Source organism: Terriglobia bacterium, assembly GCA_020072565.1.
Taxonomy (GTDB): domain Bacteria; phylum Acidobacteriota; class UBA6911; order UBA6911; family UBA6911; genus JAFNAG01.
In genome coordinates, this window is record JAIQGI010000007.1 from 115,343 (window position 1) to 173,013 (window position 57,671).

43 protein-coding genes (1 of these 43 cut by a window edge) are annotated in these 57,671 nt (G+C 51.0%); 2 read left to right on the forward strand and 41 right to left on the reverse strand.

What is annotated here, in order from left to right; genetic code table 11:
- From LAP85_05925 to LAP85_05950, 6 genes are all read right to left on the reverse strand, one after another.
- Positions 1 to 23 carry the 5' end (the start) of an alkaline phosphatase family protein gene (locus tag LAP85_05925; protein MBZ5495922.1) on the reverse strand. The gene continues 1,270 nt to the left of window position 1, outside the view, so the window shows 23 of its 1,293 coding nt (coding positions 1-23); the start codon lies at positions 21 to 23; the stop codon falls past the left edge of the window.
- A 102-nt stretch (positions 24 to 125) separates the two neighbouring features.
- Positions 126 to 1,361: a GTP-binding protein gene (locus tag LAP85_05930; protein ID MBZ5495923.1), complete on the reverse strand. Its 1,236-nt coding sequence runs from the start codon at positions 1,359 to 1,361 to the stop codon at positions 126 to 128.
- Between the two features lie 8 nt (positions 1,362 to 1,369).
- A complete protein-coding gene (locus LAP85_05935; GenBank protein MBZ5495924.1) occupies positions 1,370 to 2,170 on the reverse strand; it encodes a sulfate adenylyltransferase subunit 2 in 801 nt (266 codons plus the stop codon).
- Positions 2,171 to 2,319: 149 nt separating this feature from the next.
- A complete protein-coding gene (locus LAP85_05940) occupies positions 2,320 to 3,114 on the reverse strand; it encodes a cephalosporin hydroxylase family protein (GenBank protein MBZ5495925.1) in 795 nt (264 codons plus the stop codon).
- Positions 3,115 to 3,585: 471 nt separating this feature from the next.
- Positions 3,586 to 4,599, reverse strand: coding sequence for an STELLO glycosyltransferase family protein (locus LAP85_05945; GenBank protein MBZ5495926.1), 1,014 nt, complete (start codon positions 4,597 to 4,599; stop codon positions 3,586 to 3,588).
- Complete coding sequence (locus LAP85_05950; GenBank protein MBZ5495927.1) at positions 4,596 to 5,324, reverse strand: glycosyltransferase; 729 nt, start codon at positions 5,322 to 5,324, stop codon at positions 4,596 to 4,598. The genes LAP85_05945 and LAP85_05950 overlap by 4 nt, the downstream gene beginning before the upstream one ends.
- Positions 5,325 to 5,742: 418 nt before the next feature.
- Here LAP85_05950 and LAP85_05955 point away from each other — a divergent pair, with 418 nt between their 5' ends.
- A complete protein-coding gene (locus LAP85_05955) occupies positions 5,743 to 5,949 on the forward strand; it encodes a winged helix-turn-helix domain-containing protein (protein MBZ5495928.1) in 207 nt (68 codons plus the stop codon).
- A gap of 189 nt (positions 5,950 to 6,138) precedes the next feature.
- Here LAP85_05955 and LAP85_05960 read toward each other — a convergent pair whose 3' ends face one another.
- The 11 genes from LAP85_05960 to LAP85_06010 form a co-directional block, all read right to left on the reverse strand.
- Complete coding sequence (locus LAP85_05960; GenBank protein MBZ5495929.1) at positions 6,139 to 7,764, reverse strand: glycosyltransferase family 39 protein; 1,626 nt, start codon at positions 7,762 to 7,764, stop codon at positions 6,139 to 6,141.
- A gap of 51 nt (positions 7,765 to 7,815) precedes the next feature.
- Complete coding sequence (locus LAP85_05965) at positions 7,816 to 9,636, reverse strand: hypothetical protein (protein ID MBZ5495930.1); 1,821 nt, start codon at positions 9,634 to 9,636, stop codon at positions 7,816 to 7,818.
- Positions 9,637 to 9,975: 339 nt separating this feature from the next.
- Positions 9,976 to 10,749, reverse strand: coding sequence for a glycosyltransferase family 2 protein (locus LAP85_05970; protein MBZ5495931.1), 774 nt, complete (start codon positions 10,747 to 10,749; stop codon positions 9,976 to 9,978).
- Positions 10,734 to 12,077, reverse strand: coding sequence for an FAD-dependent oxidoreductase (locus LAP85_05975; protein ID MBZ5495932.1), 1,344 nt, complete (start codon positions 12,075 to 12,077; stop codon positions 10,734 to 10,736). The genes LAP85_05970 and LAP85_05975 overlap by 16 nt, the downstream gene beginning before the upstream one ends.
- Positions 12,078 to 12,216: 139 nt before the next feature.
- Entirely contained in the window at positions 12,217 to 12,855 is a 639-nt protein-coding gene (locus LAP85_05980; GenBank protein ID MBZ5495933.1) for a hypothetical protein, read from the reverse strand.
- 379 nt (positions 12,856 to 13,234) lie between these two features.
- Positions 13,235 to 14,722, reverse strand: coding sequence for a B12-binding domain-containing radical SAM protein (locus LAP85_05985; protein MBZ5495934.1), 1,488 nt, complete (start codon positions 14,720 to 14,722; stop codon positions 13,235 to 13,237).
- Between the two features lie 221 nt (positions 14,723 to 14,943).
- A complete protein-coding gene (locus LAP85_05990) occupies positions 14,944 to 16,482 on the reverse strand; it encodes a glycosyltransferase family 39 protein (GenBank protein ID MBZ5495935.1) in 1,539 nt (512 codons plus the stop codon).
- Positions 16,479 to 17,756, reverse strand: coding sequence for a DUF2029 domain-containing protein (locus LAP85_05995; protein ID MBZ5495936.1), 1,278 nt, complete (start codon positions 17,754 to 17,756; stop codon positions 16,479 to 16,481). Before LAP85_05995 ends, LAP85_05990 begins: the two co-directional genes overlap by 4 nt.
- A gap of 533 nt (positions 17,757 to 18,289) precedes the next feature.
- Positions 18,290 to 18,955: a transposase gene (locus tag LAP85_06000; GenBank protein ID MBZ5495937.1), complete on the reverse strand. Its 666-nt coding sequence runs from the start codon at positions 18,953 to 18,955 to the stop codon at positions 18,290 to 18,292.
- Positions 18,956 to 19,157: 202 nt separating this feature from the next.
- The gene (locus LAP85_06005) at positions 19,158 to 21,266 is read right to left on the reverse strand and encodes a sulfatase-like hydrolase/transferase (protein ID MBZ5495938.1); all 2,109 of its coding nucleotides are present in this window, start codon (positions 21,264 to 21,266) and stop codon (positions 19,158 to 19,160) included.
- A gap of 320 nt (positions 21,267 to 21,586) precedes the next feature.
- On the reverse strand, positions 21,587 to 23,515 hold the full coding sequence (locus LAP85_06010) for a glycosyltransferase family 39 protein (protein ID MBZ5495939.1): 1,929 nt from the start codon (positions 23,513 to 23,515) through the stop codon (positions 21,587 to 21,589).
- 300 nt (positions 23,516 to 23,815) lie between these two features.
- Between LAP85_06010 and LAP85_06015 the strand changes: the two genes are divergently transcribed.
- On the forward strand, positions 23,816 to 24,253 hold the full coding sequence (locus LAP85_06015; protein ID MBZ5495940.1) for a transposase: 438 nt from the start codon (positions 23,816 to 23,818) through the stop codon (positions 24,251 to 24,253).
- 445 nt (positions 24,254 to 24,698) lie between these two features.
- Here the strand turns inward: LAP85_06015 and LAP85_06020 are convergent, their stop codons facing one another.
- The 24 genes from LAP85_06020 to LAP85_06135 form a co-directional block, all read right to left on the reverse strand.
- Positions 24,699 to 27,167, reverse strand: a complete 2,469-nt coding sequence (locus tag LAP85_06020) for a sulfatase (protein MBZ5495941.1) — start codon at positions 27,165 to 27,167, stop codon at positions 24,699 to 24,701.
- A 96-nt stretch (positions 27,168 to 27,263) separates the two neighbouring features.
- Positions 27,264 to 28,652: a hypothetical protein gene (locus LAP85_06025; protein MBZ5495942.1), complete on the reverse strand. Its 1,389-nt coding sequence runs from the start codon at positions 28,650 to 28,652 to the stop codon at positions 27,264 to 27,266.
- Positions 28,653 to 28,736: 84 nt separating this feature from the next.
- Positions 28,737 to 29,537 (reverse strand): hypothetical protein, encoded by an 801-nt coding sequence (locus tag LAP85_06030; GenBank protein ID MBZ5495943.1) that lies wholly within the window; start codon positions 29,535 to 29,537, stop codon positions 28,737 to 28,739.
- A gap of 15 nt (positions 29,538 to 29,552) precedes the next feature.
- Positions 29,553 to 30,548, reverse strand: a complete 996-nt coding sequence (locus LAP85_06035; protein ID MBZ5495944.1) for an NAD-dependent epimerase/dehydratase family protein — start codon at positions 30,546 to 30,548, stop codon at positions 29,553 to 29,555.
- A 26-nt stretch (positions 30,549 to 30,574) separates the two neighbouring features.
- The gene (locus LAP85_06040; protein MBZ5495945.1) at positions 30,575 to 32,164 is read right to left on the reverse strand and encodes a B12-binding domain-containing radical SAM protein; all 1,590 of its coding nucleotides are present in this window, start codon (positions 32,162 to 32,164) and stop codon (positions 30,575 to 30,577) included.
- Between the two features lie 67 nt (positions 32,165 to 32,231).
- Complete coding sequence (locus LAP85_06045; protein ID MBZ5495946.1) at positions 32,232 to 33,179, reverse strand: GDP-L-fucose synthase; 948 nt, start codon at positions 33,177 to 33,179, stop codon at positions 32,232 to 32,234.
- 25 nt (positions 33,180 to 33,204) lie between these two features.
- A complete protein-coding gene (gene gmd, locus LAP85_06050; protein ID MBZ5495947.1) occupies positions 33,205 to 34,245 on the reverse strand; it encodes a GDP-mannose 4,6-dehydratase in 1,041 nt (346 codons plus the stop codon).
- A gap of 169 nt (positions 34,246 to 34,414) precedes the next feature.
- A complete protein-coding gene (locus LAP85_06055) occupies positions 34,415 to 35,929 on the reverse strand; it encodes a B12-binding domain-containing radical SAM protein (GenBank protein ID MBZ5495948.1) in 1,515 nt (504 codons plus the stop codon).
- 32 nt (positions 35,930 to 35,961) lie between these two features.
- Positions 35,962 to 36,762: a glycosyltransferase family 2 protein gene (locus LAP85_06060; protein MBZ5495949.1), complete on the reverse strand. Its 801-nt coding sequence runs from the start codon at positions 36,760 to 36,762 to the stop codon at positions 35,962 to 35,964.
- A 99-nt stretch (positions 36,763 to 36,861) separates the two neighbouring features.
- Positions 36,862 to 38,262, reverse strand: coding sequence for a B12-binding domain-containing radical SAM protein (locus tag LAP85_06065; protein MBZ5495950.1), 1,401 nt, complete (start codon positions 38,260 to 38,262; stop codon positions 36,862 to 36,864).
- Between the two features lie 19 nt (positions 38,263 to 38,281).
- Entirely contained in the window at positions 38,282 to 39,034 is a 753-nt protein-coding gene (locus tag LAP85_06070) for a glycosyltransferase family 2 protein (GenBank protein ID MBZ5495951.1), read from the reverse strand.
- A 141-nt stretch (positions 39,035 to 39,175) separates the two neighbouring features.
- Positions 39,176 to 40,195, reverse strand: coding sequence for an NAD-dependent epimerase/dehydratase family protein (locus tag LAP85_06075; GenBank protein MBZ5495952.1), 1,020 nt, complete (start codon positions 40,193 to 40,195; stop codon positions 39,176 to 39,178).
- Positions 40,192 to 41,202 (reverse strand): NAD-dependent epimerase/dehydratase family protein, encoded by a 1,011-nt coding sequence (locus LAP85_06080; protein MBZ5495953.1) that lies wholly within the window; start codon positions 41,200 to 41,202, stop codon positions 40,192 to 40,194. The genes LAP85_06075 and LAP85_06080 overlap by 4 nt, the downstream gene beginning before the upstream one ends.
- 77 nt (positions 41,203 to 41,279) lie before the next feature.
- The gene (locus LAP85_06085) at positions 41,280 to 42,737 is read right to left on the reverse strand and encodes a metallophosphoesterase (protein ID MBZ5495954.1); all 1,458 of its coding nucleotides are present in this window, start codon (positions 42,735 to 42,737) and stop codon (positions 41,280 to 41,282) included.
- Complete coding sequence (locus LAP85_06090; protein MBZ5495955.1) at positions 42,734 to 43,825, reverse strand: radical SAM protein; 1,092 nt, start codon at positions 43,823 to 43,825, stop codon at positions 42,734 to 42,736. Before LAP85_06090 ends, LAP85_06085 begins: the two co-directional genes overlap by 4 nt.
- Positions 43,806 to 44,690, reverse strand: coding sequence for a glycosyltransferase (locus tag LAP85_06095; protein MBZ5495956.1), 885 nt, complete (start codon positions 44,688 to 44,690; stop codon positions 43,806 to 43,808). The genes LAP85_06090 and LAP85_06095 overlap by 20 nt, the downstream gene beginning before the upstream one ends.
- Before the next feature lie 83 nt (positions 44,691 to 44,773).
- Complete coding sequence (locus LAP85_06100; protein ID MBZ5495957.1) at positions 44,774 to 46,495, reverse strand: glycosyltransferase family 39 protein; 1,722 nt, start codon at positions 46,493 to 46,495, stop codon at positions 44,774 to 44,776.
- The gene (locus LAP85_06105) at positions 46,485 to 47,999 is read right to left on the reverse strand and encodes a glycosyltransferase family 39 protein (protein MBZ5495958.1); all 1,515 of its coding nucleotides are present in this window, start codon (positions 47,997 to 47,999) and stop codon (positions 46,485 to 46,487) included. The genes LAP85_06100 and LAP85_06105 overlap by 11 nt, the downstream gene beginning before the upstream one ends.
- Before the next feature lie 266 nt (positions 48,000 to 48,265).
- Positions 48,266 to 49,369, reverse strand: coding sequence for a radical SAM protein (locus LAP85_06110; GenBank protein MBZ5495959.1), 1,104 nt, complete (start codon positions 49,367 to 49,369; stop codon positions 48,266 to 48,268).
- A 40-nt stretch (positions 49,370 to 49,409) separates the two neighbouring features.
- Positions 49,410 to 49,988: a hypothetical protein gene (locus LAP85_06115; protein MBZ5495960.1), complete on the reverse strand. Its 579-nt coding sequence runs from the start codon at positions 49,986 to 49,988 to the stop codon at positions 49,410 to 49,412.
- An 82-nt stretch (positions 49,989 to 50,070) separates the two neighbouring features.
- Positions 50,071 to 50,760, reverse strand: a complete 690-nt coding sequence (locus LAP85_06120) for a methyltransferase domain-containing protein (GenBank protein MBZ5495961.1) — start codon at positions 50,758 to 50,760, stop codon at positions 50,071 to 50,073.
- Between the two features lie 17 nt (positions 50,761 to 50,777).
- Positions 50,778 to 51,941, reverse strand: coding sequence for a glycosyltransferase family 4 protein (locus LAP85_06125; protein ID MBZ5495962.1), 1,164 nt, complete (start codon positions 51,939 to 51,941; stop codon positions 50,778 to 50,780).
- Positions 51,942 to 52,138: 197 nt separating this feature from the next.
- Positions 52,139 to 53,779 carry a flippase gene (locus LAP85_06130; protein ID MBZ5495963.1) on the reverse strand — a complete coding sequence of 547 codons (1,641 nt, stop codon included), beginning with the start codon at positions 53,777 to 53,779 and terminating at the stop codon, positions 52,139 to 52,141.
- A complete protein-coding gene (locus LAP85_06135) occupies positions 53,776 to 55,557 on the reverse strand; it encodes a glycosyltransferase family 39 protein (GenBank protein ID MBZ5495964.1) in 1,782 nt (593 codons plus the stop codon). The genes LAP85_06130 and LAP85_06135 overlap by 4 nt, the downstream gene beginning before the upstream one ends.
- Positions 55,558 to 57,671 lie beyond the last annotated feature (2,114 nt).

The following is a 57,671-nucleotide window of genomic DNA, read 5'->3' on the forward strand; positions in this document are numbered from 1 at the left end:
TTCCGATTCTCAGACGATGTCATGAATGCGAGTCCTCAAACCGCGAACCTCGAAGCACGGAAAACAGTTACCCTTGGGCACATTTTGCGCCACGAAACGGCTACTCCGGGTGAGAGACTCCTTCCTCAGCCCAAGGCCGTGCGCGTGATGATCCCCCCCGCCACGACATCGAGGCCCCGGGTCAGAACGAATCGTCCCAATTCCTGAATGTAATTGAAGTTCTCTACGACGATGGGCTGGCGCGTGCTGATCTCGACCTCGGCGACCTCTGTTTCCAAGACACACTCCTGGTCCTGGCAGATTGGTTCCAAGGTCGACGAGTCGATTTTTCTCTCGATCCTGATGTCGACCGGAACCTCCTGGGTCGCGATGCGAAGCGACAGATCCTCACCAACGCGAAACGGGCGCTTGGACATCCAGAACACGTTCGCCTGAACCTTCGACGTCACTACGGGCCTGTTTCCGGTCGGGCAGGCGACTGCTCCGCGCTCGATAAACAGCGGTTCTGCGAGAGTAACGCCTATGCTTTCGCCGGCCTCCGCCTCGGTCTTTTCCTGCCACAAACTTTCGATCGAGCGTACAGTTGTCCTAGCCTCTTGCGGGAGGAAGGCGACCTCGTCACCCTGACAGATCTTCCCCGCCTCCACCCTCCCCACCAGGATCCTCTTGTCCTTCACCTTGTAGACATCCTGAATCGGAAACCGCAACGGCCGGTTGGACGCCGCCTCTCTTGGGAGGAAGGAGTCAAGTCCGTCGAGGACGGTCGGGCCATCATACCAGGGCATCTTATCTGAGGGAAACGCGACGTTGTCCCCGTCGCGGGCGGAAATCGGAATCGTGAAGGTCGGCGCGATTCCGAGCGACGACAGAAACGTCATTAGTTCGTGCTGGACTTCATGGAAGCGAGCCTGCGCATGACCGACCAAGTCCATCTTGTTGATGACCACGATCACCTGATCGAGGCCCAGCATGCGCAGCAGGTAGGCATGCCGCTTGGTCTGTTCTTTCACCCCATCGTGCGCGTCCACAATCAGAATTGCGGCTTCCGCTTGCGAGGCGCCGGTGATCATGTTCTTGATGAACTCCTTGTGGCCAGGAGCATCGATGATGACATAACGCCTCTTGCCGGTCTTGAAGAAGGTCTGCGCGGTGTCGATGGTGATCCCCTGGGATCGTTCCTCCTCCAGGTGATCCATCACGAACCCGAACTCCATCTCCCGCCCCAATTCTTCGCAGGTCCGCCTTACCTCCTCGATCTTCTCCTCGGGAAGGCTGTCCGTGTCGTAGAGAAGGCGGCCGATCAGGGTCGATTTGCCGTGATCCACATGGCCGACAATCACGAATTTCAAATGTTCGAACATCGTTTACCTCACATGTATCCCAGACTGCGCAGCTTCTGCATGACATAGGCCGATTCTTTGTCTTGAGCGCGGCCGGCCCGTTCTGCGGTTGTTGTGGTCCTGAGCTCTTCGATGATCTTGGGCAGCGTGTCGGCATCGGATTCAATGGGAGCACAACAGCTTTCGCAGCCGATCGATCGAAAACGCCGCCCGTTTTTGGCAAAATAGAGGCTGACGATCGGAATCCCTTCCCGGGCGACATACTCCCAGATATCCAGTTCCGTCCAGTGCAGCAGCGGATGGACGCGGATGTGGTCGTCATCCATCTGCTTGGATTTGTACTGATCCCACAGCTCCGGCGGCTGGTTCTTATAGTCCCATTTAAAATCCTGGTCGCGGGGAGAGAAGTAGCGTTCCTTGGCCCGGATCCCGTGCTCGTCCCTGCGGATGCCCAAAAGAAGGGCCTTGAACTTGTACTGATCGATCGCCATTTTGAGGGCATCGGTCTTGAGCACGTTGCAGCAGTTGAGTTTCCCTGTGCCGGGACTCATTCCGGCTGCCAGGGCCGCCTCGTTCCTGGCGACGAGCAGCCTGAGCCCCCACTCCTTAGCTTTACTGTCCCGGAAGTCATAGATCTCTTTGAACTTGTAGCTAGTATCGAGATGCAGGATCGGGAACGGGATCCGGTCAAAGAACGCCTTCCGCACCATCCACAAAAGCGTGGTGGAGTCTTTCCCGATCGACCACAGCATGCCGATGTTCCGGAACTGCTTGTAAGCTTCCCGGATGATGTAAATGCTCTTGCTTTCCAGTTCGTCCAGGTAATCCATTTCAGCACCTCACTTAACGCGGAGCAACGACCAGAACCTAAATACCAGGAGATGTGCATTCCGATGAGACGTCCGCGGATTGCCTCAACAGCGACACGGGGCTGTATCTTCACGCAGTTGACCAAGATCAGTCAAGAGCCAACGACCAATTATCTTATTCTCTTGAGAAATCCCGAGTGTACGCAGCTCAGAAAGTATCGATCCCTGGAGCGATCGATCCGAAAGTCCGGATGCGTCGAGAGAAACTCCTTCACTGCCGCCAATGGCCCGGGCTGATTTCCAGAGAATACTGTATTGTCAATGTGCGTATCGTTGACGAGAATATACCCATTGACCTTCACCAGATTGGAATAGAGGTTCAGTTCCGAAACTACATGCGGCTTTGCATGATTAGAGTCGAGGATCACCAGGACACTATGGCCCGCAACCAACTTTGCAATGGACGCATACACGGACGCTGCCGTACTGCTGCCATTAATAAACGTGATTCGTCCGAGAATGCTTTCTTTGATTTTTGTCGCTTGCCGGGTCCGATCCCACATGCTTCCATCGATGTCAACAGAAATCACCGTTCCTGCACCATTTCTGCAATCAAGGAGCGTGGCTAGATAGAGAGTCATGCCACCGTAGTATGTTCCCGTCTCGACAATGAAGTCAGGTTCAGTGTCAAAGATGATGTTCTCATAAGCGACTAGGTCGCTGGGATACTGCAACATTCGCACACCCTGCCAGTGGTTATCGTATTCTACGGTCTCCCACTGGGCAAGTGACTGCACCCGCTTGATCGCAACCGCATCAAGACGCCTTATAAGCATTCCTCGTAACGGAGCACCGTATCCAGTGAAAAGGATGACCGATACTAGGATCAGCACAACGCAGGCCAAGATCAACCCGCGAAATCGCTTTATTCTAATGTAAAGATCTGAGGTAGCCGACGCTTTCATGAGGTCTCCGTTTGGAAAATTATCAGGTTCATAGTAAAGCTATATTCATACCATGACCGTGTTCTATAGCATCCAACCTGAACCATCCATTAAATTGGATGGCAAGCAGAAAAAAACCAAAGAATTGGCCGCCGCCGGACGCGAGCAGAAGCTTTTGTCCGCCGACAAGGGCAAAACTGTCCGCGTCCGTCTCCGTTTTACAGCGTACAAAGATCTATTCTTGCCATTCACCCAAGAATACTCCGGCCAAACGACATCATAGGCGGGAGTGGTCTAATGTGTAAAAATGGCTCATGGAAAAACTGTGCAAATCCTACGAGCCTGCACAGCCGTTGCGGATGCTCGATAGGAAGAAGGGATCGATTTCCGGGACGCACTCGAGGTGCGCACTTTTCCATAGGTATCAGGTATCGCCGGGAATTTATGTATCTGAGCGAAACCGACGAAGACCAGTTCTAAGTTGTGAAGTGATCATTCACGAATCAGGCCAATCTCTGCAAGATCACCCAGCCATGCATCCAGTAGCCCCAGTTCCCGCCGATCCATCACACCTTCCTCAACCAGGGCTTCGTAGCACACCCTCAGGTTGTGTCCTATATCATCCCTAAGGTGCGACAACGAGAGTGAATCAAGACAACGGGCGATCTTGCGGTTTAGCAAGTACCCGGGAACCTCATCAGCAAAATCCTTCATCAGGTCGTGCTCGTTTCGTAGTTGCTGCACAGTCGCTTCATGAAATAGCACGGACCAGCCATACTCCCAGCCGATCCGCTGTGCCAACAGGCTTCGCCAGATGTCGGTCATCCGGAAAGAGCAATACGACGGCAAGTACATCAACGGGAACGCATCTAGAAACCAGGTGGTATTTTGACTGTTGAAAGGGCACCATGCGCCCATGCCCAGCGCGACCTGGACTCCTCGCCGAAACTGAATGGGAAGAGCGCAGAGCAATCGGTAGATCGCGTCGACGTCGGGATTGTCATCGGCAAGGCCCTGCTGGATTGGGCAGTCAGCCGGCGAGGCTGACGGCAGTTTGGGAACATCTTCATGCACCGCATCCAACGGGAATCCTCGTGGCCAGATAGAAGCTTCCGAAAAATACCGGTATACATTGACCCAGCTTACTTCACTCAGCACCGGCGCATAGGCCTCTCGCCGACGTGCAATGCCGAAGGCTTGCAGCGGAATGTTGTCGTCATCTGTCTCCACAATCACTTCGTGCCCCTCTCGGAATGCCAGAAGATATCCGATATTCTTCCTTGCGTAGTGCCTTGTGGGGCATTCGCGCGCAAATCGGAAGCCTGTGCCCCGCTGCAGAGACAACGGGAAAAAGTCGCAACCCGGCAAGTAAAATTCAGCAGGAGTTCGTTCGTCTCCGATTAGATAGAAGTGCCACGCCTGTTTCGAGGCTACATCGGCCAGCGCTTGAAGGATCGCATTGGGTGAAGCAATGGAAGTTAAAACCAACGCCGCGATCGAATTCATGGTGCCAACTCCTGTTTATCCTGCTCCAGTCGGATGTGAAGATCGCGTTGCCATCGCAACCGCGCCAACCTGGCAAGCTGGCGCAGGGCCTCAACAATCACGCGGCTGTTGACCTGCGAGCTGGGATTGCGATACATGATTGGGACTTCTCGAATTCGAACGCCGTGACAATAGGCACGTATTTCTGTCTGGAAGAAATGCGCTTTGGATTGGATGCCTTTTTCTAATACAAGTCTCAGTGTCTCACATGAAAAAAGCTCAAAACCACTCGTCATATCTGACAGGCGAGTGCCAAGCATCAGGTTTGCAAGGCAAGTTCCGCCCCGGCTGACGAATCTACGTTTCCAGGAGGCGTCCGCATATGCCCCTGACCTTGAAAACCGGCTCCCAAACACGCAGTCGAAACCTTCCGGTATACACGCAAGAAAACTAGGAATCTGCTCAGGCAGATGGCTAAGCCCCGCATCCATCTCCAGTATCCAACCGCATCCTGCCGCCAGCGCTTCCCGATATCCGCGCAAATAGGCATCGACCACGCACTTATTCTCGGGCGCCCAAACAACCCGCAATCTCGGTTCCCGCTGAGAATATTTTTCTAGCACAGCACGTGTTCCATCCGTTGAGACCCTATCGACCACTACGAAGAGATCCGTGTGCGGGACGCTCCGGCAGTTGTCCAATACCCGTTGGACGAACTCCATAGCCGTGGAGGCCTCGTTGGCCATCGGCGTAATCACACCGAGGTGCAGTTTTTCCAGGTTGCGTTCAACGGGCATGCGATCCTCCTCTTGTGCAGACCTCTTCGACCTTCCCTCAGATGTCTACTGGGAAACATATTCATCGTTGAAAGGATCCACCTTAGATATTTCGATATTCGGTCCTCAGGATGCGGAGTACCTCACTTGCCGAAAGCTCGCTGGAAAATAGAGCAGGACCACCGTCAATTAAAGGAAGAGCTTGGATTGGATCACTACAAATGCGGTCGTTTGGCGGGGTTACCTTATCATGTCACTCTGGTAATGTTTGCCCAGGGCTTCTCGAGGCTGGCAACTCTTCGCAATAAAAACAGCATCTCGCTGGTCCCTGCACGGGCTGGCCTTAGATTAAAAACCTGTTATTCACGTGGACAGAAGCGTCGCCGTTTTGCGCCTGCATCGTTGGATCCGCGTCATCAAGCCCTTAGTCACTTGGCCTACCAGTACGAAGCAACCGCATGTCTGGAAGGTGCTGAGGAACCTCGGATGGAGTTGCCAAAGGCCGACCGGACGAGCATTGGAACGCAATGAAGCCTTGATCCGCCGATGGGAAAAAGAGCAGAGGCCGGACCTCAAAAAAAGCTCGAAAGCATAGATAGACCACAGTTGTCATCGACGAGAGTGAGCTGAGCAAGCGCATCGATTCCGGCGGCCTTGTCCTATGGCATAGGTGCCGAGACATCCCGGCCCTTTGCGATGATGAATCTGGGCAGGCTCATTTCCTCACTCCTCTTCACGCTCACATTGCTACCGGCTTTTCCAAAACCTCGCTAATAAATGCAGATTACCTGACCATTCCAGTGGTATTTTTAAAGATCTTGAGCAGTACCGCCTTCTGGCGGCGGATTTCAAACACCGGCTTCAAATTGGACTCGGCGTAACGAATCATGTCCTCGTAGCGAGAACGGCGAGTGATGTACATCAAATACGACGGTTGGGAGGAATCTTCAAATTTTTCCAGCGAACCTGGTGAAGTTTTTTTTTCCAAGCTCATATTGGCGCAGGACGCAGCCATGGGAACGAAAATTTTCGCGCCATTTTCAGCGTGAGCGTTAAGCCACCGAGCGCCCTCCTGATACGCATGACCGAAATATTCCAAACTGAACACTTCATCAGACGGCTCCCGAATAGCCGAGTTGGCAATACCATTTAAGAAAGCCCCCTCATAAGGATGTATCCGAATCATTTGGATCAAGCAAAAACTATAAAAAGTGACGACGAGAGAAATGCCCACTTTTTTCCCCCAACTGGTCATCAAAATCTCAAATCCGGCGCCGACAAGAACGCTGAGCGCAGGAAGAAGAAAAAGGAAATGTCGCATCGCGTTGTATTTGAGACTGGATTGAAATGAGATCGCCAAGCCGGCCATGAGCCACATCCCAGCCAAACTCAGCAGCGGCCGCAACTGAGGTTCATTTTCCTTTTTCAAGAGAAGCGAGCCGACACTGAGAAATAAACCCATCAACATTGGGAGCGGCACGGAGGAAAACAAATGAGCGGGGACATAATGCCAGGGAAGATCCGACACCAGATAAATCTTTCTCATGTAGACTTCATGGATATTAAAAGAGAACTTGAAAGGGAGCAACAGAACGGAATAAATTTTGGAAATGGGATCGTCCCATAACCAAGGCCAAAACAGGATAGCAACAAAAATTCCTCCAGCGATAAGGAAGAAATAGTTCTTCCAACGCCAGAGAAACCGCGTCGGACGAAAGATCGCCAGCCAAACTGTCATCAACACCACCGCCAGAAACGCAAACGGCGTCGTGGTCAGCGCCCATCCCAAGCCGGCCAGACCAATCAGCACGCGATTGTTTGAGTCAGATTTGCAAAATTTGAGAACGCACCAAACCGCTAGTGCGACTCCAAACAACGCGATTAAATCCTTGGGATTATTCTGAGAATGCGCGATGAACTGAGGCATCAGAGCCAGGGAGAAAGCCGACATCAAAGCAACTCTTCTTTTTGAACAGACCAGAACGACGATCTCGTAGATGAGGAAAAGGCTCGCCGAGGAAAAAATCAAATTGGCCAAATGAAATCCGCGGTAATAATTGATGGAAGGAAGAGCTTTCGACACAACTGCTGCAGTAATCCCACGGATTAAATCCGTTGGGAAATAATAACCTCTCAATTCATGGAAAGGCCATGCGGGAAGCGATTGACCTGAAAAAAAGGATAACACGATCTTCAAATAGGCTTTTGACCCTTCAACCGACTCCGGCTCGTCGATCGTGACGCCATAATCGGATGAGATAATAAGCCCGACTATAAAAAACACCGCCGTCGGCAAAAGCCCGAGCCACACCCCTGGCCTGTCGATCAATCCCTTGAGATGAACCGCCTCTTTTGCACGAACGTCGCGCACGCATGCCCGGACCTTAGAGGCGAAAACACTTACATTCATGAGCGTGTTGGTTATTGTTGATTATGTAGATTTTGAGTTGGGGATCGAAAATCATATATAAAGCCTCATGTGGTTCCCACCCTCCTCAGGCGATTTTTTCCCGACTCTTCGACGCGCGCTCAGCAGATATCCCGAACACGCTGCATTTTGCAGCCCAAAGTGACCTGCGAGCCACCTGGGATTCTTTCTTTTGCCTTGAGCCCAACCAGACAATCCTGCGGTTGCCCCAAAATTCTCCCTTTTTGTCATCGGCATTAAACCTTCCTTAGAGGTACCCGTATCCCCATTTCTCAACCATACGTTGCCGACATTATTCCAAACCCTCATACAAACAAGAGTGGATATCATGCTATATCCTCCTCCGAGGACAACTTGCGGAAAATACATCACACATGGAAGTGCCTCGCCTGCAGAAATCGTACCAGTAAAGGTAGTGACACTTTCCTTTCTCAGCGCATAAACAAAAAGGGTTTTATTTACTAAGATCGAGCCTAAATTGACTGCGTCCTCATAAGAAGAAGTACGGATTACATCGAGCTTGGAAATTCCTCCCTGGTTTCTGATCGCAAAAGTCACCGTATGCTCGGCCTTACCTTTATTGATGGCTTCCACGGTAAACTGATGATTTGCTTCATGTTTAAAGGCAGTGACGTATAGGTCGTTAGTGCCAGCCACTGTTGCACTGATCCTTTTTGCCCCCGGGCGGATGTACCTGGTATATTGACTTAATGCCCGTCCGTATTTCAAAACATCAACCATTCCATCCGTAACACTGTCCGCGAATATTCCGTCTTCAGAGTGGGCCGTAGCACTCCAAACAAAATAGTTTGTAGCGTTTCCGTACACTTGCGCATTGTATATCATCTTGCTGTATTCCAATACTTTGTCAATTTGGGTAGTTCCAAATGCCCATTCCGTCATCCATAATGCTAACCCCCGATTCCTAACAAGATTGTCCTGAGCAAGATCAACGAAACCGCTGATAGCATTGTCTGCCTTGCCATTTGCAACTGTGGCATAACCGTGGAACGCACCTCGAAACAAACAGCTTCCTGCAACCGGATCCTGGAGTATCGTCTGCAAATAATTCTCTGATCCCGATGCAGAAGCGTCTTCCGGTGCAAGAATCTTCGTATTAAAATCTTCCTGCTGCAATCGGGAAGCGACTGCTTTGATGCCGGCGGTTAATTCCGCAGGCGACCAGTACGTCATGATTCCATCAGGACCAGGTTCATTTTGAAGTGAAATATAATCAAAAGTAAGACCGTAGTTGTTTTGTGCATAATGAAGGAGTGCAGTCCAATATTCGGCAACTTCTTCATAAATCCTGGAATCAGAGGAACGGATGTGATTGTTGGGCAGATTATAAGCAGGTCCATCAGTTGCCCAATCCATCACGTTATAATTATATTCCACCACAACCAATTTCAAGCCGGCGTCCTGGAGTGCCTTGGCTCGCTCGAAATATAAAAAATGTTTACCGAATTGTTTATTGTACGAAATCCAATTGTAATGAAAAGGATCGCGGTCGTCGTTGGAAACCTCTTCGGGAGGATGCAACACCATGGCATAGTCATAACCCAGACCTTTTATCTCCTTCGCAACATCCGGGAATGGAATAGGATAATTTGGTGGCCACGTTTTGGTCCAGGGCGCGTACACGTGCGCGGTAATACCCCATCCTTCGATTGTTTGATATCCAACAGCGCCGTCGACTATCACACTGGCAACTTGGCCATCAGCACCCTTGAACGCACCTTCATCAGCACGGGGAGGAGAACAATTTTCCCCTAAAAAAAGGCCGAGGGAGGAGAAGAGCACGAGAGTGATATAAATATATAAGGCGACGGTGAATCTGGTACGAGGTTTCATGGCAAACCCAACTAAATTTAGAAGCCACCGACGTACCCATTACCGCATGCCCCGTGCGGGCAGGTCGCGAGATAGAACCTGCGGTCCGGAAATCATCGCCAAGAAGTCCGTGCCCGTTATACTTTGGCTCAACCGGCGAGGATACCACTATTTCATTGCTATCGGGCCTGGCAGCGCGTCGGGCCGGATGCGCAGGAAGCACTCAATTCAGATATTGCACCGGCGGGGTGATGAGCATCGAGCTATTGTCACTGACGATCTACCGACAACCAGGTCACCCATTTCTGAATTCATCGCCACGGAACAACTGCCGCCCGTGCTGGAGTGCAGTGCCTTGAACTAACTCCCTGGCAAAACAGAGGCCGGTTGCCGTCCCGCCTGATTGAGCGCTCGAACATGACTCCATGCTGACCAGCGAAACCTGAGAAACTGCACCAAAGCCCGCATACAAAAGCGAAGCAGTTTAAAGTAACGAATACTGCAGGCGCCGGTCGTCCGCGGCAAATGTCGGATGTTTGTCTCAACAATCTTCTCCAGACTTCCCTTTGCTGCGATGCAGAGAAGCAAGGAAGGAGTCAAGCTGTCATCCGGTATCAACCTTCTGATTCTCTGGTAGAAATCCCATGTCATCAACTTGAAAGGTGCGTTCACGTCCCGGCACGCTACCCCAAAGACGGCAAGGATACCGTATCGGAGAAGGCGTGCGATGACGATGCGATGCGACGGATCGTGACGTTTCTTCCGCACACCCGTAAGGAATTCGGATTCATGACGTCTTTGCCATAGAATCCAAAAGTCCGCAGGATCAGTTTGTCCATCGCTGTCCATAAGAAAAACATACTCGCACTCGGCTCGATCCGCACCATATAACAAAGCGTCGCCGTGGCCCCCGTTTGATTTGTGCAGCGGAATCACCTGGGGATATTTCCTAGCGAGATCGTCGATCAATTTAGCCGTCCGGTCCGTACTTCCATCATCTACAGCAAGCAGCTTGGACCCTGGCAGTTTTGCGAGAATCGCCGCATGGATACTCTCAATAATCTGCACAATGCACTGCTCTTCGTTGTAAATCGGCATGACAATCGAGAGCGCAGCCCTCATTTCAGATGCCATTCCTTTTCTTCCTTTCCATCAATAATGAAGTCAACTACGTCAATTCCCTGTTTGTAGGAGTGATCCATATTTCCAATCTCATACATCCACGCCCCGAATCTACCTCTTGAATATGCTCGATGTTCCATAAGATACAACTGGATAACCCGCAATGCCTCGTTCCTGCCCAGGGTAGGTACAGGATATGCGTAGTCAACCTTCATTACATGGGAAGATGCCCTCTCCGACCCCGTCGGCACAAATCCGACATTATGGAGGCCCTCCCATGTGCGTACTTCGACCGCCTCCTGCTTTTCAGACTTGCAATCCGAAAAAGACGTTTCACACATGAATGCACAATATCGGTCCGTGCGACCCAGGGGCACATTGAAGGGGGAATAATGTGCAAAATTTGTCACGCGATTGAAAGGAAGACTCAATTCAGGAAAATACATCCAGCACCAATTTCCCTTCAATGGCATTGTCACTCCACATCCAACGGCATACGTACCTGAATGACGGAGCAAACTCGCGCATTGCAGGACGCATTCGGGTACACCTTCAATCAATCTCACAAGAACATCAACTGGCATCGAGGTGATCAAATGTTCGTAGCGCACCCTCGACCCATCATTCAGACAGATGGTGCGCTCAGCGAGATTGACTCCAACAACTTCCTTGTTGTACTTCAACTTTTGTTTTGGCAGGCTGGCAGCCAACCGCCGAAATATTTCTCCCGTTCCCCCCCTCAAGGGAAATACAAATGTTCTGTTTGGCCCCCAATCATCATCCGCCTGACGCAACAGAACACCCTTCAATGCCTCCTCAAAGCTGACTATGCTTACACGCTCATCAATCCAGTCCGACGACATTTTCTCCGCTTCCGTAGCCCAGACCTTCCAATTGTACGGCCTCATGAACAGATTTACGATATCCTCTCCGAACGTTTGCACCATCCACTCATTGAAAGGCATCGTGGCTTTCCCACCCTTGGCAGTCATTAAGCCTAACAAGGTCCGGAGTGCTTTATCAGATGGAAGATGGCCAAGATTGTTCTGAAAGGGATAGGGGACCTCGCAATTCCCGATTTTGATGAAACTCTTTCTTCGATGGTACAGAAGTTCGCCACCGCACTGCTCTTCGAGCATGCGGTCAAATTCCTCATAATGCGAGAAAATCACGTGGCCGCCTACGTCCCAGGTAAAGCCCTTATCATCAACAAAGGAAGCCGACAATCCTCCAGCGAAGCTTTGCCGTTCGAAGAGAATCCAATCATCGAAGCGGCAGTCAGTAAGCCTTTTTGCTGCACCCAGACCGCAGGGACCTGCCCCAATGATGACAATTTTCATGACGAGCTCAGTATCTTAACCTATTCTCGCTGCATGAAAGCGCACAGTCTTTCCAGTCATGTTTTTGATCTTCATCGGCACAAAAGACATGCTACTTTCAACAAAATTCTCCCCAGCGCACAAATCCTTCAAAATGTTGCTATTCAAGATGGAAACCGTCTAGATAAAGCGAGAAGGGGTTCGCCGGCTGCTCCGCAATCAGCATGATCCGCCGGATTGCGGTCATATCCATCCGATGCGCCGCCAACGCCCCAAGAGAAATGTGGATGGCGTTGATGCCGGGTCTGATTGTGAGCTCAGTGTCGTATGAATGCTCGCTACTGTAATGCATATCCTGAATGGTCAGAGCCAGCCTCACCGCGCTTGAAAGGTCGGAATAGACAGTGAACCCTAATTGCCCCCACCCTGTCCAGTCCGGGTATAACTCATCGATGACGAAAACCGAATACCTAGCAGGCTCGAATGTGACCTTACCCATCCGCTTGCCCCTTGGTTCTGCGGCACCATCAGGTGCAGCAGCGATTTCAAACTTTGCGTCGTCCGGCCTGCATCTGCGCAAATCCCAGACTGAATCGAAATCAAAAAGGATGGGAAAGGATCTGTTCCGATGAATGGTCTCCATCCCTGACAGGATTGGTGGCTTGAAAACCGCAAGAAGAACAGCCAGCGCGGAGAACCGCAGCAGCCAGCGGAATGCCACCGGAAACTTGTGGATAATGGTGTAGTGAAATACGAGAAATGAAGCCGCCCCGAGAAAATCGGCAACCGCATCCCTCACCTCGGCATCCCCTCCTTCGGCCCCCTGAACCAATTCCGTTAGAATCCCAATAAGCGCAGTGAAAAACAGCACAATGAGGTATTCCCACACCGTGTATTTTCGTTTCCGCGGTGCAAGTCTCAGCAGAACCAGAGCTGCAACACCGAACAACGGTGCGTGTCCAGCGTTGAACAAGTCATCGATGAAGCGGCCGTGTGCCGGCACTGGAATGCTCAAAATCAGGCTCAAGACCAAGGCTGCGGTCGCTATAGGGCCGACTTTCATTTGGGTACCTCATGACAGCGAGAATTTCGTCTGAACAAAAGACTCATATATGCCACTGACTTCACCGCTCGCCCAGAGCCACAAGCGTGACTGAGCGCAAAAAGTAGCATAATCTCTAAACTTCAGTCTCGGAATTCTCCGCAAAAATCTTATATGCCTTTGTCTTCGGGTTGCTGACCTCAAGAAGGTTTGAAAAAATCGATTTGCAGAACAGCCTTGCTCCACGAACTATGATTCCGGGATTTGAGAAGATCAGCCTTGTCAATCTCTGAAGATTATTCAAATCCAAAAACACCTTCAAAAGGCAAATCAGCCGAAAAACCGGATACTTCTGCGCCCTTAGCAGAGTGGCCTTAAACCGATTCACGTCTGACAAGTTAAAGGTCGACGTTTCAATATGGATCGTATCACTAATTAAATGGTCGTACTTTTCCCAGGTGTTTGCCCCCAGAAGTCCCTGCGCTCTGAGCCTCTGATGCAAAAATGTTCCTGGGTATGGAGTTGTCACACAGATATTGGAGCTGAAAGGCCTTATCGTTTTAAGAAGGTCTTTTGTCTCCTCTACTGTTTGCCTAGTTTCTCCCTCACTTCCTATCATCAGGTAAGCATGTGTCAGCATTCCCTCTTCATGGCAAATCCTGAAGACTTCCTTTATTTTCTCTACCCGGATTCCCTTTTGAAGAAGGTCGAGTATCTTTTGACTTCCTGACTCAACGCCCAGTGCAATCATAAAGCATCCAGCTGATTTCAGCTTTTTGATAATTTTTCGATCGAGCAAGCTGACTCGCGATTGGCATCTCCAGAAAATATCGATTTTTTCGTCCCTGATTCTTTCACATAAATCGATCACCCTTTTGCGGTTTGTGACAAAAGTGTCGTCCGAAACAACGAAAAAGTCGAGTTTGAACTTCTCCTTCATCATTTGGATCTGCCTGATCACATAGTCACTGCTATGAAATCTGACTTTTTTCCCAAACATTTTTTCCAGCGTCGGTTGACAAAATATGCATTCTCCAGGGCAGCCGCGTGATGTGACAAGAGACAACTCGCGGAAACCTTTCGCCCTGAAATACCTTTCATAAGGAAATAACGATTGATCCGGAAAAGGCAGTTCGTCCAGATTCTCAATCTTCTCGATATCGGCGGTTATGGTAACCCTGTCATCCTTATCCCGAAATGCAATCCCCTTGATTCCTGCAAGATCCCCGTCATTCTCCAGCGCCTTAATGACCAATGGGAATGAGATTTCTGCTTCGCCCATGCAGACAACCTCTGCACCTAATTCCTTCAGGGTTTCCTCTGGGAGGACACTAGCATGCGGACCTCCAAGCACGAATTTCGCATGTTTGTCGCGACTCCGAATCGTATCAATGCATCTCTTTGTCGTGCCATACAAAGAAGATGTAAGTGAAATCCCGTAAATGTCCCCTTGCCCATTCAATGAATGGATCTGGCGCCAAGCTTCGTCAAAAGTGAGATCAACCATTTCAACAGCGAAACCTTGCTGCTTGAGCACAGCGCCTAAACTGGCCAATCCTAATGGCGGGTATAAGGCGGACTGCTTTGTAACTTCCGCAGGCCATATTAGAAACGTTCTTTTCATGTTATAAGCCTCTCGAGCCTGTTCTTCGGCTTTGCCCGGAAGCGCCAGGTCTCCACGGAAAAACAATTGATCCAAAGACCCCAGCGCTGCGTCACTTCCATCAAAAATATCTCTTCCCGATTATGCCTAACGCAACACGCCTTTCCCAATCATCTGCTGCCTTCACGTCGACCGTTCCTAAGAAAATACACTGCATGAAAATCGCCCAAAAACGAAGACATTCAATTCTTCATAGAAAAAACCAAAATCAAAACATGATAGAACGTTTTTCTTTCCGCGAGTCTCGCTGTACCTTGCATTCCTGCGATCAGCTTCTCGGGCATGATATCAGAATTAAACGTAGCAATGATAATCCTCTTTGATTGCCCACCTAATCTTTGTACTTCCTTCGAAAGTTTATCCGAGAAATCCTCCCTCGATATCCAATTTATTCCAACGCCTCTTATGTTTGTTCCGGGCCTGACATAGCGTTCCAAAGCAACCCTATTGGCGGCTCTGCACACAAAAACAGCATCTCCTTCCTGCACGTAACTGGAAAGATACTCTCCTGCACCTTTCCAATCGTCTTTTTTATATGTATGAACCCATAGCAGGCTCGAAAAGGAACCGAGCAGAACAGCGAGTATTAGGATTACATTTGATATCAATTTCAGACTCGCAAACGTATGGGCATATTTGAGCCCGAAGACAGCGATGATCGGTACACCAAGGGCCGCCGGAAGAAAAATTCTCAGCAGCCAGATGGGAAGAACAACTTGAGACAGGACAAAGATGCCAATCGGATATGCGAATAAAGAAGCAGCCAGAATCGTTCCTTTTATGAGCTGTTGCTTGAAAATATAGAAAGTTCCAAAGGTTAACAATAGCCAAATCGGAAGCACGGCAAGGACATAGAGTAATCTCGGCAGTTGGAAAGGCAGATCCAGTTTCCAGACCCCAGTCACCTGAACGAAAATGAGGCCCACACTCCAAAGAGACGGCTTGCCGACCCAGTAGGGAAAACCGGGGAACACCGTGGGATTGTTTAACTGTTTCCAAAAGAAAGGCAACCAGGGCGAATAGACTAAAAAGGTGACCATTCCAGAGGCAATCCATCCCCATAGGCGCCTCTTATTCAACTGTTTATAGACCAAGGATATGGCCAAATAAGCCACATTTAGCAGAGCGCAGTAAACGAACGCCACATGGTGGACATATAGCACAAGGGCCTGAATCATGCCGAAGGTGAGATAGAGGCGCATTCCCATTTGGCTATGAGCGCGAAGCAGAAATCCGAGAGCGAAGGAAGCCAGCGCGAACCACATGCCATAGGGTCGAACCTCTTGGGAATAATAGACATGCAAGGGGAGCACCGCCGTCAAAAGAACCGCTAGATTGGAGTATTTCATGCTCCAGTTCAGTCCGTAACGGCATAGAAAGAACACCCCTGCCAACCCCATAGTTCCCCAAATCACACTAAACAGACGGACGGAATAATCCGTATTGCCGAATTGGACAATCCAAGAATGAAGCAGGATATAAAACAGAGGAGGATGTATGTCGTGAGTCACCCTGCGCAGCATGTTTACGAATCCCTCAATGGCGGCGATTTTCACGCAAAGAGCTTCATCAAGCCACAAACCTCTTTCCGTCAACAAATAAAGCCGAATGCACAAACCGAAGAGGATGATCAAAACCGTGGTACCCCATAATATCCACGACCGCCGGCCATTTGCTAAATAGCTGTCTGCGTTTGCCTTAAAGACGCCGTCAGCCATCATGAAATCTCGCAGGAAGACTCCGCTTTAATCAAACCCACCAAGCTCCACGCAGAATATGCCCAGAGCACTAGCGCGGCATACAATTTTACAGAAATGAGCAGCGTCAGCAGTCCTTGCCGCAAAATGGGGGATCCGAGGTTAACGTTCCATGCAATCATAACCATCGACAATCCGACGAGGATTTTAACAACGAAAGGATCCTCGGACTCCACCGAGTGATATCCAAGGAACACGATGGCCGGAAGACACAGGGTGAGATGATGTTCCCAGGAAAAGGGGCCAACCAGAAACATGGTCAGGAGAAAAAAGGAAAATTGCAGGTTAATACAATCTTTTGCAGCTTTTCCTTTTGAGGACAGAACGCAGGTGGCGATTGCCGTCGCGACAAGAAGGAACGCAATGGGGTACATCAGCAGCCTAACAAGAGCGGGATTATGGGTCCATATTTCGTTGTATTGGTTTTGAATGAAGATCCGAGATAAAAATCCATTGATGCTTTGATTCCATGGCGAGGTGGGAGAAAGCACACCCATTGCGGCGCGGCCATACCCCCCAGATGGGACTACTTTTGTCAGCCAGTCGAACCAGGCACCACTAGGCAAACAAACCCAGCTGATGCCGATATACCCCCCCACCAGCCCTACCGTCCAGGCCACGATTGTATATCTCCGTCTCGCCAGAAAATAGAAAAGAAGCAACGCTGGGTAGGTTTTTGTGGCAATAGCTATGGAGAGCGGAAGGGCGACAAAGAAGGGTTTACTCTGAGAGAGCCATGCGTACCAAGCCAGGCAGATAAAAACCAGCACGGCCAAGTTAATCTGGCCGAGAGCGATCGTCTTCTGAACGGGCTGGAAAGAGAGCACATAAACTAAGGCAAAAATAAAAAAGGGCCGCTTGGCATCGAAATCAAAGATCTTGAAAAAGCTGAGATATATAAAAATCAAGATACAAACATGACTGACACACAGCATCAGTGCTTGGGCTGCATCGAAACTAAGCAACGAAAAAGGATAACAAAAAAGAAGACTAGTCGGAGGATAAAGATAGGGTGGACCAATGAACACTCCATCACGCACAAGCAGCTTATAATCGTAGGGGGAGAGGCCCTTTGCGAAAGTTATCTTGGCGGCCGAATAATACGAGGGAAAATCGATAGTGGCATTGGATACAAGGGAATATCCATATTTGTAGAGAAAGGGGATATACAATAGTGTGAAGAGAACGAAGTATAACAATTGCTCTTTTCTATTATCGCCTGTCATATCGAAATTCAATCATAAAGCCTGCACAAACATCACCGTCGGACTGTCTTGCTAAAGTTTTCCAGATCGAAACGGTGCAACAGCCGACGCGCGGATTCTTCGCGGCTTAACAGGATACTGAAAAAAACCGATCTTCGGCAATTTGTCCCTTCACTATGGCTTTCAACGAGTTTATGCGCAGGATTTTAGGTGGCTTTTATGCTCGGGGCAGAGGATCTGCCATCCCGATCTGCCATGGCCAGCCTGCTGACCAGGCACTTCTCCCGCTTTTATCCGGCGGCCTCTATCAGATTTCGCATCCTGACCAGGTTGTAGACCGCGACTCCAAGGGTAAACATTCATTCAACTCGGTCACTTCCTCGATGCGTCGTCGTTCGGAGCATTCCGACTGTCTTCAACCGCCCGAAAATTTCCACCACTCGTTTGCGCTTACATTGATTGATCGGATATCCAGGATGCCTCGTGGTGCGCTTCATCAATGGAACCTGCCCTGTTTATCGTGTTATGGGCGATATGAGGGGTCACATCCATGCTTCTGGTCTGCTTCACAGATTCCTTCGTATCGTAAACCTTGTCGCCCCCGAGGTTACGCGCCTTTTCCCTGGCAATTCGCCAGGCATGTCGACGGCAGCCGGTCGTACCGCCGTTCCCATTGCCTTCGTGACTCGTGCATTGACGACAAGACCGTTTCGGTTTTGCATCACCACATGCCCCTGCCAGCACAGCTTCGATTCCTGGCCTTTGGCTTTCTTATAGAGTCTCGCATCTGGATCCGCGGTCGATGGATGAGTCTTGTTCGATCTCTTCTCACCCTTGAAATCAACCGTTGGATTTACAGAATCGTCTGTAGCATCAACGGTATTGTTCCCTTTTTTCTTGAAGCTTTTCTGTCCTGCCCAAGGCTCAATCGGGGTGCCGTCTACGGTGAAATGCTCGTCGGACAGGAGTCGCTGTTCCCGGGCATGACAGAGGACTCTTTCAAAAAAGGCACTGGCAATGTCTCCGTCAAGCAGCCCGTCTCGATTCTTGCCGAAAACCGTCACATCCCAAACCTTTTCATCCAGACTCAATCCGACAAACCAGCGGAACAACAGGTCGTAATCAAGACTGTTCCATGAGGAGCGGCTCACTGCGAACGGAGTAAAGCACCTGAAGCAGAAGAGTGCGCAGGAGTCTTTCGGGCGCAATCGATGGGCGATCGGTTTTGGCATACAGGCTCTCAAAAAGCGGTGACAGATTTTTGAGAACCACATCGACCATCGTGCGAACCGCTATTAAAGGTAGAGTTGGTAAACACCATCCCCGGGATTTGCCGCTTTGCTGTCAGTCCAAGGGCAGTTGGGAAAAACCCAGGCATCGAAGGCAAGGGTATGGTGCGATAGATGGGCACCGCAATTCTCGCGGCAACGCCGCCTATCGAACATATCCAAGCGAACGGAGCTTCTCTAAGGCTGGCGTAGAGAGCCGATGCCTGCCCGTAGCGTCTCTGGGGGTGAGGAACCACGCGTTCCAATACTGTGCCGCTACTGACTGGCACTGTTTGAGCATATCGGGTCTGGCGTCAATAAGGTTGCGGGTTTCTTCCGGGTCAGCAGCTAGATCGTAAAACTCTTCGTGGCCGGGAATCACCACCCGATCTGCGAACCAAGGCGATGTGCGAATGTATTTCCACTCTGGTGTTCGAATGGAAAGCAAGCTCTTACCGCCCTGGATTCGCCCTTCAAATATAACGGATACCGCAATATGGGAACCACTAAGGTCTGCGGAGGCGGTGAGCTGGTTCATGAGCGACCGGCCGTCGGATTTCCCAGGTGACGGAATTCCAAGGTAACTCAGGACGCTGGGAAAGATGTCAACCAGCTGCGTCATATTGGTATGCCTGGTCCCCGCATCTCTACCGTCGGGGAATCGGAGGATCAAAGGCACCCTCAAGTCTTCGTCGTACAGGCAAACGCCGTGATCAAAATAATAATTGTGCTCCGTCAGGCTCTCTCCGTGGTCCGAAGTGAAAATAAGCAGAGTGCTTTCAGAAAGGTGAAGCGCATCCAATTCGGCAAGGAGTCCGCCGATCTGTTCGTCAACATAACTGACCTCGCCGGCATAGAGGGCCTTGATATGATTGAGATCTTTTGGGCTTTGGATCATTTCCAAACGCTCGCGGAGAGGAAAAACGTGGAAATCCCCGTTTGCCTTCCCGGTATACTTGGCATCGTACATCTTATTGTAGGGTGCAGGCGGAGTGTAGGGGGAGTGCGGGTCGAAGAGGTGCAGCCACAGGAAAAACGGCGCGCCGCTGTTCGATCTCAGCCACAGTCTGGCAGCATTGGTAACATTATCAGCGCGGCGTTCATATTTGGACACCCGAGACAGGAGATGCGCAGATTGAGGCAAGTTAAGCAGCAGGCTCGAGAAACCGCGAGTCGTGCATGCTTCCGGAATAAACCAGTGAGTGCTGAAGTCGTCGTCGTAAAGCTCGAATTCCTCCATCAACCGGCAGACGTCGCGCTTCAGCGTAAAACCACTTATGAAGGCGGCGGTTTTGTATCCGTTTTGCGAGAGAATTCGCGGCAAGGTGAGTACGCCTGATTCCAAGTCAATCGGATTGTTAAGAACTACACCATGGTTTCCCGGGTAAAGTCCGGTCAGTATGCTAGTATGGGACGGATTCGTAAAAGGGGTGGGGCTAATGGTGTTCTCGAACAGCACGCCCTGCCGAGCGATCTGGTCGATGAAAGGGGTCCTCACGGTTCCGTTGCCGTAACATCCAAGATGATCGGCCCTTAAAGTGTCCACTGTTATCAAAAGAATATTAGTTCTTTTCGATGCCCCAGTCCCGGCCAGTGGATTTCTGTACGGAAACAAAAACCATACAAAACCCAGAAATAACATAACGAGAGCGACGCCTGCCGGCACATACCGCCTGAACATACGCAAGGAACAACATAAGAACGGCACAGTCGATACGGCAAGCGCGATAAACACAAGCAACGCTCCGGCAGGCTGAATCCCGTGTTTCAACGGACCCGATATTGTTACTTTAAGTAACAGCCCGCATAGGAGCAGCAGGTTTATTCCGCTCCAGAACACAGGCGCTTTCACCAACCGATACCGGTCGGCGATCCACACGCATATCCCGAAAGCAATTATGACCACGAACAAAGTCAAAACGTGCTCCCAATAGGCATCACTCGCCTCCTCCGAGGGAATCAGTACGATCCAGAGGCATATCGCCAGCGAGGCCGCTCCCCGCCACATACGCCTCGCATTGCTTTTCCTAAACAAACCGACATACACGAACCTGGCTGCAGCAAAACCGATCACTGATACACCACCGATAATACACGCGCAGCACCATGACACCGCGACAAAAACCAATTCCGAGGTCATCGGTAGTCCCGACACTTGCGCCATCGTCCCTGCAACACTGATCGCACCGAAGCACGCGCCAATCATAGCGCCGCTGAGTATCTCCCTGAAAAACGTCGCCAATTCCAGCCTTGCATCCTCGAATACTTTCGTCATAAACAACCACCTAGAAAAGCCACAACCAACAAGATTTACCTCCCCTCCTGCCCTGCACACCAAAAGTTACAACAGCAGCAAAAGCTCCCCTCCATTTTTCAGTCCAACCGATAATTTATCTCGCTCTCCCCAATTTGCACCGCCGTATGCAGCTCAAGCAAGACAATAAAATCCGTTCCTCCGTTTTACGCCAGGCCACCGTGACCGACCTTCCACTTTAATCATCCCAAAGCACTCTAGCCCTCAAGCAAGACCCAAATTCCGAAATGAGCCCAAATTTTAAATAATCCCCTTTTTTTGGCGCCAAGTCTTATATGATCTCATCTCCAGCCCAACCCATCTATCAATCCCTTTATCATTTCCCCATTTAAATCCGTAACTTTTATCGCATATCCGTAATATGCTCCTCCTTGATACAGCACTTTCACCACAACCTTATTCCACCCATTTTTCAAGTTAACGGCGATCCTGTCTTGATCACCAATCCACAAACGCCTACCTGTTTCCTGCGAAAATACTTTACCACCATTTATCCATATAGTAGCACCATCATCCACCATCACCCAAAGGTTCACCATTTGTGCCCTGGGAGAATAGATATTTGTAAAGGCATATGTAACTTTTCCAGTCGACGGGTTTTCTATCTTTTTCAAATCAATAACGGCTGCCGCGCCGTAAACATCCCGCAAGTGCTTTGAACCCTCCATAAAATCACTACCGCTTAACGCTCCCAGACCATTTCTCTCAAGTTTGCCTGTCACCTCCGAATCCGCGAGCTGCCATTTCTTTAAATAACCCCGATCAAACAAATATTTCGGATTTATCCAGTCCGCATCTTTTTCCACCACTTCAGCCCGCTGTGTATAATCACCGAGGTGTTTGTAGCATTCTACCAAATTAGAACGAACATATGCTGACCCCGGGGCGTATTTCATTGCTTTTTCTAAATTCCCAGCCGCCGATTTATAATCACCCATCAGGATCGCGTCATGTGCAAGATTGGTATAGAATTTCCCAAGAAATTCCGGGCGGCGAATATACGTATGATCATGTATAGATAAGAATGCCACTGCACTTCCTAGCAGGTATACCGATGCGGCCACAGGGATACAGCGTATCTGCCACTTACCCTCCCACATCTTTGCGAATAAGTTACCTGCAAGTATCAAAGCAGGAATTGTGCTTAAAGAAGCCCAATAGAAACTGAAATTGCCAAACGGTCCCAACGAAGCACAGAAGGTAAAAAATAGAAAAATGAAACAAAACACAGTCAACATCAGTTTGATAAATTCATCGCGTCGCTCACGAAAAGCCGTAACCACCCCTAACAAGCAAATCACGCCTAAAACCCAATGCATCGTAGGATATGCAAAAGGCCAGACATGACCCTTTCCCATGCCGCCGACCAGACCGATAATATCTGAAACGAACCAAATAAACAGTTCGCCGAGATACAGGCTTAGGGAAAGCAGGCTGATACCATGGAACTGGGCCGCCTTATTAAGGTGAAGGAAGATACTGCTTCCCTGGTTCACAAGATTCCAATATAAATCAGGCGATATAAATATTAAAAATAGTACTATAGCGGCATATGTCTCCCACTGATGCAGCCATCTGAGCAGGCGCCCCGTGATCAAAAGATATATAAGACAAATTGCTAATAGAAAGAAGGCCGACTCCTCACACAGGTAGGCTAGGCCGATACTTGCACCTGTAAAAAGGATGTACTTTTTATCCTTTAAGGATTTCCAGAAAAACAAAAGAGACAAAGATGCGAAAAATAGAAGCGGGCCTATCTGGACGATGGTCCTCGAGAGATGGATATGAAATTGACTTACGGATAATAAAAATGAGCTGAAAAGCGCCGCTGATTTGCTAAGTGCACTATGCGCGAGGAGATATACTATCACAATTGTAGACGAGCATAATAATACTTGAAGAGACCTGTAGCTCACACGTTCAGCGATGTATTCAGGAAGAAACATCAGAAAATGTTTGTTAAATATAAGCGTGCTCAGTTTAATAATATAGACCTCAAGAAAAGGATGATGATCACCATGCATGACCAGATTAAATGTGCTCGGAGAGAACGATATTTTGTCCGCTATTGACAACCACTGTCTTTCGTCAAAAGCAAAATATACCGATAAACTGCCAATCGTTCTAAGGAACAGGCCCAAGGAAAATATCGCCCAAAGCATCCAGTTTGCCTTGGCAACTTGTTTTATATGTTCGACATTGCAGATCATGCTCTATCCTCACGTCGCCGGAACTCTGCAATCAAACTATGAATCCCAAAAGTATCCCCATACATATGCCCTGCAGCCCCAAAATGCTCATGCCTCAAAAGGAGCGCTCGCCATTCTGATGAGAATCATAGCGAAGCTGAAAGCCAGTTTCGCGAAAACCAAGATGCCGCTTCGCCTTGAGAGCGGGTTTGTAAACCGCGATCTCGCGCGTCTCAAAATGCAAGACGGCGAATAGATCATCGCTATGCCATGCGACGCCAGGCTGCTCAAGCGGGCTCGCAGACTGATGGGAAAGTCCGCATGCAATCCCGTAGCATCGGGGCGGGCGATAATGTCTTTACGGAAGCCATTTACACGGCCAGCAAATGGCCTCATCGCCGGCAGATCACCATCAAAGCCGAAATAGTTCGCGAACACGGACACTGCCCCACAAATAATTCTCAACTTGTTATTGGCAACCTATACTGCAAATCCGAAACCGTTTATCAGATCTGCCGTGGAAAAGGCGAAGCCGAAAACCGGGTCAAGGAACCACACCACGTCGTGAAACTCCATCGCACAAGTTGCACGAATTTCTGCGCCAACCCATTCCGCGTTCTCATGAAGGCGGCAGCTTGCTCCTCACGCACGAGATGCGGCGACTGGCGGCAGACACCGTCTTCGCCCCTGGGCAAGTTACGACGCTGCGCAAAAGCCTGTTCAAGACTGCCGCCTCGGGATAAACTCCCCCTCACATAATTGTGATTCATTTTCTGGGCCACCATCCGTAACTTGTAGCCTGGCAATATCTGGCTCACGCGGCGGGACCACTTTCCAGACAGAATCTCCTTGATAACTCGGACATCTCAAGTAGGCCTTCTCCACGCTTTGAGAAGCGGTGCGTTCTCATTCCTACATTTAAGCGGCAATTCTGCCCCTAGTCCGAGAATTTCATCGACCAGATGCGCCAATATGGCAATTTGAATCCCGCCATCGTCACCACACAGGCTCAGACAAAGCATTCGGTTTTCCTTCTGCTCCATCATGGATTAGGCGGGTTAATACCATCCGCCGCTACTAAACCAGACTGGTCCTCATGACACTCAACAACTTCTCCCGAAGTTACCCCATCCGTCTACAGGGCTCTTATCATCATAACCATGGTCCTTCCGGGTTATAAATAGTTAGAATCAGATTGAGGGTCTCACTTAACGTAACCTAAGGCCTTAAGACGTTCCTGGGTTTCAGGATTAAGCTTGTGAATTGTATCTCGTTTTTCCTTAGTAAATTTCCTCCAAGCTTCTATGTCGTTTTTTTGCAAACCTGTCATAACCGTTGCATATTTATATTTGATATAGATGTCGGGGAGAAAGGACACCGCTGGGCTGCTCTCGTTATGATCATCCTTGAAGTTGAACAGCTCCAATCGAAATAAAGCAGGTAAACGCCAACTCCCTTTAAAAAGCGATGCGGAGCTGATCAAATGCCAGTTCCGGAAGAAAAGCGAGCCAGACAAGCGCGGTGTCCTTTGTGTCGATGACATTCCGTCCACTTCTTCCGAAACTGCAATACGGTTATCCCAGTATGACAGCCTGCGACCCTCAATGAGGTCGAGTAAGGAATCACCTTGAAATACGAGGTTACTCGTATCGACCCGTGCCAAGTCGAGAATCGTAGGCATTATATCGATCAGCTGCACCGTCTGCGATATCCGTCTGCTCGCGTGAAAGCGAGCCGGATAAACAAAGTTCAATTGTGGATGGATTGTCTCAATGTATCCAGGTTCTCCATGGCTCCACAAACCACGTTCACCGAGATGTTCTCCGTGATCTGCCATAAACACCAACAGTGTGTCCTGGTAAATCCCTAAAGTTCGAAGGGTTTCAATTAACTTTGGCAAAAGAGCATCATTATGGCGAATGGCGCCGTCATACAGCAACCGCCGTCCTTCATCCGTCGGTTGTTTCACGTACTCCGGATCCAAGTATGTACGCTCGACCGGCTTCCCCTTTGATTGGGCATCCCTGTACCAGCTGTCAAAGGGTTTTGGCGGGTCATAAGGCCCTGCCGGATGATGGAGGTGGAGGTAAAGAAAAAAGTTCCGCTGCCTCTGCGATTCCAGCCAGCCTTTCAGGCGCTCTCCGAAAACTCCTTCCGTCTCCAGTCCCAGCGCCGCCTCGTCGAACAATTGGCTATATCCCTGATGCATGCCCGCCCACGCGCCAGCGTTTGGGTTTTGAATAAAAGCCCCGGTGACAAAGCCCTGGCTGCGCATAATCTCCGCAAGAGTTAGGAATTCGTCTCCCAGCATATCAGAAAAGTGCCAGACACCAGTCACGGTCGGCATAAGAGAGGTCATCAGCGACGGAACAGACGGGCGCGTCCAACAACCCTGGGAAATCGCGTTTTCGAAGACAATCCCGCACTCTGCAAACAGTTTGTCCTTAACAGGAGTAGTAGGCAATTTGTAGCCATTGCCTGAAAGGTGATCTGCCCGCAAAGCGTCCTCTAAAATTATAATGACATTGAAACGTCGCTCTGGCTCCGAATAAAGAATAGGGTTACTCCATAAAGCAACATTTTTTTGCGAACCGCTTACTCGCAAGATGATCTTCACCTTCTTGCCTCTCCACACCTCTAAAGGCAGCCGGGCATCGTACCACATGGAGGAATTGCTCACGGTCCTGGAATACACTATCGCTTCCCTTTGACCACTTTCGACAGAGATCTCAAAGTTAATCGGCTCATTGTTCACCAGAATCGCAGTGCCGAAATCGAGAAAAGGTGACCCTTCAGGGACCTCCAGAGAGTACTCCAAAGCTTGTGGCACAAGCATATACAAAATCTTTCGCATCTCATTCCCAACAACCTCGTAGTCGGTGCCATTGATTTGTTTCAAATATCTGGCGTACGTCGAATAAAAACGAATGAAGTCAATCTCGACAACAACTCCATCACTCAGTGAGGGACGCAAAAGAATCCGTTTTATTTTTTGATCGCTCCTTAAATCGCGCTTGATCACATCCTTTAAGTTAACTTCGTATATGTGGAAGTCACCATCTGCAATCAGATCCAAATGGACTTGCTTCCTCCATATTTTCTCCTGCAAAGAGGGAGCCTGAAATTCACTATATTCAAGCCAGGCCACAATCATTCGTGCTGGCTTATTAGCCCGTGCACGAATAACGACCTCTCCGAGCTCATTTCTAGGAACTTCAAATGGCATTTCATTCGTAAAAAAGTCCTCATTTTTCTGCTCAATTGTAGCGATACCGTCCTTCACCTTAATTGTTGATTGGCCTAAAGCAGAAATAAGGTTTGGCCGGCTGGCGTCCCCAAACTCCAAGCCGTAAACTATTCCAGCTAAATCCTTCTGGAGAGGAAGAGAAGGTTTTTCACGCACCGCAGCGTTCCTTAACATCTCGTCGAGGCGAAGGAAAGAACCAATATTTGGATTTTTGGGCAGCTTTGCAAGCGCTTGATCTTGGTAGCCCGGCCGCGCGACATCACGAACACGACGCGACCGTTCGATCAGGTTCCGTGCACTGTTGTCAAAGACACCAGTGGCAAAACGAAGAGCATTCATCGTGTGCAAACAAAGCAGCGCAGCGACGAAAAGCAAACTGACGATTAAAACTCGTCTAGCAATCTTATGAAAAGGCCTGCCTTGCATTATTCATTTACCTCCCCATCAAAACACAATCTCTCTCCAAGACGAAACTCGTTGCAAACCTAGCCGCGAGTGCGCCTGGCGCATCGCTCCCCCGTGTTATAACCCGAACCGCAAAATATATATGGAGTTAAGTTTATCAACGGATGTGATTTCGCCGCCCTCACGCAAGCGGTTTAATTGGCTGTTTGCGATGTAATAGAATTCATTACCGACGATAACGCCAGTTGTGGGCATCTCAAAAATGGGGTTGCCGGATTCGATGATGCGCCAACCCGCCACACAATCTGCGCTGTGTGTCGGAAACGCCTTGTACTTCCCGCCCTTGTTCGCCTTCTCCGGTCGCTTCTGGGGGTCAGTCGTGGGGCGCAGATAAAACTGAATGATTCGGCCCTTCCAATTATCGCTCTGAATTGCCACCAGACTTCCTCTATGGTAATAGAGGCCATCGATTCCGCAAAGCGTCATTGCTTCTGGTGGCGTGAGTATGACTTCTGATCTGGTTGCTAAATCGATCGCAGAGATTCCTTCCTCGTGCGCGACATAAAGGAATTGCTCATTTTCGGATATGGCAATTCCATTGGGATAGGTAAAAGTCTTTGGTTTTATAAATACTTCAATGGAATCCTTGGCTCTGGAAATCCTGTACACTGCCCCAAACAGGCTGTCTGTGACAAAGAGGTCTCCACTCGAAGTTACGACCATATCGTTAAATGCATGATCCGCAATTATTTCCCGCGGAGTATACTTCTTTAAGAACTTCTTCTGGTCCAGATCGTACGCGAACACTCCACTCTCAACGGGGCGTCCCGTAACGCCCAGCCTCAGCTCACCAGTCGCAGCACTATTAATCCAGAGGATTCTGCGTTCGGCATCGACCCGTATGCCGGCCACATTCCACAAACCATCCTGCCCTTCGGTAACAAAGTCGTTCACGCACCCATCTTTCGCAATGCTGAGAATTTTGCGTTTATAATAGCTTCCGATGTAAAAAGTCTCCCTGACCGGATCAAAAGCAATCCCTTCCGGCATCAGGTCCTTCTCAGCAAGGCAGAACGCTATTTCGCTGTTGTGAACGGGTGTTTTCCTCTCTTGTACCATTTTCATAATGCGGCCAAAAGCATCAAGATTTCTCAGGCAACTGAAATCGGGATCCCCTGGCAATTCAAAATAATAGCCCAGGTTCAACGCTCTAGCCAGCCAGGTTAGAGCCGCTTCCTTCTGTCCCTTGAGTGCGCAAGCGCGTGCCAGTGTAAACATCATCTTCGGATTATTCGGAGCGAGACTTACGGCTGCCTCAAGATTTTCGACAAAAGCGGTATACTCGTGTATCTGATATTTGGTGACACCTTGGGTATAGTAGTACAAAACGTTCTTCTTCAGCTCGGCTTGCTTCGCACCGGAGGATCTCTTAAAAAGCATTGTGGCTGCCAGCAGAATAGAGATTCCAGCGACGGCGAGCGTCCTGGTGCTGCAGAGCTGCTTCATAGTATGGAATCTTTTGTTTAGTAGCGGCGCAACCTGATCACGCATGCCGGTGCAGTAAAGCAACAGGATCCAACAAGCCAAAGCTCAATTAGCATTATGAGCTTTCCCAAAGTCAGAACGTGCGGCCATGAGGTAAGCAATGTGTGCGGCTCTTACTTTTAGACACCGTGGGAAAAGACCCTCGATGGAGCTGTGCAGCTCAAGCGCCTTCATCAAAAAGCCTTCCAGCCTGCTGCCGGCTGCCTGCTCACGCCGCTCTTGTGAACGGCTTACGCCCGGCGGGAAAGGTGGCATATCTAAAAGTCCGCAATCGTAAATTCGCATCTTGCTGTTTCCCAGCCGGCAGTATTTCAGCAACTCGTGGAGATGCATGCCTTTAAGCCCGCTGTGATCTGCATGAGCGGCATTGCCGCCATTCGGCACGAAGACAGCGTAGCTCCTGGCAGCTTCCCGCAAGAATGAGAAGTAGTCTTCCTTCGAAGAATTGACCCGTTGCAGAACCTCACAGGACAAGGCCAAATCAAATCTTTCCCCGTCAAGGCGTTCACGATCGATCCTTCCTAGATCGTCGACCTGGCTAAATCTCGCACCAGTCCCGCTAAGAATACCCATGGAAGAAAGATCCCGAAGGCATCGTTGCGCCCCTCCAATTCGATCCGCTCTCTCGTCAATTACAAGAACCTGCCCGTCAAGGATCTCTGAAAGCAGGATGAAATCCATGCTATAGCCGAATTTCTCAGGGAGACCGGCGATGAGAATCCGTTTCGCCATTGCGATTGCATCGATAAATTTCCAGAGTCTACGTAACTTGGCACAATATTCATAAGCCGTACCGACTCCTTCGCCTTCGGCCAGGCTGATCTTGTAAAAGAATTTAATGTCCATCCTGCGCTTCCGCATTTACAAGTATTCCTTCTCCGTGTACCAACAAAGCGTCCTTTTCACACCTTCACGAAAGTCAACCGTTGGCACATAACCCAGCTCAATTTGGGCCTTGCGGTTGCTAAAAGCCCTATTTTCTGAGAAAAACTTCACCTGGGATCGCGTTAATAGAGGTTTTGATGCGCGGATGCTTCGGGCAAGCAATTCGAGCGCGCTCGCCCCAAGCCATGCAAAGCCGCGCGGGATGTTTATTCGGGACAAATGGACGTTCAATTCCTCAGCGATGATTTCTGCGATCTCCCTCACATGAAGCGGCGCTTTTCCAGTGATCATATAGGTCTTTCCGATGGCCCTATTGTTGTCCGCACACAGGAGAATCCCCTGGATTAAATCATCAATATAGGTTGGGTGAAGCACGCTGGCGCCATTCCCGATCAAGAAAAACCGTCGCTTGCGAATCGCGCTGAACAGAGGTAATACGTGCAGATCGCCAGGGCCGTAGACGAACTCAGGCCGGACGATCGTAAAAGGAAGATGACCCGACTTTCCGAACCTCAACACTTCCCTTTCCGCTTCACACTTCGACATTTCATAGATGTTCGAAGGATTGAACGGAAACGCTTCATCAGCAATGACGCCGTCTGGAAGAGGGCCCAGCACACCGGCACTGCTCAGGTGAATGAACTGTCTGACGCTCGTGCCAGCAAGGCTATTTAAAACGTTAGTCACAGCACGTGTATTTACCTTCCAATATTCATCATGGGATATTCGCCACTGACCTAGCAGACCAAAAGAGCCGTATACTATTTCGATTCCATCCATACATGCGCGAAGAGAACCTTCATCCAGGACATCACCATAGCAATACTCGATATCGACCCCACCATCCCGGTTGCATCCCGCTACTTCACCCTTGTGCCGAACAGGGATACGAACCCGAACACCCTTTCCCAAGAGTGCCTGAACAATATGGCTTCCAATAAATCCAGTGCCGCCAATAACCAGTGCCTTCATCAAAACCCCGCAATTGCAGCCAGTTACTATACGATTCGGCTTCCCGCTTTTCCGCTCTTTCTTCGCTTCCCGATCGAACTTAGAACGGGCTTTCCTTCAAAGAGCCATTTTACGGCGATCGACCCAAGCTTTATGAAGTTGCATAGGATGGCGAAGCGCACCAACATAAACGGAGCCTTTGACAAATAATTCACTCCGCTAAGGAACCTGATAAACCTCTTTGGCACAAAGTTTTTTGAGCACAGAGAATATAAGCTCAACCAATACCTGTCGGACAGAGGACGCGGATGATTTAAGGAAACATACCATTGGTCAAAACACGTAGTAGCTCTTCCTTCGACTTGATCTTCTGTAATCACTTTTGCTTCGAGGGCGTTTCGAGTCAGAATGGTATTAGGAAAATATATCAGTGAGAACATGTGCATATGGAAAGGGCGCGACATACTGAGTAACAGTTTAAGACCGCTCCTCTTATCCTCAGTCGTCTCGAAAGGATTATCAACAATAACATCATAGAATGGCACTATCCTCAATTCTCGCATTATCCGGGAAGTGTTAATCAGTTTCTCATCGGAAACCGGACGATTAAAGACCTCCTTGCGAACGCGTGCGGAACCAGACTGTATCCCGATCTCAACACGTTCCAGGCCTGCGTCCCGTAGCATGCATAAGATTTCCCTGTCAACAGTTTCGGGGTGCTGCATGCAATGAAAAGGCAAGCCGATGTCTCTTTTGTATTGTTCCACAAATTCCTCAGCCCAGTCCCTATCCCAGGTAAATACCTCATCGATGAAATCGATTCGTTTCAGGTCAGCAAAATTATCCCTTTGCGATCTCAACTCATCCAACACGTTCTTGACGCTTCTTCGCCTTATTGCCCGTCCCTTCCCTGCACACAAGTCGCTAAGGATACTGTTGGAACAATAGCTGCACCGATATGGACAGCCCCTGGAAGTTATGACATCCAGATTGAAAGATCGTCTTCCCGGATCCTCGCAAGCGATCTCGTTGTGGTGGACAAAATACTTGCTTTCATCAATATAATCTGGAAACGGCAGGGCATCTAAATTCTGCCACAGCCCGCGGATTGGGTTTCTGACAATTGACCCGTCTCTCCGGGTCCAGATGCTTTCGACATTCGGATTAACATTTCTTAAAGCAAGCTCTTGCGCAAGCTCCAAAATTGCCTGCTCCCCTTCACCCAGACAAATCATGTCTGCAATCTGTATGCTTTCATCAGGCGCCACAGTAGCATGCGTGCCGCCCCAGATAACTGGTTTGTTCAATCTCGTCTGTATTTGTCTCGTAATCTCACGTGCAATAGAGAGAAAAGAAGATCGCACTCCAAGTCCTACCAGATGAGGATCAAGCCGGCCTATGAGCTGCAACAAAAGCTCGTATTCCCTCTGGCTTGGACGTTCCATCAGGTCCAGAGCGATATCTTTGTCCTTGAAAAAGATAAGATGGACGTCAATCCCATTCTCGCGCAAGACAGAGGCTAGGTAACGCAGTCCGATCGCACTGCAGGAGTAAAGCGAGATAAGACAAACTCGGATTCTTGCGCGGCCGCCATCTCCTGCGCCCATAGCCTGGGAGCTGCCTGTCATTTTCGCCATCGCGTTAAGATCGTGTTACGGAATTCTGCGACACGAGATCACTATTAAATCCTGCAGAATACGAGGATCATGGTAGGTTCGCCTGATACCAGCTGTACAGGTCTGCCAGGCCCGCATCAAGCGACCTGTGTGCGGTCCAACCGAGGGAGGTCAGGCGGTGGACATCCAGCAGCTTCCTGGGGGTGCCATCGGGTTTTGAGGGGTCGAACACTATTGGGCCCCGATAGCCGACAATATCACGAATCAAGAGCGCCAACTCGCGAATCGTCACATCCTCCCCCGTGCCGACGTTGATGATTTCCGGGTCGTCGTAGTGCAACATCAGGAACAGCACTGCATCGGCCAGGTCGTCCACATGGAGAAATTCGCGGCGCGGCGTCCCGGTGCCCCAGACGACGACTTCGGGAGCGTCGGTCAGTTTCGCCTCGTGGAATTTGCGGATGAGCGCAGGCAAGACATGGGCCTTTTTAAGGTCGAAGTTGTCGCCAGGACCATAGAGGTTGGTCGGCATCGGGCAGATCACGTTGAAGCCGTACTGACGGCGGTAAGCTTGCGCCATGCTGATGCCGGCAATCTTGGCGACGGCGTAGGGTTCGTTGGTGCGTTCAAGGGGACCCGCAAGTAGATATTCTTCCCTGATGGGCTGAGGAGCTTCACGCGGGTAAATGCAGGAAGAACCGAGCACAAGCATCTTCTCCACACCATGCTGCCAGGCGGCGTGGATCACATTGCATTCAATCATCAGATTTTCATAAATGAACTCGGCGGGATAGCTGCTGTTGGCGTGGATCCCACCGACCCGGGCGGCAGCGAGGAAAACTAATTCAGGCTTTTCCTTCGAGAAGAAATCCTGGACCGCATCCTGCTTCGTGAGATCGAGCTCGCGCAGTGTCCGCAATAACAGCCTGTTGCATCCCGCTTTCATAAGACGGCGGCAGATGGCGGAACCGACCAGACCCGTGTGGCCGGCTACGAAGATTTTGCTCTCGGGATGTAATACTGGTTTCGCCTTCAACGCTCGAAGTTCTCCCCAGAATCAGTCAAATGTAAGTCCGCAAGGAGGAGGAGTGACCCGCGTTCAGCAAAGTCTTTTCCTTTTGCGCCATCTCTAAGTCATGATCGACCATCATGCGCACCAGCTCTTTGAAACCCACCTTGGGCTCCCACTGGAGTCTCGCCTTTGCTTTGGAACGATCTCCCATGAGTTGATCTACTTCCGTAGGGCGCAGATACCTTGAGTCCAGTTCCACATAGCTCGGCCAGTCCAATCCCACAAGGGAGAAGGTCTCGTCCAGAAACTCCTTTACTGAGTGTGATTCCCCAGTCGCGATGACATAATCGTCCGGCTCGGCCTGCTGCAGCATCGCCCACATCGCTTTCACATAGTCTCCCGCATAACCCCAATCGCGTTTCGCTTCAAGATTGCCCAGGTAGAGCTTCGTCTGCAATCCGTGGCGGATACGGCCCGCGGCGCGCGTTATCTTGCGGGTTACGAACGTCTCGCCTCGCTGCGGAGACTCATGGTTGAAGAGGATTCCATTGCAGATGAATAGGCCATAGGCCTCTCGGTAATTGACGGCGTACCAGTGAGCGGCAACCTTGCTCGCAGCATAAGGACTGCGAGGGTAGAAGGGCGTCTTCTCGTTCTGCGGCGGGGGCGCCGCGCCGTACATTTCCGAGGATCCTGCCTGATAAAACCGGACTTGACCGGGATTGTTGCCGCAATAGTCGCGCACCGCCTCCAGCAGGCGCAATGTGCCGGTCGCCACCGTATCCGCCGTGTATTCGGGTTGATCAAAAGAAACACGAACGTGCGACTGAGATCCCAGGTTGTAAACCTCATCCGGTTCCGTCTTCTCCAGGATCCGGCGCAGGCTGGTGCCGTCGGTGAGATCCCCGTAGTAAAGAAACATCCGTGCACCACGGTCATGAGGATCCCGGTAGATGTCTTCGATGCGGTCCGTATTGAAGGTGCTCGTCCGCCTGATGATGCCATGAACTGCGTAGTTTTTTTCGAGCAGCAACCGAGCCAGGTACGATCCGTCCTGGCCTGTGATACCAGTGATCAGCGCTTTCTTCATGGGTGGTGAGTCTAACACACAAGTCGAATCATTTCGAACTAAACCCGTTGCCGTCGTCAACCCCGGGGCAATCGGAAATTGCTTCAGATCCCTGTCCAGCACTTATGCATCCAGGCTGTTTCCTGTCGCCAGGACTGCAAAGTAGGAATCCACAAGCAGAACACGGGTGTTAGTTCTTTAACTCGACCCTGCCACAGGTTCGGCGAAGATTCTTGAGAAGGAAATTGACAACGATTCGTCGGTCCTTTTTGAAATACGACAAGTACTTCTTCGTTAAACGGAAGGGGTGTCGCGCCAGCGCCATGATTCTGCTGATCAGTTCTTCATGAGCTACTAATCGTTCCAGCTCTGCTGCCGGCAATTCCGGAGTATTGATATTTGCCCGCTCAACCCGAATGTTGTCAAGACTGAAATCCGGGACAAAATAGCCGCCCCGCTCACAAAGATCCCACAATCTTGTGCCAGGCATCGGATTGGCGAAAAAGAAATGCGTGGTATCGGTATCCAATTCGCGGGCAAACCGGAAGCTACGCTTTAACGTGTCTCTGCTTTCGCCGGGCATTCCCACGACAAAGAACGATTCAACCTCGATTCCGTATTTCTGCATTGATCTCACCAGCGGTTTGACTTTTCTCAAGTCAAGAGGCTTCTTGATAACATCATGCAGCATGTGCTCATCGCCTGACTCTACGGCCACGAACAGCTTGTAACACCCGCTGGCCCGCATCAGTCCGAGCAGATTCTCGTCGACTGCCCAGAGCGCCAAACCCGTGGGAACGGTCCAGACAATGTCCAACTTCCTGTCTATGATTCCCTGAAAAAGCTTCTCGGCACGTTTTCTGTTCAATACCAGGTTATCGTCGTCGAAATGAACCTCTCTGATGCCGTAGGTCTTCACAAGATGTTCGATCTCATCCAGAACGTTTTCAGCGGATCGGGCGCGCCATTTCCCGCCCCAGGTGGCATGAACCGGACAAAATGTGCACTGGGCGACGCACCCGCGCGAGGTATTCAGCGGGGTGAAGGGTTTACGCCGCGTCAGAAGAAATGCTTCCCCGATTTCAAAATATCTCTCCATCGGGAGGAGGTGCCGCGCCGGCCAGGGCAATTCATCCAAATTCTCGATGAAGCGGGTCTTGGGAAGCACCCGCACAATCCCATTCTGTCTGGAAGCCAGGCCGTCGAGCCCGGAGTAGTCCCCAATCTCGATGCTTCTTAAGAGATCCCGAAAGCTGTGCTCGCCCTCCCCGAGCACCACGAAATCAATTTCTCTATGTTGAATTACATTTTCCGGCACAGCCGACGGATGCGGGCCGCCGATGACGGTAACAATCTCCGGGCTGACTTTTCTGACAAGTTCACAGACCTGAAGCGCCTCCCGGAACCCCGAGGAAAAGGAGTTCGAGACGCCGATTACGTCCGGGGCGAATGCCTCGATCCTTTCGCGAAGTCTTTCAAAGCTAAGGCCGTAGCGGATCAGGTTTCTCCCAAGTTCGATTTCGGTCTCATACCCCTCCACGACGCTGTCCACGATCTGAACCTGGTAGTCCTTTTCTATCATTGCTGCCAGGTAGCCGAGTCCGATGGGAGGATGCACACCTTTGGGTTCGGAACTCAGGTCCGTATGCACGGTCAAAGGGGGTTGAATGAGAAGTATTTTCTCGATTTTCTTTCTTTCGCTCATGAACTAAGGCTTCCCTTCCCAACCATTCTCAGCTATTGGCGCGGCGCATTGGATATACGCTCCGCAGGCGGACGTTCGTGCGCCTTCCCGGGCTTCAATGTCCCAACTCTTGCCAACTTCTCCTTGACGAACAGCCATCTGAGCCGGAAGACCCCCTTCATGTCTTCCCAGGCGGTGGGAACAATCCTGACGCGGCTGTCGTCGTCCTCAATCCAGGTTACTGGGATTTCTTTGATCCGGTACCCTCGCCTCTCGGCCAGCACAAGAAGTTCGGTATCAAAGAACCAGGATTGATCCTTAACCTGAGGCACGAGGTCTTCCACAATTCGTCTGGTCACCGCCTTGAAGCCGCACTGGGCGTCTTTGAACTTGACAAACAAGAGACACTTCAGGATGACATTGTAGGCTCTTGAGGTGATCTCTCTTTTCAGGCATCGTTTCGTATTTGCACCCTTGGCAAGGCGCGAGCCAATCGCGATGTCATAGCCTTCCCGCCCAAGCGCGTAAACAAGCTTCGGCAAAGCCGCCAGTTCAGTGGAGAGATCCACATCCGTATACAGAACGATGTCAGCAGTACTCACCCGCCATGATTCCCGCAGGGCGCGGCCTCGACCACGTTCCTTCAGATGCACACATGCCACATCATCAAACGTTTCTGCCAGATTCTCTGCAACCTTTAAAGTGCCGTCCGTCGAGCCGTTGTCGACAACGACAATGCGCCATTTAAATCCAACCTGTTTCTGCAAAAATTCACGAACCGTCGCCACGCTCGCTTCCAAAACGTGCGCCTCGTTCAGGACAGGGATGACGACGTCAACACGGATGTCAGATATGGTCTTTTCTCGCAACAAATAAAGTTTCCTCAGTCAAAGGTTTGGTTTCCGCCCAGTTTTGACATGCCTCCTGACAGGAGCACAATTCGACTTGAAGACTCATTTCGGTACCAGAGCCCTTAAAAACCTCAAACCATTGCTAATTGAACTTCGATTCGCGAAGAGACTGATGTGGTTCACCAAATACTGCGGCCTGATCAGAAACCTTCGATATGCTCTCGTCTGGACTTCCAAAAGGTCCTTTTCCTCCATTCCGGACGGAACGAAGGGCAATGTGCCCGGGTGGCCGGAGTAGTTTCTCCAATCGTCGCTGACCCGTCCGTGTTTTTTGGCAAGTTCTCTCAGCGGTGTGCCGGGATAGGGAGTAAACATAAAAAAAGAAACCCCATCCAAAGGAAGAGACAAAGCCAGCCTGATCGTCTTCTCCATCTCCGCTCTTGTCTCTGTCGGTATCCCCAGGATGAAGGAACCCATCACGTTTATGCCGTGCTGCTTGATGAGTCGAATGCCCTTCTCCGTCTCCTCCATTTTGAGTTTTTTGTTAATCAATTCCAGGATTCGGGTGCTCCCGCTCTCGATGCCGACATAAACGACACTGCACCCTGCCATTTTCATGAGCGGGAGAACCTCTTCGTCAACCTCATTCGCACGACCAAGACACGACCAACCTATATCCAGACGCCGTCCGAGCATCTCCCGGCAAATGTCAATCGTTCTATTCTTTGAAAGCAAAAAGTTGTCATCTTCAAATGAGATGAACTCAACGCCATACCTCTCCTTTAAGGAGGCGATCTCTTTGACAACATATTCAGCGCTGTGTGCCCGCCACTTCCTGCCGAATATCGACTGGTCACAGTACCCGCATTGAAAGGGACATCCCCGGCTGGTGATCATAGTCGTGGTGAAGCGCGCACCGCGGAATGGGGTGTGGGAATAACGCCGCAAATCCTTGAGCAAATGACGTGCCGGGACCGGCGTAGCATCGAGGTCTGAAACCGGCTTTCTCACAGGGTTCTGTATGATCGCACCCTGATATCGGATCAGCGTACCCGGAACTCCATTCAGGGGCTGGCTGCTTTCCAGGCGCTCCACCACCTCTGCCAGGGTTTGCTCCCCCTCGCCCACGACTCCAATGTCCAAGGTCTCGCAGTCCTTCATGGTCTCGAGTGGGATAGCACTCAAATGGGCTCCGCCCAAAACGGTCGTAATTTCGGGATAAGACTCCTTTAACACCTGGAGCACTTGCCTGGCTGCATGGTAGGAGACCGTGGTAGAGGTAACGCCCACGACTCGGGGCATAAAGGCATCGATTTGCTGTCTCAATTGGGAGATTCCGATATTCTCGGCGGCACAGTCCACAATTCTCACTTCGTGTTTTTTTTCAAGCAAGACCGCTCCGAGATAACACAATCCCAGGGGAGGCAGACAGGGTGCGCCGGCAGAGTATTTGGAATATATGTCAGCATTGGTGATGTGAGGATTGATCAAAAGGATTTTCATGATGGTTCCGATGCTTTATTTAACTTTCTCGAACTTGTTTCCACAGAGCCAGGATCTCATGCAAGGTAATATAGATGTGTTTCATCTTGACTTTGGAGACGCCGGACGTCCTCGGCAGGTGACGGACACTGATCTCCTTAATTCTCAAACCCCGCTTTTTCAGCTTCACCATGATTTCGGTGTCAATGAAATAGCCGCCCGATTCTATGGAAATCTCCTTAAGGGCCGACCGCTTGAACAATTTGAACGAGCAATCGACATCCTTCAGCTTCAGTCCGAACAAGATGCGCACGAGTAAGTTGTAGCCTCTTGAGAGCAGCAGACGGTGACGCGGATCTTGTCGGTTCTTTCTGTAGCCTACGACGATGTCATATTCAGCGATCAAAGGAAATGCCCTGTGAAGGTCGTTCATGTCAAATTGATAATCGCCGTCGGTAAAAAACACCAGGTCATACCGCGCCGCGTCGAAACCAGCTTTCAGGGCATTTCCATATCCTCGGCTCTCCTTGTGGTGTATGACCTTTACGAAGCCGTCATTCTCCTTAGCCAAACAATCCGCGATCTCCCGAGTCCTGTCAGTACTCCCGTCGTCGATGATAATTACCTCGCCCTGCACGAAAGTTGATTTGATCAGGCCGAGAAGGTCTTGAGTTAATCTCGCAACCGTGGCTTCTTCGTTCAATGCGGGGAAAAATGCTGAGATGGACTTATTTGCATCGATCCTGTCTTTGGCTGTCGCGGCGCCGCTGTGATTATCCGTGAGGCTTTTCATGGTTATGCTTGTTCCTCCGTGAGACGATGCAGGCTGGTTTCAGATTCCCGCTTGAAGCTCACTCAGCTGCACCGGGTGAAGAAAAGTTCTTGCGCGCGCTTTCTATGATGCTGTCAAGCAGCATGCTCACAGGCTCATCTTTCAGGCGACTGCCGCGCTGGCAACTTGGGATCCATTGCGGTGTTGGAGATACCATCTTGCGGTTATGTGCACGCCCTCCCGGAGGCTGATCCTGGGTGCGTAGCCAAGTTCACGGCGCGCCTTGTCGATTTCGTGACGGTTATCGCTGCCGAACAATTTGACGCCCAGCCGCGTCACCAGTGGCTGGCGTTGGGGATGGACCTGCTTGACAGCCCGCTCGGCGGCGAATGCGAGCGCATACAGAGCAAAGTAGGGTATGTGGAGGCGCGGCGGCTTGGCACCAATTTCCAGTGCTATTGCGTGCCAGAGTTGCGCCTGAGTCAGCGGTTGGTCGTTGGTGAGGTTGAACACCCGGCCAACGGCCTGCTCCCGGCTGGCCGCCAGGAGCAGGCCATCCACGATGTCGCTGACATAGACGAAGGGAACGGCATTGCGCCCCGACCCAATGATAATGGCTCTCCCGGCACGCAGGCGGTCCGCCATGCGCCCAAAGTTGATCCAATCCCCTGGCCCAAAGACAGTACCGGGACGGATAATTACGCCGGGCAGATAGTCCCGGGTGATATAACTCTGCACGAGCTTGTCGGCGTCAGCCTTGGTTGCTGCATAGAGATCAGACCCGGGTCTCAACGGAAAATCTTCGCGCACCGGCTGACCCAGTCCCATGCCGTAGACAGCCCAGGAACTCACATGGATCAGGCGTTTCACGCCGGCTGCCAGCGCAGCCCGGCAAACATTTTCGACACCTGTCACGTTGACGGAATAGTAGTCCTGTCTGGGGCGCCAAAGGCCGTGTATCGCCGCAAGGTGGAAGACCGTATCCACGCCCTGCATCGGCTCGATCAGCTCTTCCCGCTGGCACACGTCGCCACGGTAGACAGTGACGTGGTGCTGCTCGAGCCAGGCCGTATCCTCGGTGGGAAGGACGAGCGCCCGGACGGTATCGCCGCGTGCACACAACGCCCCAACCAAGTGATGGCCTATAAAGCCAGTCGCCCCGGTGACCAGAGTCTCCCTCACTTCTCCTCCCGCGCGCTGTTTACGCTGTGCCTCGACCGATACCAGGCGACGCTCCATTGCACTCCCTGGGCCAGGTTGACCTCGGGTGAAAACCCGAGCTCGCGCCGGGCCCTCTGGATGACAAAGCGATTCTCGCCACCCAACAGTTGCACGCCATAGCGGGTGAGCGGCGGCGGCTGTCCCCGCCGTGAAATGTGACCCACGCCTTCTGCAACAGCTCCCAAAATCAGCGCGAGACGGCGGGGAAAATGACGGTTGGGCGCCGGCACTCCCAGCTCGGTGGCAATAGCGCCTACGTATTGAAGCTGGGTTACCGGCTCGTCGTTGACCAGAACGTAGGTCCTTCCGACGGCTTCAGCCGCTTCACCCGCCAGCAGAATACCCCGGGCCACGTCCGTCACATATATCAGCGGCAGGTGGTTGTTTCCGGAACCGATCAGAACCATCCTGCCGCGCTCAATCAGCGAGGCGAAGCGGGCAAAGCTCGCGACGTCCCGGGGGCCGTAGATCCAGCCGGAACGGACGATCGTCACGGGAGTCTCATGCTCCCGGAGCATTCTCTCCAGCAGCCGTTCGCCCATGACCTTGGACCAGCTATACGGATTCGGATCGATGTGCACCGGTGACGTCTCGTCGGCAACGCCGCGTACATCGGCGCCAAGAACGGCGATCGAGCTGACGTGCACAAAGCGGCGAACTCCGGCGGCTAACGCGACCTTGAGGAGAGACTCCAACCCTTGAATGTTGGTGATCTCGTACTCGCGCCGCGGTCCCCAGACACCCGTACGCGCAGCACAATGAAGCACCCGATCCACTCCGTGAACTGCGGCTTCCAGCGACGCGCGATCCGACAGGTCACCCCGGCAGATATCCACGCCCGCGCGCGCCCAGCAATCCGTGCCCTCGCCCGGACGCACGAGGGCACGCACGGATTCGCCCCGTTCTATCAGCAAGTCAACCAGATGGCTACCAAGCAGTCCGGTTGCTCCGGTTACCAGTACCGGCATTTCCACACCCCACTTGTCATTGCCAATTCCTTTAAGTTATCGGCACCCGGATGTTTCCACTTTCGTCCGGATTGGGCTCATTGAAAAGCACGAGCCTCTTTATCTGCTCGTGGCCTCCGAGGCTGGAAACCGAAGACGGTCACTTCCGCCGGGCACAGAACTCGAACCGGCAGAATGCTGTACCCGACCCCGCGCGAAACATAGAGCAAGGATTTCTTTAAGCGATAGAGCCCACCGGAATATCTCTTGCCAATCGAAGTCATAGTCTCAATGGGGCCATAGAATGGGATCCTGATCTGGCCTCCGTGGGTGTGGCCTGTCAAGATCACATCAACATCGTTCAACCGCGCTTTTGTGTGCGCGGCCATGCCGATCCGATATCGGACATTCCCGCCCCCGTCGACAGCATCGCTAAACTGCACGTATACAGAGTCGGACAGCGGGCTTCCGTTGAAGGCTTTCAGCCGCATCCACAGATGGTAGCGCACGCCGCTTCTGGCGCTGAAATCGGCCTCGAAATAGTCCGCCGGGTCGACCAAGGGCTGATATCGCCATCCCCGCCGGGCTGGCAGGTCATCCAGGCGAATGCCAGACAGCGCGCCCGAATCACCTGCCTTCTTCCACTTGCCATGCATCCGCTCTTCCTGAACAGCGCCTGCGGGAATCGCGATTAGATCGCCGTATCGTTCCGGGATGCTTCCTGCACGCAGAAACTCATCAATTCTCCCGAATCGCCGGAAATTCAGTGCGTCATCCAATTCAGGATACGGATTCAGAATAATCGTATCCACGAAAACGCCGTCCTGGCGGCTCTGAATGCGCACCGTCTGCGTACCATCCCGTTCGAAATAGACATCGCCTCTCTCAGGGCCAAAATAGGTACTTTCAGCCCAGCTCCAGGTCTTAAAAAAATCCTCCTTTTTGTCTGAATCAATGAGATTTACCGCCAAGGCATCTCCGCGCGGTAACAGGATATCAGGCGAATGTGCCAACAGGATCGTGGGATGATTGAAGCATACGCCCTTCACAGCTTCATCAAAGTTATCATAATGGTAAAAGGGGTCATCCACGCCGATCAGATAGAAGTTTCTCTCCCCATAAGACAACCTGACATTTCTATTACTCAAAACCGTGACTCGAATATCTTCCAGAGCCTTAAGAAAATCATCTTGAAACCGTCTCGGCTTGAACGTGTGATCGGCATTGCCGAGCACGGCGAATACGCCGCGTCTGGCTCTCATCTCGCCCAAGGTCCGGACGCAAGCAGAATATTGATTTGAGAAGCCAACTATAAGATCTCCGGTGATGAAAATGAAGTCGGGGGCCTCGCGGTTGACCAAGCGAACAATTTTCCTTTCGCGCGCCCCAAATCTGCGAATATGCAAATCAGAAAGCTGCACGATTTTCAGACCCTCGAGGCCGCAGTTGCATGGCTCAATATCCAGAGTTATCCTTTCGACCTCGATTCCCGGCGTGACCAGCATTTCACGAACCGCTTTCAGAGAAGTGCCACTCCATGCCCGGCGTCCTTTCAAAAATACTTTCTCATCTTCGATGCCAGTAGAGTTTTGAGAACCCGTAGTAAAGCAGGATACGAAACCAGCATGTTCGTGTAACTCGCATTGGCAAGCGGGCAATAGCACAACTCTTCACGAATAGGTTTCCGTACTTCCTGAGCTCTTTTTGAAAACCATACCTTGCCGAAGTCGTACAGCTCATCCCTCAGATTACCCATGCTCTCCGCCTTGGTACAGCAAGCCCATACGTTGCCGTCAGGAGCTATGTGGGCAGACATGAATCCGGCATAACACGGAACGATTTGCTTCTTTTCTCGGATGATCCTCTTAACCATTCGATAATATTCCGACCGGAATGCCTGCGTGACTCCATGGATGCCCCGATGCCGTTGGCCACGAATTCCGGCACAAAGATAATCGATCGCCCTGCAATAGGCGTCCTCCGCAGGTACAATATCCTCCCCAACCGTGCCCAATTCAACCCGCTGCTCGGCGATTTCGGTAATGTATGCGTCAGGACCCAACTTCAAAACCTCTTGATAAATCTGCGCGAATCTGTCGACGTTAAAGCGCGATATGACCGTATGAATGCCGACACTCAGGTTCGAACATTTTACCCTCTTCAGGTTTTCAATGGTTCTGATGGCCTTCGCATAATTCCCGTCCACGTTGCGGATCCTATCGTGGCGCTCTTCGATTTCGTCTAGAGAGACATTGACGATTACCCGTGTTTCTGGGGCATTTTTAGCGATCTGCTCGACCTTTTCGCCCACCACATCCGACAGAATCCCATTGGTAGGAATGTTCAGAATTCTTGGTTTGCAGTGCACATAGGCAAGCGCGCAGATCTCAGCGAAATCCCTTCGTAAAAAAGGTTCACCACCACTCATCGTAATCCAGAAGACTCTGGGTCCGATGGAAGCAAAAGTCTTATCATATTCCTCAACGCTGAACTCCAGCGCCCGCTTATCATATATCCTGCAGGTCCTGCACCTGGAGTTGCACCTGTACGTCACGCTGACCGTCAAATTTGCCGGGTACAAACGCGGCGTTCCAAAACGGCGATACAACTGATATCCGGGAATACTAACTGTCAGAGGAATCATTGCGCAGATTCTTTGTTGATTTTGCAATATCCCACACGAAGGGATTCTTTTTCTTGACGTAATAGTCGTAATCGCCCAACAGCTTGCCATACAACTCCAGCGCCATCGCGCCTGCGGTCCAAGACAGGAACCTGCCACTCCAGCCCGCGTCGCGGAGAACCCGTCCCACAAGCCGAACCAGATTATGAACCTTGATGGTGGATACCGTATAGCCGCATGTCGCCTGGAGATGCTTGTGGCCGGCCGTTACCCGGCGTCTCTGCTTGATGTAATCACGAATTGTTTCCGCGCCTTTGTTATGAACAACCGCATTGCCGGCGTAATGAATCCGAAGCCCGGCTTTGTTGATCAACGCTTCGATGCTAGCCTCGTCCACAGCAGTGTCAGCCGAAATCCCGTGGATAATGTTGCGGAAAGCGACCATTTCCCCTAACTTTGGTTCGGAAAGAGCAATCTGATGATGCAACCGCCAATATAAGCCGACCGTAAAGCCAATGAAGGTATTTGTCGCATTCATCGGCACCGGCCGGCCCCCGGTCATTCCAACCATTGGATCTTGGAATGGCTGGACAAGGTTCTCGACGGTGTCAGGCTCAGGTAGGGTATCGCCGCTTTCTAAAATGACGATGTCCCCCTCGGCATGTCTGAGAAACAGGTTGATCGCTGAGGCCTTGCCTTCTCTCTTTTCCTGAACCAGCAGTCTTACTTGTGGGTTCCGCCGGGCGCAGGATCTGACGATCTCCTCTGTCCTGTCCGTACAACCACTAGCCACCACACAAATATCCTTGATTTCACAACTGACCAGTCGCTGAGCATACAGGCATTCGAGCAAATACCCGATGTTCGCTTCCTCGTTGTATGCCATGACACCAATGCTGCAGGTCAGCATTTGATCCGCTCTCTATCCAGAGGTTTCACGGTAAGCCGGCATCCTTGCGGTCATGCGTCTCACCGACGCTTCAAAGCGAGTTGCGTCATCCCGCTCTCCTCTGCCGCCCTCTTCTCAAACAGAAATCGATTGTCCAAAAAGGTCCTCTTGAGGATATAGTTGTGTCTCACGAACTGAGCAAACTCTATCACCTCCGGATCGTCCTTCACCGTTGGGAGGGAAACGAGATCGTCAAATGACATGTGAACGCACAAAATGTATCTGGGAGCGGCAGCAATTATCTGGTCGATAAATTCCTTCCTGAGCAGCCTCGTAAGCGGCTGATTCGCCAGCGTTGCGTCCGATGGGAACAGGTACCAGCTCTGCAGAAACCGAGTCACATCTTCCATTCCCAGGAGAAAATGGATCACCGTATCCCCGGCGCCAAAGACCACAGCCATCCGGTCGTCCTTCCGCAGATCCTGCCGCACGTAGTCAACAACTTCATAGTCGCTCCGAAAGGAATAGGGATGAGTCGGGAACTCATTGAAAACACGATAGTATTCATTCATTGAAATCCGGCCAAAAACAAATAATACGTGCCACCGATAGTAATCGTAATTAATGATCCCGAACCCAACCAGTGTCGCTCCCAGCGTCACGACGATAAAGCACTTCCGGATGTCCTTGACGCTGTCGGATAAAAACCCTCGCATCCCCCGCCCCAGATCGAGCAGTTTCGGCATTCCATAGCTCGCCAGAACGGCAAACGGCGGCACCAGAATGATAAAATGGTAGCCGAAGAACTTGCCTTGCCCCCATACCATCACCAAGGAAATAACCGCCCAGACGGCAATGAGCAGGTTGTCCCTCTTTCTGTCCTGGAACAAAATAAAGAGGCAGGCAACCGCCGCGAGCAGCCACAGCCCCAGGCTCTCCCTCAATATGGAGTAGTGGCCGGAAAACATGGTCTCGATGCGGAGCCCCCTTGAGAGTCTCGCATATAAGGACACATGAACAAATAGAGCCTTATACATATCCGCCAGGGCGTGATGAATCCAGAAATAGTAGAGAAAAGGCAATTGAATCACAACGCAACCCGCAACCAGGACGAGCTGTTTTGCCAGAACCGATGACAGACATCGCCATCGCTCCCTTCCCCGGCCGGCGCTGAAAACCTTCGCTTCCATGAGCTCGCCCACTCCAAGAAAACACGAAAGTGCGGCAAGCATCAAAACAGCCGTAAGCTTGTAAACAACCGCCAACCCGACCAAAATCCCGATCGAGAAATATATCGGCCACTCCACCCAGCCTCGTTTGCTCTTCAGAATCATCGACAAGTATACCGCGCCGGCGATCAAAGGAGCCATAAACACTTCGCGCTGCGAAATGTACCAGTAAGTGCCCCATGCACTCCTGTTCTCGTAACCGAACCCGCTGAAGCCTAATCCGTTGGCGAATATGGTGTAGCACAATCCGGCGGCCAATGCGGCCCTGCCATCCAACGCCCGGAGAGTCACCAGGTAAACGAGGAGAACCGTCACAACAGACACGATCACGTGCCCGATGTGAGCTGAAATCATGTGGATGCCAAACAGCTTGAAAAACAAAGCGAAGGTAAAAAAAACACCATACCCGGTCAGATCGTAGACATCCCGATATGGGACCCTGCCTTCGAGGATCCCCCTCGCTGCGTAACCGAATCCGCCCTGATCCCCGCCCCACGGCTCCATCAGGACCGGAACACGAATCAGGATCGTAAGCACGACCAAACTGGAGATTACCGCCAACCTACACGCCAAGACCCCTCCTGGTACGGTGCACATAGACAAATCTGTCGTCGCGGAATTGTTTCTCTAGAACGTAGTTCGACGCCATAAAGGAATAAATTTCCCGGTAGTATTTGAATTCATCAAGCGCGCCGAGGCTGACAATGTATTTGGGCGGGCTTTGAACAAAACTGTCGAGAAGTTCCTTCCGGTATCCCTCAGCCCGCTCGACCCCACCGTGGGAACGCGAGAACAGAATCCATGAAAAAATGAACCTTGACGGGGAACTCCGCTTGGTGAGAAAGTGGATGACGCTTTCCGTGCCGCCAAGCGTGAAAATCGTATCCCCATCGTTGGTGTTCGCCACAAGATAGCGAGCCACATCATAATCTGCCGGAAAAGAGTAACTGTGCTTTGGATAGGCATTGAAATACGAGTAGTATGTTTCCCGGTTGATCTTCCCTGTTACATAATAGTAGAACTTTGTGTAATGCATGTAATTCAAGGTGGCAAAAAACAGGCCATTTGCCACCAACGCAAGTATGATAAAGGCCTTTCCAAACTCGGCCGTGACAACCTTGCGCAGTTCTAACCTCGGCCCCAGCGCCCTGATCAGCCCATAGCCCGCCAGCAGAGAAAGCGGTGGCAGGAGAATCAGGTAGTGATAGCCGAAAAACTCTCTGTGACTGATCAGATAAAGCAGAGAAGCAATCCCCCAAAATATCACCAGCAAGCTTTCCTTCCTGCGCTCGTTTACGACAATGTGCAAAGCAGATACGAGGAAAAAAATCCATAGGATAAAATTTTCTTCGGCTATGAAAAATGTGCGTGTGAGCGCCATTTTTGTCAGACCCAGGAGACTATGATCGACTTGTCCGTATACGGAGTAAACATACCGGAATATGATGTCGATCATTTCCGGCATCGCCTTTCTGACCCAGAAAAAGACGGCAAACGGAAGCAACGAAAATGCAAAACCTGCACCCAGCGCAGCGTTCTTTTTTAGGAAATCCCTGCCTCGCATTCCAAACCGCAACATCGACAGGTTCAGATAAATAGGCTGCCAAAAAAAGATGAGCAATGAGGGAAATTTGTAAACAAAAGCCAATCCCGCCAGGAGGCCTGCAGTCGTCAGCCGCACCAAGCTCCACCCGGTCCTCTCGGAGCGCAACAAAAGGTAGAAGCTGCTCACAATCAGCGGCAGCATAAATGTTTCCCGCTGCCCAATATACCAGAAGGTGCCAAAAGCAACGTCTCCGCCTGCGTGCATACCCAACCGCACGCCATTCGAAAAGAACGCGAACAGCAGCGCGCTCACATACCCGATATTTTTGCTCCAGATCATTTTTGCGAATGCAAATATCAGGAGGGTCGTGAGCATCGAAACGAGCATGTCGGCGATGGGTATGGCAGACATCGAAGCGCCGAAAAGCTTGAACATCAATGCGTAGGTGAGGAAAATGGCGGGCGATCCCATTTCCCAGAAGTCCTTATAAGGCAATTTTCCCTGAAGGATGCCTTCACCAATAACGGACATGATGCCTTGATCAGGCCCCAGGGGCTGCGTCAGTGAGGGAACGCGGACAACTGCGGCAAAAATTACGATGCCGGCAATCAAAAGGATGTCATGCGTTCGCAGATCGCTAGCAGAATCGTGGTTAACAGCCACAGTCACCTGACAGCCATATTGGTCCGAGATCAATCATGATGCAACCAGGCATTTAACCGATCGGTATGGTTGAAAGAGAAGTGCTGCGCCGCGGCATGCCCTAGGTTCGACGTGAGACTGAGTCCTTTTTGTCGTCAACTCTCGAAACGATGCGAAAGTCGAAACAAACGGCGCCTGAGATAAAAAGCCAGATAAGTGAAGAATTCCTTCTGCAGGGAGAATTCCACGGCACAATAAGCGGAACAGCGAGGACAAACTTCCCTTTTCATTCTTTGCCGGATTTCCCTTGCCTTCTTGCCATACCAGATCGTGTCAACCCGCTCGTCATAAACGTTGCCGAATACGATCCAGTCTTCCCTTGAGCATGGCAGCACTTCGCCCGTGGGGTACAACGAAAGCACATACCTGTCAAAAGGGCACGGAATCCTTCGGCGGCTACCGTCCATCATCCTAAGAAAGTTGCACCAATAAAGGTTGGTCGGAGCCGTTCCGGCAGCAAGTTTTTTTCTGACGATTCCACGAAGGGTCTCCTTGTCCTGTGGCGCAAAACGCAAGTCTTCGCATCCCTGGAGATTGAAAAACTCATCGAACATCAGAGGCTGGAAAATAACGGGAACACCAAGACTCCTTCCAAGCCTTTCAATATCATCAAGCTCGTTAAGATTCAACGGTTGCATCACCGTACCGATCGTCAATCGAACCGGATTTCCGGCGCACAACCTCTTTAGAGATACGAGCGTACTGAGCACCTGTTCAAATCCGCCTTTGACACCCCGAATACGGTCGTGCGTCTGAGACATGCCGTCAATCGAAACGTTGATTTCAAGCGATTGCAGCCGCTTGAAATCAAGGGCGTCAAGAACTTCGAGCATTCGTTTCTCAATGCGTTTCGCACCGAATCCGTTTGTGGAGATCCAGATGCGCTGCAACCTGGGACAGGCATCCTGAATGATCCTGGAAATATCGGCCAGATCCTCTCTCAAAGTAGGCTCGCCGCCATGGAGATTCACCTGTTCCACTTTTGAAAACATCGGGTTCTGGAATACCTCGCGTATCTTCTCGACTCCTATTTCACCCTTCACCTCTTTTTTCCATCGGTTGCACATGATGCAACGGGCATTACAGCGGTCACACACAGGGAATTGCACCATTCTGGGCTTAGCGGTAAACCACCTGCCGCCGAGATGATACTGAATCCCTCCAAAAACATATTCTGGAAATCGCAAAAGCCGCTTCATTTCACCCAGCATACCTCCATTTCCAGAACCCGAGTGGTTTTCACGTCGTTGAAACGCGAACCTGGCTGAACACCACATCACAAAATTTGCCGCCAATTCCGATACAACCGTGCCTGAGGGCGTTGTCGTGGATCCCCATCGGGTCTCCACCGTCTATGCTGCATTCATGCCACCCCGAGCGGCTGCGAATAACGACATCGTAATCTCTGTAAAGCTCGAATGCGTAGCATTGCTCACCGAGCAGGCTCCAGATGCCTCTCAGTTTTTTAAAGAGCTGTACCTTCTTCTTGTATATACAGAAATGATAGGCAAGGTGATTCCTGACATTCTTGAAAAGAAAAAAGACGATTGCCCCGCCCTCCGGAGGCCTGATTGTGTCTGATTTAAACCTGAATTTTACCCGCAATTCCAGGTCACCCCAGTTGCCGGATCCGATGATCGCCAGGCTTTCGCCGAAGTTCTCCTCGCCATCTCCGTTAATCCTGGCCGAAGCCTCCGATTCTGCCGACCAATGACCTGACAGGATCTGCCAGGTGTGTACCTTGCCGATCACACACCACGGTGCCTTGCTCTTATGAACCTGAAAACTCGAGAGTAGATTGCCCTCCGGCATCGTCATTCGTTGCCCCCGACCCATTGATCTTTGCCTGGAAACAAAGCTGAGATAAATCGGGAATGATGCCATTCCGGGGAGTGAAGAATCATACCCGAGCGCATACGACCAAATGCCATTTGGGGCATACCAACGGCCCGTAGCTTAAACTCTTGGTCGGACGGAATCCGTTCTCCCGCAAAAGAGAAATAAAGGCCTTCTTCCGATAATGCCTGACAATCTCCTGCCATCCAGGGTAAACGCCATGGAAGCGCATGATTCGCAGCCAATTCAGCGGATTCTTTCCAAGGTATTTAGGGTAAAAAAGCACCCACAGAGGATTGCCGTTGGTGTTGTCCAGGATCAGAGTACCCTGCGGTCTCAGCACCCGATGGAACTCACGCAACGCGGCAGGCGGGTTCTCCAGATGGCACAGGACATCAAGCCCGATGATACCGTCGAATGAGTGGGCGCGGAAGGGAAGCGCATGCGCATCTGCATTCGTCGCCATCACTCTACCGAGCGCATCGTGCCGGCCGGCGGCTAATCTCAGCATATCAGCCCCAATATCCATCAGCACAACGCGTTTGCGGGAATTCCTTTTTTCCACTGCAAGAGCGATTCGACCCATGCCCCCGCCCACGTCGAGAATCATTTCATCCCCTTGTCTCTCGCCGATGATCTCGATTGTGTCCCGCCTCTTTTGTTGATAGATCCGATAGAAAGGGTTGTCGGCGGAATCCGGGTTGAAATGCCGGATATATGCACCGCTGCGGAAGATATTCCTCTTAAAGCCCACTCTGCTTCCCCGCAATACTACGCTTTGCTCCTCACCTGTTCGTAGTAGTTTATCAGGCCAGGCAAAACCCTTGAAACCTCAAAGTCAGAGGCCCGTGCCTCTGCCTTTGTAGCGATCTTTTCGCGCCAGGCACGGTCCCTCAATAACTTGATAATCCCACTGGACAACGATTCAACATTTCCTGGTTCAACCAGCAACCCTGACACGCCGTCAACAATGATCTCCTCGAAGCCCGAGCCTGCAGTCGCGATGACGGGCCGGCCCAAAGCCATCGCCTCGACACATACAAACCCAAAGGCTTCCCACAAGGAAGGCAGAACAACCAATTTTGCGCAGCGCACAATCGGGAAAAGGTTTTCCTGTGGCAAATTGTCGAAAAACAGCAGTCTCTCCTGGTAACCTCCGGCTTGTTCCCGGATGTACGCGCGCATCGACCCTCCCTGATATCCGGCATCGGATCCTATAAATGCGGCACAGATTTCAGGAAATTCCCCCAACACGGCAGGCACCGCCCGAGCCAAAACATGGACTCCCTTCCTCTCTTCAAGCCGTCCGAAGTAAAGAACGAACTCTCTATCCTTCAGAATTTCCGGGACATCCTTCCCCGCCCCTAACTGCCGAATCCTTCCGACATCGACACTGTTCGGGATGATTTGAATTTTCGACAGGTCAATGCGCCATTTTTCCGCTACCGTTCTTGCAATCGCCCTTGTTGAAGCAACGATACCGTCGCTTCGCAAGGTTTGCACTCTTTCAAACATGTCGAACAGCAAACGGGACCCGGAAACACTTTTCCCGTTCAATTTTTCCGTGAGATAAAATGGTGTCGCCAGACGAGTGACGAGATGAAACCGCCTCCGAAGGGAAAGAACATAGCCCTCGGCGCCAAATTCGCTGGATTGAACAATGTCGAAAGGACATTGGATCTCTGCAACCTTTCCTGCCACCTGAAAAGAATAGAACAGTCTCGATAGCTCCTGCGGCCTTAGGTTTCGCTGCCTGATCCTATGCACGAAAACTCCGTGTTCGTCATAAGTTCTGGGCCGCGCTCTGGTTGAAGTTACCACATGGACGGTATGTCCCAACCGGGCAATTTCCACAGCGACATTGTAGGTATAGGTTCCGATTCCACCGAAATGGCTCTCCGGAGGGTACTCTTGTGACAAAAAACATATTTTCATGTCAGGCCGTACGCCCGGAATTCCCGGTTGCGAGGTACATAAACTCTATTATCCGCCCGAACTATTCGTCAAGCAGAACCGCCCGCCCGTGACAAGCAACAAGATCGGATGCGGACCAAGACTGAATAACCGGCGTATGTCAGCGTTCCGCCGCGTCCGAAACCGCCTTTTGATCGCATATTTATGAATAATCCGGACTAGTTAACAGTTTTCGCAAACAGCCTGCGATAGTTTCCCTTCACCCAGTCGATTTCTTCCTTTTCATAGGAACCCAGAATTGTGAGCACCCCGAAATAAACCAGCGGAGCTACCACAACAATACCCAACAAGCTCATATTGCCCAGTGCCTTTATGGTTATATACATTACCAGACAACTCAGCGCCGGTTTCGGCAGGATCCTTAGAAGAGAGATATTTTTAAAATATCTTGATCCCAGATAGCTCAGAACCGCCAAAATAAGTGCCTCTGTCGCCAGCTTTGCCCAGGCGGCCCCGAGGTATCCAAACTTCGGTATGAGGAAAAGATTTAAACCTAGATTTGCCGCGACGCATATCCCGATTGCGGCGCTTTTTGCCGCCTGCCGGTTGATTGCGATCAGCAGCACATGGTACGGAGCGGCCGCGAAACATAATGCGACCGTCCAGCTCAATATCTCCGCCCCCTGTATCGAAGCCGCAAACTTCTCCGAAAAAAACAACACGATTGCTCTTTCCGATATCGCAGACAATCCCGCTGCAATCGGCAATCCAATGAGAATGAGGTACCTCAGGCACTGCCGCGACACTTCCCTCAACCGAATCTCTGATTCGCCGTAAAGCACAGAAAACGCAGGCAATAACGCCGTGTAAACGAAAGCAAGAATCCCCACAAACACCATCACAAGCTTTTGGGACACAGAGTAAAGGCCAACGGTTTGATCGTCCGTGAAAAAGCGAAGCAAAAGAATATCTATATGGTAAAGCGATTCCACAAATATAACAGTCAATGCGAAGGGCATGAGCTTATTAAAGAGCCGGCCAAGTTCAAGCTGTCCCAGGTGCAACTTGAATCCGCCGAAGGAACGGTGCGATATGTGAACACAGACCAGCAAATAAACAAAAGCTCCCACCGGAAAACAAGCCATGACGGTCAGATAGCTCAGCCCCTCCAGGACCATCACTATCCCGGCACCCGCTATGAAAATCTTGACGATACAATTCAGCACAGCAACCAATGCCATCCGGTCATGCCCTTTAAACTCAGCAAGAAACACGTCTGCAATGCTGAGAAACAGTTGATACATGCCTAAGAGAGCAAGAACCAGAATGGTGTCAACGGGGAGTCCCTTGAAAAACACCGTTGCCGTCAAGACCCCGAAAACGCTCAAAAACAACAGGGAGAGAAGACGCAGGACTACACCACGCCAAATAAGGTCCCTGCCACCCGCGCCGTCCCTGGCAACTTCTCGAATCAGATATGCCGACATCCCCAGATCGGCAAGCACGGACAAAACATAGGTAAATGAAAAACCAAATGAGTACCTTCCGACGACGGCCTCACCAAATCCTCTGGCAAAATATAGAAAAAACAAAAATTGCCCAACGTTGCCGACCTGATTACCTACGGTCAGGTACGAAGTGTTTTTAAAAAGTCGTGCCCTTATAGACCGATCCGATCTGATTTCCCCGGCTTCAATTACACTCCTGGACATTGTGCCGACTCTTTCCATTTCCAGTCCAAATCGACGACCGCGACTGCGCGCACCAGCTCCCGATCCATCTCCATCCACATTTGCAGCATTGCCTGAATTCCCGTTGCCCGCCCGCGCAACGTCAGAGTCACCCAAGGGCGCGATCATTCTTCAATCTTCCCGCTAGCACCCGCATCCGCAGGCATACCTGGACCGCTTCGCCTTTCGTAGATCTTTAAAACAATATTCAGATCCTCGAAACGCCGCACGCTGACCTCCTTCCAGGTGCTCTGCCCGGCGAAAAAGCGTTCCGCATACTGATTCAGATCCTCTTCTCCATTTCGATATACACCGAGGACGCAGGTGATCCGCTCGTCCATTCGTAAAACGTCCGCAATTTTGTCACTGAAGGGATTTAAAGCATGCGCCTGACGATATTCCTTATATGCATCACCATTGAGCGCCTTCATGAAGCTGAGAAGATGGTACTCCAGTACATTCACGTTCCTGGAGCCGAAATATCCCACGAGTTCGCTGAACGCGAGGCCGTTTCTGTTCGCTAGAAGATTTCGCACATACTGCATGGTCTTCTGCTTCTTTTCCCGGCTTCTCACTTCCTCGTCAAACCTCCTCGCCTCCAGCTGCCATCTGACAGTAGGGCCTTTCAGACTGTTGAAATAATCCCAACTGGAAAACATCGCTAAGTCACGGTGCCCTGTAACGTTCTCAGCGATAAACTCGTATGCCTCCTTCTGCCGTTGATCGCTCCAAAACTCGTACTGGATCAGAGACTGAGGATATGTGCGATACATCCTCACCACGCCTGGAACCATGAGCAGGCAGACACAGAGGCTTCCTGTCAGCAGACATGCAAATCTCTGCCTCGCATTCTTTACATAGGCCGCAACGCCAGAAACGAAAGCGACAAATTCATGGCTCCCTAAAATCCAGATTATCGGAACAAGAGTTATAATATATCGATGTCTGTGATCCAGTTTGAAAGTCAGGAGACCAATTCCTACCAGGAGATTCAGAAATAATACCTTTACCTTGGCTTCCCGCAGTTTTCTTACGGAAAGAAGGACGCTCATCACCACGACCGTCGCGACCAATGGCGACGAGTGGTAAACCTGCAAAAAGCTCTTAGGGTAGTAACCAAAATTCTCGAGACTCCAGAAGCGGTAATAGTGAGGCTGAAAGGTGGCATGATTTATAAAGCTCGTGATGTGCTGAGGATATACAAACCACCCGACCATCAACAAGGTGAATGGACAAAGCAAGCATAAACTGGCGCGCGAGAAGATGGGAGGCGTGTTCAGCATCTGCATAAGCAGGATAGCTGAAATCACAAACACGCCATGATGCCACTGTGTGAAAAATGTCAGCGACATGAAAATGCTGGCGGCGAACATAAATGAGGCACGCCGGCTGCGAAGCGCCTTCAGATAAAAAAGCAGGGTGAGGGCAGACATAAATAGGCCGGGAACCTCAGTCATGCTCATGGCCGAGTAAGCAAGAATCGGCATGGAAGTGGTTGCCAGGACGACTGCGCTCAGTCCGACCCAGTGACCCATCCTTTCTGACATTTCCAGACCGATCAGGTAAAGTGTGATAAGAAACCCGACGAAACAGACGAGGCTCACACTGCGCGCAGCGCTATAGGAGTTTCCAAGAAGAATGTATGCTGGAGCAAGGAGCCAGGAATGAAAAAAGGGCCACCAGCCTTGGCGATACGTGTCGCCCATTAGGGAAACAAGATCTCCTGTCATTATATCCTGAGCAATGATCAGGCCTTCCCATGCGTGTCCTGCTGAATCCCATGCAAAGGGGATGTCGCGACACATTCGTATCGTGGACAGAACTGAGATCGACGAAGCGGCTATGATAAGAGCAGCCAAAACCGCTGCCAGAATCCTTGCCCCTTTTCGCGCGTTTTCTTCAGGCATTATTCCTGTTTGTAACGGGCATCATCGGCGGCGTCTATAGGTGCTCCTCTGCGATCATGCGGGCATATCTGGCAATCGTGAAGGGCTTGACGTTCAGCAACTTCCCGGTTTTACCCCCCGAAGAACAGAACTGAGCGATTTCCAGGAGTTGGGGGGCCTTTTTCCAGAACTCGCCTCCGAAGGTCCATTGACACGCGTCGATGGTGCTCACTAACCAGCCCGGCCTATGCGCTCTCATCAGTCTTCTCTCTGCGCTGCGCAGGTCCCGGACATTATTCACCGTCTCGAACGGCGTCCACCCATCCCAGCGCCCCGCAGTATAGTTCATCGCAATAAACTCATCGTCCAGGTATTGGGCCGCGGGAGGCGCATTGAAACTCGCCTTTGTAAACATGTATTCCAGCCCAGCCGCCTTGACGGCGCAGACAACGTCCCGCTTAATCGCACCCGCCTGGTAGCACTCGTAGGGTCGCAGTGCAGAAAAACATTTCGATATGCCCACGCTACGCGCGGCTTTTCTCATGCTTCGCACCGGGAGATGTTCCATCCAGGATCTCTTGTCTTCCTGGCCAGGTCCTTTTTCCGCCGAGGGTACCCTTACGCGAAAGTAGGGCCAATCATGGTGGAATTGAACCGGCGCCGGCCGTTTCCACCATGCCAACCTGTCCAGGTCCGTGTCCAATGTCCCCCACCATCCCTTGGGTATCAGTTCCTTGTTCCCGATTCGTTGTCCTATCGAGCGCAACCCACGTACCAGACCTTCCCGAAGGCGGTCGCGCTCCATGAAAGATTCGATGCCGACACCGCAACCACAACTGCCCAGAAGGACCTCAACGAGCGGATAGACGCCGCCTTGATCGATGGGAACCATCAACAGCTCCAGTGGGTGATCCACCATGAACTCAAAGCTCTCGGAGGTCAGCACGAGTCCGCATCGCAACTGCGTGACAGCGACCAAATCCATCAAATTGTAGAGGTTAACCAGCTCTCGTACCATTCCACTCCAAAAAACCAGCGAAACCATCACCGTTTTTTCATGTGCTAATCTCCTCAATTCATCATCCGCATATTCCGATTCAAAAAGCCCGGCATCGCTGCCACTAGCTTCCCAGACGGCATTTACGTGCCGGATAGACTGAAAGGGCGGTCTGCACGGATCAACGACCTGAAAACACTGATTCAATCGAGACAATGCAAAGAAATCTCTGTCGCTGTACTGGCGCCCATAGACCATATTGCCAACAGCCGGGATCAACCCTTTGAGCTCGTGGATAATTCCTTCCTGCGGCGTGCCGTAAATCGGTATCAATTGCTTCTCGCAAGCGCTCGGAATCCAATGCGATACCAGCACCGGGTCACCCAGCAGCCATCCTTTTGCGGTTCCCCTCCACCGTTCTGCAGATCGTTTCGTAACGCTCAGGTAATCATCAACTTCACTGACCCTATCCGCGCATTCGACCGCATAGCCGAGCTCCACCAGCTTCGCAAGCACCTCATCATTAACGCAGAAACAGAATATTCTGCCGCCGGGCTTGCATAGCTCTCCCAGTTCCCTCTCAGATATCGTCTCGTGGACACCAAGCGCCTCTCGATAGAAGATCTCCGGAAACAGGTATCCTTCGAGCCCCCTGACCGGTTTGCCGAAATTGGAGCCAATCATAACCATGGTAGACGGCAAGGGGACTCCAAAGTAACTGAACGCCTTTTTGTAGATGACACTGACCTTTTCCGAATCTACGATAGAGGGCACGCTCAGCCGCCTCAGGACGCTTCGAAACAACGTCTCGCCGGAAGTTACCACCGACACATCGAAATAGAGCAATAACTGACAGAATTGTTCGTAATGTCTATCTCCGCATACTGTTCCGCCGCTGAGCTTACCATACGCGATCTCCCTCCAATCACCACCAGGGTGGTGCACACCTTCATGATAGCTGTCAAAATAATTGTCAAACACACACCCGTTGGCCCGGCAAAGCCAAGCCAGCGTTGCAGAAATCGGAACGTTCCTGAAATCATTCCACTTAGCCAGGTACAGGAGCAGTTTCTTACGAGTCCCAGCTGCCAACGCCTTGTGATCCGCGGCAAAGCTCTCTAATTCCCCTTGCATGACC

Excerpts from the sequence above, each read along its gene's own strand:
- LAP85_05930 (MBZ5495923.1), bottom strand. The coding sequence starts at position 1,361 with ATGTTCGAACATTTGAAATTCGTGATTGTCGGCCATGTGGATCACGGC.
- LAP85_05935 (MBZ5495924.1), bottom strand. The coding sequence starts at position 2,170 with ATGGATTACCTGGACGAACTGGAAAGCAAGAGCATTTACATCATCCGG.
- LAP85_05940 (MBZ5495925.1), bottom strand. The coding sequence starts at position 3,114 with ATGAAAGCGTCGGCTACCTCAGATCTTTACATTAGAATAAAGCGATTT.
- LAP85_05945 (MBZ5495926.1), bottom strand. The coding sequence starts at position 4,599 with ATGAATTCGATCGCGGCGTTGGTTTTAACTTCCATTGCTTCACCCAAT.
- LAP85_05950 (MBZ5495927.1), bottom strand. The coding sequence starts at position 5,324 with ATGGCCAACGAGGCCTCCACGGCTATGGAGTTCGTCCAACGGGTATTG.
- LAP85_05960 (MBZ5495929.1), bottom strand. The coding sequence starts at position 7,764 with ATGAATGTAAGTGTTTTCGCCTCTAAGGTCCGGGCATGCGTGCGCGAC.
- LAP85_05965 (MBZ5495930.1), bottom strand. The coding sequence starts at position 9,636 with ATGAAACCTCGTACCAGATTCACCGTCGCCTTATATATTTATATCACT.
- LAP85_05970 (MBZ5495931.1), bottom strand. The coding sequence starts at position 10,749 with ATGGCATCTGAAATGAGGGCTGCGCTCTCGATTGTCATGCCGATTTAC.
- LAP85_05975 (MBZ5495932.1), bottom strand. The coding sequence starts at position 12,077 with ATGAAAATTGTCATCATTGGGGCAGGTCCCTGCGGTCTGGGTGCAGCA.
- LAP85_05985 (MBZ5495934.1), bottom strand. The coding sequence starts at position 14,722 with ATGAAAAGAACGTTTCTAATATGGCCTGCGGAAGTTACAAAGCAGTCC.
- LAP85_05990 (MBZ5495935.1), bottom strand. The coding sequence starts at position 16,482 with ATGATGGCTGACGGCGTCTTTAAGGCAAACGCAGACAGCTATTTAGCA.
- LAP85_06000 (MBZ5495937.1), bottom strand. The coding sequence starts at position 18,955 with ATGCCAAAACCGATCGCCCATCGATTGCGCCCGAAAGACTCCTGCGCA.
- LAP85_06005 (MBZ5495938.1), bottom strand. The coding sequence starts at position 21,266 with ATGACGAAAGTATTCGAGGATGCAAGGCTGGAATTGGCGACGTTTTTC.
- LAP85_06010 (MBZ5495939.1), bottom strand. The coding sequence starts at position 23,515 with ATGATCTGCAATGTCGAACATATAAAACAAGTTGCCAAGGCAAACTGG.
- LAP85_06015 (MBZ5495940.1), top strand. The coding sequence starts at position 23,816 with ATGCAATCCCGTAGCATCGGGGCGGGCGATAATGTCTTTACGGAAGCC.
- LAP85_06020 (MBZ5495941.1), bottom strand. The coding sequence starts at position 27,167 with ATGCAAGGCAGGCCTTTTCATAAGATTGCTAGACGAGTTTTAATCGTC.
- LAP85_06025 (MBZ5495942.1), bottom strand. The coding sequence starts at position 28,652 with ATGAAGCAGCTCTGCAGCACCAGGACGCTCGCCGTCGCTGGAATCTCT.
- LAP85_06030 (MBZ5495943.1), bottom strand. The coding sequence starts at position 29,537 with ATGGACATTAAATTCTTTTACAAGATCAGCCTGGCCGAAGGCGAAGGA.
- LAP85_06035 (MBZ5495944.1), bottom strand. The coding sequence starts at position 30,548 with ATGAAGGCACTGGTTATTGGCGGCACTGGATTTATTGGAAGCCATATT.
- LAP85_06040 (MBZ5495945.1), bottom strand. The coding sequence starts at position 32,164 with ATGGCGAAAATGACAGGCAGCTCCCAGGCTATGGGCGCAGGAGATGGC.
- gmd (MBZ5495947.1), bottom strand. The coding sequence starts at position 34,245 with ATGAAGAAAGCGCTGATCACTGGTATCACAGGCCAGGACGGATCGTAC.
- LAP85_06055 (MBZ5495948.1), bottom strand. The coding sequence starts at position 35,929 with ATGAGCGAAAGAAAGAAAATCGAGAAAATACTTCTCATTCAACCCCCT.
- LAP85_06065 (MBZ5495950.1), bottom strand. The coding sequence starts at position 38,262 with ATGAAAATCCTTTTGATCAATCCTCACATCACCAATGCTGACATATAT.
- LAP85_06070 (MBZ5495951.1), bottom strand. The coding sequence starts at position 39,034 with ATGAAAAGCCTCACGGATAATCACAGCGGCGCCGCGACAGCCAAAGAC.
- LAP85_06080 (MBZ5495953.1), bottom strand. The coding sequence starts at position 41,202 with ATGCCGGTACTGGTAACCGGAGCAACCGGACTGCTTGGTAGCCATCTG.
- LAP85_06090 (MBZ5495955.1), bottom strand. The coding sequence starts at position 43,825 with ATGATTCCTCTGACAGTTAGTATTCCCGGATATCAGTTGTATCGCCGT.
- LAP85_06095 (MBZ5495956.1), bottom strand. The coding sequence starts at position 44,690 with ATGGCATACAACGAGGAAGCGAACATCGGGTATTTGCTCGAATGCCTG.
- LAP85_06105 (MBZ5495958.1), bottom strand. The coding sequence starts at position 47,999 with ATGTCCGTTATTGGTGAAGGCATCCTTCAGGGAAAATTGCCTTATAAG.
- LAP85_06110 (MBZ5495959.1), bottom strand. The coding sequence starts at position 49,369 with ATGAAGCGGCTTTTGCGATTTCCAGAATATGTTTTTGGAGGGATTCAG.
- LAP85_06115 (MBZ5495960.1), bottom strand. The coding sequence starts at position 49,988 with ATGACGATGCCGGAGGGCAATCTACTCTCGAGTTTTCAGGTTCATAAG.
- LAP85_06125 (MBZ5495962.1), bottom strand. The coding sequence starts at position 51,941 with ATGAAAATATGTTTTTTGTCACAAGAGTACCCTCCGGAGAGCCATTTC.
- LAP85_06130 (MBZ5495963.1), bottom strand. The coding sequence starts at position 53,779 with ATGATCGCGCCCTTGGGTGACTCTGACGTTGCGCGGGCGGGCAACGGG.
- LAP85_06135 (MBZ5495964.1), bottom strand. The coding sequence starts at position 55,557 with ATGCCTGAAGAAAACGCGCGAAAAGGGGCAAGGATTCTGGCAGCGGTT.